General features: G+C 66.0%; 54 protein-coding genes and 2 pseudogenes (1 of these 56 cut by a window edge). 17 read left to right on the plus strand and 39 right to left on the minus strand.

Annotation, left to right across the window (positions count from 1 at the left end; genetic code table 11):
* A partial coding sequence (locus tag IEZ09_RS17180) for a hypothetical protein (protein ID WP_229812643.1) occupies positions 1-590 on the plus strand: 590 nt, incomplete at its 5' end.
* Positions 591-825: 235 nt separating this feature from the next.
* Here IEZ09_RS17180 and IEZ09_RS17185 read toward each other — a convergent pair.
* Both IEZ09_RS17185 and IEZ09_RS46460 read right to left on the minus strand, forming a co-directional pair.
* Complete coding sequence (locus IEZ09_RS17185; protein ID WP_229812644.1) at positions 826-1,338, minus strand: transposase; 513 nt, start codon at positions 1,336-1,338, stop codon at positions 826-828.
* Positions 1,221-1,502, minus strand: a complete 282-nt coding sequence (locus tag IEZ09_RS46460; RefSeq protein WP_229812645.1) for an IS110 family transposase — start codon at positions 1,500-1,502, stop codon at positions 1,221-1,223. Before IEZ09_RS46460 ends, IEZ09_RS17185 begins: the two co-directional genes overlap by 118 nt.
* Positions 1,503-1,619: 117 nt before the next feature.
* Here IEZ09_RS46460 and IEZ09_RS17190 point away from each other — a divergent pair, with 117 nt between their 5' ends.
* From IEZ09_RS17190 to IEZ09_RS17200, 3 genes and pseudogenes are all read left to right on the plus strand, one after another.
* On the plus strand, positions 1,620-2,411 hold the full coding sequence (locus tag IEZ09_RS17190) for an alpha/beta hydrolase (protein ID WP_229812646.1): 792 nt from the start codon (positions 1,620-1,622) through the stop codon (positions 2,409-2,411).
* Complete coding sequence (locus tag IEZ09_RS17195; RefSeq protein WP_189254721.1) at positions 2,408-3,079, plus strand: DapH/DapD/GlmU-related protein; 672 nt, start codon at positions 2,408-2,410, stop codon at positions 3,077-3,079. Before IEZ09_RS17190 ends, IEZ09_RS17195 begins: the two co-directional genes overlap by 4 nt.
* A gap of 34 nt (positions 3,080-3,113) precedes the next feature.
* Positions 3,114-4,008, plus strand: a pseudogene (locus IEZ09_RS17200) (IS5 family transposase).
* A 9-nt stretch (positions 4,009-4,017) separates the two neighbouring features.
* Here the strand turns inward: IEZ09_RS17200 and IEZ09_RS17205 are convergent.
* Positions 4,018-4,749 carry a glycosyltransferase family 25 protein gene (locus tag IEZ09_RS17205; protein ID WP_189254723.1) on the minus strand — a complete coding sequence of 244 codons (732 nt, stop codon included), beginning with the start codon at positions 4,747-4,749 and terminating at the stop codon, positions 4,018-4,020.
* Positions 4,746-5,462 (minus strand): hypothetical protein, encoded by a 717-nt coding sequence (locus IEZ09_RS17210; RefSeq protein ID WP_189254724.1) that lies wholly within the window; start codon positions 5,460-5,462, stop codon positions 4,746-4,748. Before IEZ09_RS17210 ends, IEZ09_RS17205 begins: the two co-directional genes overlap by 4 nt.
* 12 nt (positions 5,463-5,474) lie before the next feature.
* On the opposite strand from IEZ09_RS17210, the gene IEZ09_RS17215 reads away from it, so the two are divergent.
* Positions 5,475-6,323 carry a tyrosine-type recombinase/integrase gene (locus tag IEZ09_RS17215; RefSeq protein WP_189254725.1) on the plus strand — a complete coding sequence of 283 codons (849 nt, stop codon included), beginning with the start codon at positions 5,475-5,477 and terminating at the stop codon, positions 6,321-6,323.
* A gap of 330 nt (positions 6,324-6,653) precedes the next feature.
* Here IEZ09_RS17215 and IEZ09_RS17220 read toward each other — a convergent pair whose 3' ends face one another.
* From IEZ09_RS17220 to IEZ09_RS17245, 7 genes and pseudogenes are all read right to left on the minus strand, one after another.
* Positions 6,654-9,689 (minus strand): hypothetical protein, encoded by a 3,036-nt coding sequence (locus IEZ09_RS17220; protein WP_189254726.1) that lies wholly within the window; start codon positions 9,687-9,689, stop codon positions 6,654-6,656.
* Positions 9,690-9,758: 69 nt separating this feature from the next.
* Complete coding sequence (locus IEZ09_RS17225) at positions 9,759-10,403, minus strand: hypothetical protein (protein WP_189254727.1); 645 nt, start codon at positions 10,401-10,403, stop codon at positions 9,759-9,761.
* Positions 10,404-10,425: 22 nt separating this feature from the next.
* A complete protein-coding gene (locus IEZ09_RS17230; protein ID WP_189254728.1) occupies positions 10,426-16,539 on the minus strand; it encodes a hypothetical protein in 6,114 nt (2,037 codons plus the stop codon).
* A gap of 402 nt (positions 16,540-16,941) precedes the next feature.
* Positions 16,942-17,334, minus strand: a complete 393-nt coding sequence (locus IEZ09_RS46465; RefSeq protein WP_229812671.1) for a hypothetical protein — start codon at positions 17,332-17,334, stop codon at positions 16,942-16,944.
* Positions 17,335-17,518: 184 nt separating this feature from the next.
* Positions 17,519-17,953 (minus strand): annotated as a pseudogene (locus tag IEZ09_RS46470) (DNA cytosine methyltransferase); the annotation flags it as partial.
* The gene (locus IEZ09_RS17240) at positions 17,950-18,954 is read right to left on the minus strand and encodes a TRM11 family SAM-dependent methyltransferase (RefSeq protein WP_189254730.1); all 1,005 of its coding nucleotides are present in this window, start codon (positions 18,952-18,954) and stop codon (positions 17,950-17,952) included. The pseudogene IEZ09_RS46470 and the gene IEZ09_RS17240, both read right to left, overlap by 4 nt.
* On the minus strand, positions 18,951-19,670 hold the full coding sequence (locus IEZ09_RS17245; RefSeq protein WP_229812647.1) for an O-methyltransferase: 720 nt from the start codon (positions 19,668-19,670) through the stop codon (positions 18,951-18,953). The genes IEZ09_RS17240 and IEZ09_RS17245 overlap by 4 nt, the downstream gene beginning before the upstream one ends.
* 741 nt (positions 19,671-20,411) lie before the next feature.
* On the opposite strand from IEZ09_RS17245, the gene IEZ09_RS17250 reads away from it, so the two are divergent.
* The 8 genes from IEZ09_RS17250 (at position 20,412) to IEZ09_RS17285 (ending at position 30,741) form a co-directional block, all read left to right on the plus strand.
* Complete coding sequence (locus IEZ09_RS17250; protein ID WP_229812648.1) at positions 20,412-21,224, plus strand: hypothetical protein; 813 nt, start codon at positions 20,412-20,414, stop codon at positions 21,222-21,224.
* Positions 21,215-21,628, plus strand: a complete 414-nt coding sequence (locus IEZ09_RS17255; protein WP_229812649.1) for a pilin — start codon at positions 21,215-21,217, stop codon at positions 21,626-21,628. Before IEZ09_RS17250 ends, IEZ09_RS17255 begins: the two co-directional genes overlap by 10 nt.
* A gap of 72 nt (positions 21,629-21,700) precedes the next feature.
* Positions 21,701-23,251 carry a TrbL/VirB6 family protein gene (locus tag IEZ09_RS17260; protein ID WP_189254733.1) on the plus strand — a complete coding sequence of 517 codons (1,551 nt, stop codon included), beginning with the start codon at positions 21,701-21,703 and terminating at the stop codon, positions 23,249-23,251.
* Positions 23,248-24,357, plus strand: coding sequence for a PrgI family protein (locus tag IEZ09_RS17265; RefSeq protein WP_189254734.1), 1,110 nt, complete (start codon positions 23,248-23,250; stop codon positions 24,355-24,357). The genes IEZ09_RS17260 and IEZ09_RS17265 overlap by 4 nt, the downstream gene beginning before the upstream one ends.
* On the plus strand, positions 24,357-26,198 hold the full coding sequence (locus IEZ09_RS17270; protein WP_189254735.1) for a VirB4 family type IV secretion system protein: 1,842 nt from the start codon (positions 24,357-24,359) through the stop codon (positions 26,196-26,198). Before IEZ09_RS17265 ends, IEZ09_RS17270 begins: the two co-directional genes overlap by 1 nt.
* Complete coding sequence (locus IEZ09_RS17275) at positions 26,195-28,687, plus strand: type IV secretory system conjugative DNA transfer family protein (protein ID WP_189254736.1); 2,493 nt, start codon at positions 26,195-26,197, stop codon at positions 28,685-28,687. Before IEZ09_RS17270 ends, IEZ09_RS17275 begins: the two co-directional genes overlap by 4 nt.
* A gap of 23 nt (positions 28,688-28,710) precedes the next feature.
* Positions 28,711-29,760 carry a replication-relaxation family protein gene (locus IEZ09_RS17280; protein WP_189254737.1) on the plus strand — a complete coding sequence of 350 codons (1,050 nt, stop codon included), beginning with the start codon at positions 28,711-28,713 and terminating at the stop codon, positions 29,758-29,760.
* Positions 29,761-29,766: 6 nt separating this feature from the next.
* Entirely contained in the window at positions 29,767-30,741 is a 975-nt protein-coding gene (locus IEZ09_RS17285; protein ID WP_229812650.1) for a C40 family peptidase, read from the plus strand.
* 21 nt (positions 30,742-30,762) lie between these two features.
* Here the strand turns inward: IEZ09_RS17285 and mauJ are convergent, their stop codons facing one another.
* The 24 genes from mauJ to IEZ09_RS17405 all read right to left on the minus strand — a co-directional run bounded on the left by mauJ (position 30,763) and on the right by IEZ09_RS17405 (position 49,522).
* Positions 30,763-31,647, minus strand: coding sequence for a methylamine utilization protein MauJ (gene mauJ / locus IEZ09_RS17290; RefSeq protein ID WP_189254738.1), 885 nt, complete (start codon positions 31,645-31,647; stop codon positions 30,763-30,765).
* Positions 31,648-31,727: 80 nt separating this feature from the next.
* Positions 31,728-32,393 carry a hypothetical protein gene (locus IEZ09_RS17295; RefSeq protein ID WP_189254739.1) on the minus strand — a complete coding sequence of 222 codons (666 nt, stop codon included), beginning with the start codon at positions 32,391-32,393 and terminating at the stop codon, positions 31,728-31,730.
* Positions 32,394-32,524: 131 nt separating this feature from the next.
* Positions 32,525-32,860, minus strand: coding sequence for a hypothetical protein (locus IEZ09_RS17300; protein ID WP_189254740.1), 336 nt, complete (start codon positions 32,858-32,860; stop codon positions 32,525-32,527).
* Entirely contained in the window at positions 32,857-33,213 is a 357-nt protein-coding gene (locus IEZ09_RS17305; protein ID WP_189254741.1) for a hypothetical protein, read from the minus strand. Before IEZ09_RS17305 ends, IEZ09_RS17300 begins: the two co-directional genes overlap by 4 nt.
* 10 nt (positions 33,214-33,223) lie before the next feature.
* Positions 33,224-33,565, minus strand: coding sequence for a hypothetical protein (locus tag IEZ09_RS17310; protein WP_189254742.1), 342 nt, complete (start codon positions 33,563-33,565; stop codon positions 33,224-33,226).
* 31 nt (positions 33,566-33,596) lie between these two features.
* The gene (locus tag IEZ09_RS17315) at positions 33,597-34,100 is read right to left on the minus strand and encodes a hypothetical protein (protein ID WP_189254743.1); all 504 of its coding nucleotides are present in this window, start codon (positions 34,098-34,100) and stop codon (positions 33,597-33,599) included.
* 25 nt (positions 34,101-34,125) lie between these two features.
* Complete coding sequence (locus tag IEZ09_RS17320) at positions 34,126-35,874, minus strand: vWA domain-containing protein (protein ID WP_189254744.1); 1,749 nt, start codon at positions 35,872-35,874, stop codon at positions 34,126-34,128.
* A 46-nt stretch (positions 35,875-35,920) separates the two neighbouring features.
* Positions 35,921-37,111, minus strand: a complete 1,191-nt coding sequence (locus tag IEZ09_RS17325; protein ID WP_189254745.1) for an AAA family ATPase — start codon at positions 37,109-37,111, stop codon at positions 35,921-35,923.
* A gap of 40 nt (positions 37,112-37,151) precedes the next feature.
* Positions 37,152-37,415: a hypothetical protein gene (locus tag IEZ09_RS17330; protein ID WP_189254746.1), complete on the minus strand. Its 264-nt coding sequence runs from the start codon at positions 37,413-37,415 to the stop codon at positions 37,152-37,154.
* Positions 37,416-38,125: 710 nt separating this feature from the next.
* Positions 38,126-40,630 (minus strand): AfsR/SARP family transcriptional regulator, encoded by a 2,505-nt coding sequence (locus tag IEZ09_RS17335; RefSeq protein ID WP_189254747.1) that lies wholly within the window; start codon positions 40,628-40,630, stop codon positions 38,126-38,128.
* A 1-nt stretch (position 40,631) separates the two neighbouring features.
* Positions 40,632-41,048: a hypothetical protein gene (locus IEZ09_RS17340; protein WP_189254748.1), complete on the minus strand. Its 417-nt coding sequence runs from the start codon at positions 41,046-41,048 to the stop codon at positions 40,632-40,634.
* Between the two features lie 39 nt (positions 41,049-41,087).
* Positions 41,088-41,477 (minus strand): pilus assembly protein TadG-related protein, encoded by a 390-nt coding sequence (locus IEZ09_RS17345; RefSeq protein WP_189254749.1) that lies wholly within the window; start codon positions 41,475-41,477, stop codon positions 41,088-41,090.
* Positions 41,474-41,911: a TadE/TadG family type IV pilus assembly protein gene (locus IEZ09_RS17350; protein WP_189254750.1), complete on the minus strand. Its 438-nt coding sequence runs from the start codon at positions 41,909-41,911 to the stop codon at positions 41,474-41,476. Before IEZ09_RS17350 ends, IEZ09_RS17345 begins: the two co-directional genes overlap by 4 nt.
* The gene (locus IEZ09_RS17355; RefSeq protein ID WP_189254751.1) at positions 41,911-42,321 is read right to left on the minus strand and encodes a TadE family protein; all 411 of its coding nucleotides are present in this window, start codon (positions 42,319-42,321) and stop codon (positions 41,911-41,913) included. The genes IEZ09_RS17350 and IEZ09_RS17355 overlap by 1 nt, the downstream gene beginning before the upstream one ends.
* Complete coding sequence (locus IEZ09_RS17360) at positions 42,318-42,509, minus strand: hypothetical protein (protein WP_189254752.1); 192 nt, start codon at positions 42,507-42,509, stop codon at positions 42,318-42,320. Before IEZ09_RS17360 ends, IEZ09_RS17355 begins: the two co-directional genes overlap by 4 nt.
* A 31-nt stretch (positions 42,510-42,540) precedes the next feature.
* The gene (locus IEZ09_RS17365) at positions 42,541-43,422 is read right to left on the minus strand and encodes a type II secretion system F family protein (protein WP_189254753.1); all 882 of its coding nucleotides are present in this window, start codon (positions 43,420-43,422) and stop codon (positions 42,541-42,543) included.
* Position 43,423: 1 nt separating this feature from the next.
* On the minus strand, positions 43,424-44,293 hold the full coding sequence (locus IEZ09_RS17370; protein ID WP_229812651.1) for a type II secretion system F family protein: 870 nt from the start codon (positions 44,291-44,293) through the stop codon (positions 43,424-43,426).
* A complete protein-coding gene (locus tag IEZ09_RS17375; protein WP_189254875.1) occupies positions 44,278-45,624 on the minus strand; it encodes a TadA family conjugal transfer-associated ATPase in 1,347 nt (448 codons plus the stop codon). The genes IEZ09_RS17370 and IEZ09_RS17375 overlap by 16 nt, the downstream gene beginning before the upstream one ends.
* A complete protein-coding gene (locus tag IEZ09_RS17380) occupies positions 45,621-46,433 on the minus strand; it encodes a CpaE/TadZ family protein (protein WP_189254754.1) in 813 nt (270 codons plus the stop codon). Before IEZ09_RS17380 ends, IEZ09_RS17375 begins: the two co-directional genes overlap by 4 nt.
* A complete protein-coding gene (locus IEZ09_RS17385; protein ID WP_189254755.1) occupies positions 46,433-47,131 on the minus strand; it encodes an SAF domain-containing protein in 699 nt (232 codons plus the stop codon). Before IEZ09_RS17385 ends, IEZ09_RS17380 begins: the two co-directional genes overlap by 1 nt.
* 108 nt (positions 47,132-47,239) lie before the next feature.
* The gene (locus IEZ09_RS17390) at positions 47,240-47,800 is read right to left on the minus strand and encodes a hypothetical protein (protein WP_229812652.1); all 561 of its coding nucleotides are present in this window, start codon (positions 47,798-47,800) and stop codon (positions 47,240-47,242) included.
* Positions 47,801-48,094: 294 nt separating this feature from the next.
* Positions 48,095-48,643, minus strand: coding sequence for a hypothetical protein (locus IEZ09_RS17395; RefSeq protein ID WP_229812653.1), 549 nt, complete (start codon positions 48,641-48,643; stop codon positions 48,095-48,097).
* Positions 48,640-48,867 (minus strand): hypothetical protein, encoded by a 228-nt coding sequence (locus IEZ09_RS17400; RefSeq protein WP_189254757.1) that lies wholly within the window; start codon positions 48,865-48,867, stop codon positions 48,640-48,642. The genes IEZ09_RS17395 and IEZ09_RS17400 overlap by 4 nt, the downstream gene beginning before the upstream one ends.
* Positions 48,868-48,880: 13 nt before the next feature.
* Positions 48,881-49,522 (minus strand): prepilin peptidase, encoded by a 642-nt coding sequence (locus IEZ09_RS17405; protein ID WP_189254758.1) that lies wholly within the window; start codon positions 49,520-49,522, stop codon positions 48,881-48,883.
* Between the two features lie 230 nt (positions 49,523-49,752).
* Between IEZ09_RS17405 and IEZ09_RS17410 the strand changes: the two genes are divergently transcribed.
* The 3 genes from IEZ09_RS17410 to IEZ09_RS17420 all read left to right on the plus strand — a co-directional run bounded on the left by IEZ09_RS17410 (position 49,753) and on the right by IEZ09_RS17420 (position 53,713).
* On the plus strand, positions 49,753-52,014 hold the full coding sequence (locus IEZ09_RS17410) for a helix-turn-helix domain-containing protein (RefSeq protein ID WP_189254759.1): 2,262 nt from the start codon (positions 49,753-49,755) through the stop codon (positions 52,012-52,014).
* Between the two features lie 155 nt (positions 52,015-52,169).
* Complete coding sequence (locus IEZ09_RS17415) at positions 52,170-53,234, plus strand: FAD-binding protein (RefSeq protein WP_229812670.1); 1,065 nt, start codon at positions 52,170-52,172, stop codon at positions 53,232-53,234.
* A 107-nt stretch (positions 53,235-53,341) separates the two neighbouring features.
* Positions 53,342-53,713: a DUF6355 family natural product biosynthesis protein gene (locus IEZ09_RS17420; RefSeq protein WP_189254761.1), complete on the plus strand. Its 372-nt coding sequence runs from the start codon at positions 53,342-53,344 to the stop codon at positions 53,711-53,713.
* 24 nt (positions 53,714-53,737) lie between these two features.
* On the opposite strand, the gene IEZ09_RS17425 is transcribed toward IEZ09_RS17420, so the two are convergent.
* The 3 genes from IEZ09_RS17425 to IEZ09_RS47880 are packed head-to-tail and all read right to left on the minus strand — an operon-like array spanning position 53,738 to position 55,358.
* On the minus strand, positions 53,738-54,466 hold the full coding sequence (locus IEZ09_RS17425; RefSeq protein ID WP_189254762.1) for a helix-turn-helix domain-containing protein: 729 nt from the start codon (positions 54,464-54,466) through the stop codon (positions 53,738-53,740).
* Positions 54,463-55,074 (minus strand): hypothetical protein, encoded by a 612-nt coding sequence (locus tag IEZ09_RS17430; RefSeq protein WP_189254763.1) that lies wholly within the window; start codon positions 55,072-55,074, stop codon positions 54,463-54,465. Before IEZ09_RS17430 ends, IEZ09_RS17425 begins: the two co-directional genes overlap by 4 nt.
* Positions 55,071-55,358, minus strand: a complete 288-nt coding sequence (locus tag IEZ09_RS47880) for an HC3 family zinc finger protein (RefSeq protein ID WP_189254764.1) — start codon at positions 55,356-55,358, stop codon at positions 55,071-55,073. Before IEZ09_RS47880 ends, IEZ09_RS17430 begins: the two co-directional genes overlap by 4 nt.
* 268 nt (positions 55,359-55,626) lie before the next feature.
* Between IEZ09_RS47880 and IEZ09_RS17440 the strand changes: the two genes are divergently transcribed.
* A complete protein-coding gene (locus IEZ09_RS17440) occupies positions 55,627-56,886 on the plus strand; it encodes a helix-turn-helix domain-containing protein (protein WP_189254765.1) in 1,260 nt (419 codons plus the stop codon).
* Between the two features lie 11 nt (positions 56,887-56,897).
* Here the strand turns inward: IEZ09_RS17440 and IEZ09_RS17445 are convergent, their stop codons facing one another.
* On the minus strand, positions 56,898-56,962 hold the 3' portion of the coding sequence (locus IEZ09_RS17445; protein WP_189254766.1) for an HAD family hydrolase. The gene runs 577 nt beyond the window's last position; 65 of the gene's 642 nt are visible here — the last part of the coding sequence; the start codon falls outside the window, past its right edge; it ends in the stop codon at positions 56,898-56,900.

Genomic DNA, 56,962 nt, shown 5'->3' on the forward strand with positions numbered 1-56,962 from the left:
CTAACCTTGTGTCACAACAACCGAGACAAACCTGCGACAGATCACCCGAGACACGACAAGCGTGGGACGACCGCTACGTCCGTACCCGTAACTATCGCAACCGGCTGCTCGTGCTCATCTGCGTTGTCACGTTCTTCGCCGCAGTGCTCGTGATCACCGGCGCCCTGGGCCTGTTCTCGATCGTGCGGACGACCGAGTCCGGCGTGGTTCGTCTCACGATGGAGTGGCCGGGCTGGGATCCCAGCTTTCCCCACTTGGCGGCCATGCTGGCCATCGGCACGTTCGGCGCGGTGGGAGGCGTGCTCGCAGGCGCATGGCAGATCTTGCGGATGGGCGGCGTCTACAACCCCTCGTTGCTGCCGTTGACATCGCTGTTCGTCAAGATCCAGATGGGTGCGCTCTGCGCGCTCGCCGGCGTGCTCGCGATCCTTGGCGGTGTGGCGCCTGAGATCAGCGTTTCCGAGTGGCGGGATGTCGCAGGGTTTGCCTTGGTCTTCGGCGCTGCCCAGCAGCTGCTGGGTCAAGTGATCGACGGTAAGGTGAAGGCACTGATTAGCAGTGAACCACGCGATCAGGCCGTGAAGAAGTGAGCATCCGCCGCCAGTGCCGTCCATACGCCCTTGGGACACCACGCGATCTCTTTCGTGGCTGGGGCCGATGAAGAGCCGTATGGTGTTTGGACGTCGGGAAAGCCTCATCCTCAAACCCGCCCGCAGCAGGACTTTCAACGAACGTGGCAAGCGGCTTGGGCCGTGAGTTGTGGTGAGCGATGGAATTCTCGACCGTCGCGCAGCAGGGCCCAGGTGGCATCGACCAGTCGGCGTGCTAGCGCGATGAGTGCTTGGGTGTGAACCTTCCCTCGTTTCGTTTGCGCAGGTCTCTCTGTCGAGACGGGCCGTCCTGGACCTTGATTGCCGACAGCGTGGCCAGGTAGAACACGCGGCGCAGGCCGCGGTGGTAGCGCTTGGGCCGCTGCAGGTTGCCCCGTACCCGCCCGGAGTCATGTGGCACCGGGGCCGGCCCGGCGTAGGCGGCCAGCCGTCCGGAGTTGCCGAACGCCGCCCGCAGGTCACCTCCTGTGTCGGCCAGCAGCTGCGCGCCAGCAGCTGCCGCGCGAGCCGGATGATCAATGGTGCGGTGGTCGATTCTATTGGCAGGGCAACGGTTTGCTCGCCCGCCACCGCGAAGTGCTTGTCTACTATGGACGGAATACTCTTGGGTCAGGTGCCGTCGGGACGCAGGTGCTCGGTCAAAGCGGGCACGCCCGCGTCCCGGATGCCGGCCGGGGTGCAGTAGCCGGTGAGCAGGACCAGCGCCGAGCGGGTGAAGTAGTCGCAAGCACGTTCCAGGGCAGGGAAGATCGAGCCGAGCAGCTCGCGCAGCCGGTTGATACCGCGCACCCAGTCGGCCATCAGGTCCTCCCGGCGCGCGGTCAGGATCCGCAGCTCGGCCACGAGCTCGTCCGGGTGCGTGACCGCAGCCAGATCGCCGCATTCGCACATAGGTTCGGTTAGACGCGTGCGGCGCGCGGGTGATCATCAAAATCTTCGCCGACGGGTTGGCGGTGCGGCTGTTCGATACCGTGATCGGCAGCTGTCAGTCCCCGCGGCTTGGAGGTCATGAACGTGCAGCGCGTCGGCCTTGCCTCTCTCGACGGTGTGCAGCTCGATGCTGCACTTCACCGCGCACCGGGTACCTCGCGCGGCGCCGTCGGCCTGGCCCACGGCATCACCGTCGACCTGGACGAGGGCGGGATGTTCGTGCGACTCGCCGAGCAGCTGGCGGCCAACGGCTTCGACGCGCTCAGGTTTAGCTACCGCGGTCACGGTGAGAGTGGCGGCACGCAGGCCGGTGCAACGATCGCCGGCGAAGTACTCGACCTCCAAGCTGCCGTCGAGCACGCCCGGCAAGAGCTGTCGGGTCCGTTGTCGATCATCGCGGCGAGCTTCGGCGCGGTGTCCACCGCGGTGTCGTTGCCATGGCTGCGAGCCGATGTCGAGCGCGTCGTCTTCTGGAACCCGGTCCTCGATCTCCGGCGAACCTTTGTCGATCCGGAGCTGCCCTGGGGCACCGACAACTTCAACCGCGACCAGCAGAAGTTCTTGCGGGAAAACGGCTTTCTCCTGATCGACGGCGAGTTCCGGCTCGGTCGTGTCATGTTCGACGAGTTCAGCAGGTATCAGCCGGCAGAGGACTTCGTCCGTGACACCCGTCCGGCCTTGGTCGTTCATGGCGACCAGGACAGTTATGTCTCCTATGACATCGCTCGTGAGGCCGCGGCCGCCCGTGCGAACTGCGACTTCTACACCGTCGTGGGTTCGGATCACGGTTTCGACTCGCGTGAGCGCGAGGACGAGGCGATCAAGGTGACTGTTGACTGGCTCGTCCGCGGAAAGCTGGGTGAGGCGTGAACATCGAGTCCCTCTACGCCCCGGTCACGATCGGTGCGACCTCCGTGGTGGGGATGTACTGCACGCTCGGCTATCCGAAGGAAGCGCGGATCCGTGAGGAGCAGAAGCTGCCCGGCTCGCAGCGGGTCGGTGCTCCCGTGGTCGTTGGTGAGCGGTGTCAGCTCGCGAACCAGGTCGTGCTCTACGAGGGCGTGAGCATCGGTGACAACTGCGTGCTCGAGGATCGTGTCCGCCTGGGCTACAACTGCACCGTGGGCGCTGGGACGCGGATCGTCTACGGCGCGTTCGTCTGCGATCGCGTCACGATCGGCGCGAATGCTGTCGTGGCGGGGTTCATCTGCGATGGCACCCGCATCGGTGATCGCTCGACCGTGATGGGCGAGTTGGTGCACGAGTACACGCGGCCACACCAGGACTGGTGGGAGGTCGATGAGGAGCCACCGATCATCGAGGCCGACACGGTGGTCGGGTTCGGAGCTCGCGTCGTCGGGGGAGTCCGGATCGGGCCGCGCAGCTACGTTGCCGCTGGCGCTGTCGTCACGAAGGACGTGCCCGCCGAGCACGTCGTGACCGGCGTGAACCTGCAGACGCCAGCGGAGTGCTGGACAGGTGAGCGTCTGCAGGGCCTGATCGAGCATTGGCGAGCGCAGGCTTGCAGAAGGCCCTAGGGCCTGTCCTCAAAGGTCGTGTGGCTGATCTGCTTTGATCTTGGGTGTGGTGCGCAGGCATGAGCTGACTGATGAGCAGTGGCGTGTGGTCGAGCCGTTGTTGCCGCCGTCAGGGGCGAACGGGCGTCCGCGGGTGGATGACCGGCGCGTGATCAACGGAATGTTGTTCAAGGCCAAGACCGGGGTGTCGTGGCGTGACCTGCCCGAGCGGTACGGGCCGTGGAAGACGGTCTACAACCGGTTCTGGCGCTGGTCACGCAACGGCACCCTGACCACGCTGGTCGCCAAGGTCCGGGTGATCGCGGAGGCGATCGACGAACTCGATCGCGAGGTCTCGGTTGACTCCAGCATCGTGCGCGCCCATCAGCACGCGGCCGGCGCCCGCCGCCGCGCCGTGGCGCACACAGGGGGCGAGCGGGTCGTGTGGCGGGCAGGCCGAACCAGATGATCATGCTATCGGCCGGTCCCGAGGCGGCCCCTCCACCAAGATCCATCTCGCCTGCGACGGACACGGCCGCCCGCTGACCACCGTGCTGACCGGCGGCAACACCAACGACCGCACCATGTTCGACGCCGTGCTGGCCGGCGTGTGGTTTCCACCGGCGCGACCGGGCCGGCCCGCCACACGCCCGGCGCGGGTGATCGCGGACAAGGGCTACTCCAGCCGCGCCATCCGCACTCACCTGCGCCGCCGCGGCATCCGCGCCACCATTCCCGAACGCCGCGACCAGCAAGCCAACCGGGCCCGCCGCGGCCGGACCGGAGGCCGTCCACCCGCCTTCGATCCGGTGATCTACAAGCGCCGCAACGTCGTCGAACGCTGCTTCAACCGGCTCAAGCAGTTCCGCGCGATCGCCACCCGCTACGACAAGACCGCCCTGTCCTACCAAGCCATGATCGACCTGGCCACCCTCACCCTCTGGCTTTGAGGACAGGCTCTAGGGGGCGACGAAGTCGGTGTCCTCGGTGTCGCTGCCGGCCTCGTCCTTCGGGCGTTGGCGCACGAGCGGTGGTTCGAAGGCCAGCGCGGCGAGCTGCTGGGGAAACCGGGCTCGCAGGTCCGCTCTCGGGTGGTCGATGTATAACGCGGGCAGGAACTCGTCCACCGGCACGATCGAGTGCTCCAGCTCGGCGGCCAGCAGCAGCTCGAGCGCCTCTCTGGTCACCACGTAGCCGAACGTGCAGTGGCTGTAGCCGGGCACCACAAAGCCAGGAAGAGCGTCGTGGTCGGGTTCGAGTGGGAATCGCCTGAGGTAGAGAAGGTCGAAGTAGAGCTCGCTCCGAGCGAGGTTCTCAAGGCCGTCGATGAGCTCGGTGAGGAAGTTGTCCGGCAGTACGGCGTCGTCCTCCAGGACGACCGTGTAGGGCTCGGTGCCGTGCAGCGCGGCGTCGCGCCAACACGCGAGGTGGGCGAGTGTGCAGCCGACCTCGCCGTACTTCAGCGGCCTGTTCCACCACTCGTTGTCCGACTCGATCTGCCACGGGAACAGCTTGTAGCCCGCAGCGTCGAGGTCTGCCTGACTGAGCTCCTGGCCGTCGAACAGGTCAGCCCAGTCAGACGTGAAGGTGACGGGCAGTTCGGGAGGAAGTGAGCGCTGTATCCAGGCGCGGCGATCTTGGCGACGCGGAAGGTTGATGACGTAGCAGCGCAGGTCTGAAGGATTGATCATGACGAGACGCGGACCGTCGCCGGGTAGCGGCTGGTGTTGTCGACGATGGAGGTGAAGGGCTTGCTCGCGTCGCGGGTCAGCACCAGCAGAGGTTCGACGGTGCTCAGATCGGTCACATCGATCAGGCCGCCTACACGGCGTGTTTCGGTCACGAGCACGAAGTCGTCCTGGCCGACGAGGTTCGTCATGTAGTCGGCGCTGCGCTGTCTGCGGTCTGGCTCCAGCAAGCAGCGGGCCGCTCCGAGGACACCGAGAGTGAGACAGCCGCCGAACAGGAACACCGTCGTGCCGTTGCCGAGCGTGAGTCGTGTGAGAACTGCGAGGTCCTGCAACAGTTCCTGCTTCGCGGTCCAGTGAGGACTGATCGTCAGCCCCAGCTCCGGCACCACGAGCGGGTCGTCTTCGCCGAGCGGGTGTGGCTCGAAGTGGAACGGGAGCATCGGAAGGAACTCGCGGAACTTGGCGTTCCACGGAGGCCCGCCGACCACGCAGAGAACGTCGGCTTGCGTGTCGTAGTACTCCGACGGTGCGAAGTCACGGATGACTACGTCCGGACACAGTTGGGCGAACCGGGTGCGGAGGTAGATCAGCGTGTCCAGATCGGCGAACTTCGCGTAGCGCAGATAGTTGCGATCCGATGGATCGGCGTACTCAGGACGTTCTGCCGCCGGGATCTCGGAGCAGACGATGTCGACGTGCGCTCCCGCAGTCAAACCCCAGAAATCGTGGGTGTGACCTACGCCGCAGCGCGCCGCGCAGTTCGTCGCTATGAGGTCGGGCGGATCCCGAAGCCGCACGAACCAGGGCTCGCGCCGAAGACGGTCAAGAGCGTGCACATCATGCTCAGCTCTGCGATGAGCGTTGCGGTGTTGTGGAAGTACATCAGTCTCAACCCGATCCGGAGCGTGAAGGCTCCGTCGGTCCCTAGGCGGAACCACAGCACCTGGACTCCCGAACAGATGATGCTTTTCCTCGAGCACGTGCGGCACCATCGCTGGTACGCGTTGTGGGTCCTTGAAGCGTCGACGGGGGTACGCCGTTCGGAGCTGTGCGGCGTGGAGATCGCGGCCTTCGATCTGTCGAAGAAGCTCGTCCGCATGGCCGCCACTACACGGGTCATCGCTGCCGGAAAGGCGGTGAAGGGTTCAGGCAAGAGTCAGAAGAGTCGTCGGCTGCTCGCGCTGGACAGCTTCACCACCGGCGTGTTGACAGTTCACTTCCAGCAGCTGGAGAAGGAGAAGCAGGACTGGGGCGACGCCTATCAGGACCACGGACTTGCGTTCTGCTGGGAAGACGGTCGGCCGATCTATCCGGACACCATCACGGAGGAGTTCAACAAGATCATCGATTTCCTCGGGTTGCCGAAGATTCGGTTCCACGACGTTCGGCACACCTACGCGACGATCTCGCTACGAGCCGGTGTGCACCCGAAGATCGTCAGCTCTCGCCTGGGGCACGCGACGGTGGCGTTCACCCTCGACACCTACTCGGCGGACATCGAGGACCTCGATCGCGACGCCGCCGAAGCAGTGATTGGTCTGTTCCTGCCGCCCTCGCAGAAGGGGCTGGTCTGAGGTGGACCGACGCCGGTTTACTACCACTTTTACTACCGAGGCCCCGAAACGAGGGGTCTGCGAGTGCCCGAGAAACCCGGAAGCCCCTGACCTTCGCAGGTCAGAGGCTTCCGGGATGTGTGGGCGATACTGGGATCGAACCAGTGACCTCTTCGGTGTGAACTATGGCACCGATACTGCGCTGACCTGCGGAAACAAGGCTTCTGCAGGTCAGCGTGGCTCCGTTCAGGTCCGTTGAGGACTGTTCAGGTCCGGTCTGGACACTGTGCTGCTCCCTATCTGCTCCCAGAGCGTGCTCCCACGCGGCGTGAGGGCGTTGTTCCCTTGCTGTTACTGGCGGGCGCATTGCCGGACGCTGTGACATGGATCCGTCAACAAGATCTCTCGGAGGTCTGGCGTGGCCGGGTTGTTCGAGTTGCTGGCCCCTTCGGCGAAGGTGCATCGCACCCTTGGGTCAGCGTCGTTGGTGAGCAGGGAGCCGATGCTTGCTGCCGCATCAGCACTTCGAGTCCAGATCCACGCTGCGAGCGACCGCAGCGCCCAGTGGGGTTGAGAGGCGAGGAACGCCAGATCGTGGTCGGCGTCTGCCAAGTCCAGGGCCTGAAACGCATGAGCGATGTACCAATCGGCGTTCTCCGTCGAGCCGATCAGGAGGTATCCAAGCGCTCGGACTTCTTGTTTCTGCTCATCTGTGCGTGCCAGCAGGGCCGCGAGCCATAGAGCGTGGGCCCTGGTGTCCACCGTGAAGCCAGTCATGCGGAACATGCCGAGAGGGTGGTTGCCGAGATTGTTGAGGATGTCGCCACGGGAGGGGGTGCTGTTGTGGGCGTGGAGCATGGCGTTGTCAAACAGATCGTCGACGTCGTCCAGGTCGTGGGCGAGTATCCGGGCAGCGTCGTAGTACTCGGAGCGGTTCTCACCAGGCTCAAAAGGGAATGCCGCGTGGGCTAGTTGGTGTCGGGCAAGTTCCCTGCGTTCGTCCGAGGGAAGCACGCGTGCGAGAAGAGCCTGCCCGGCTGCCCCCGTTCCAATGCCCAATGAATGCGCTGTGCTGGTCGGCGGTTTGCGCAGCCGCTCGCCGGCCGCTGCGGCTGCGATCAGCTGTTCTTCGGTCGGCTGTCCCGTGATCAGCAGAAGAAGCCTTGCCGCATATGGATTACCGTCGGCGGTCATCCTGGCCAACCGCTCCCGCACCATCTCCGGGTGCTGCTGGACGAGATCGGCCATTGCATGTTCTGTCTTGCGTGACACCGCGGAGTCGTTGGCCTCGAGCAGTCCCAAGAGTTGGTCGATCGCGTCGGCTCGATGCACCGGGTGCGCGAACGCGATCCCGGCGCACAGACGTACGTGATCGTCGTCGGTGCGTCTATGGCGGCCGGGCTCACGTGGCACCCAAGGACGCGAGTGTTCGAGGATCCGAAGCGCGTGCTCATCTGGCAGCCGCTTAGCAAGTGCAGCGAGCGCAGTGATCGCGTTCCGCCAGACCGAGGAGTCGTAGATGCCGTCTTGTAGCTTGTTGGCTGCTGCGTCGTCTAGGACCGACAACGCGGAGTCCGTCACGAAGCCAACGTCGTTGTCTGGGATCAGATCGGCTTCCGCCGCGAGGACTCGGTACGCCGTGCCGGCGACCCAGTACGCAGGTGAGGAAAGGAACTCTCGAACGTCCAGATAGGTGTTCGGATCTTCCTTCGCGACTGACGCCGCCTTCTTCGATTGTGCCCCAAGTACGTGGAGCTTCACCGCCAAGAGGGATTCGCCCGCCGAGCCGTATGCGTTGGCCAGCAGCCTACGTGCTCGGTCGAGCTGTACCCAGGCTCCCGCGGAGTAGGCGGCGCGGTGGAGGGCGCGAAGTAATGGCACTGCCACGTGCGGCTTGTCATCGAGCAGCGCCCTCATGGCCTTCTCCTCGAACCGCTCCGCGGAAGTGCTCGCGGGACTCTGGGCGCGAAGGCTCCGGACGAGCTGATGATCGTTGTTCTGCGCGATGGGACCGCGAAACCTGACACGGATGAAGGTGCGCGCGGCGACGTACTCGGCGGCCGCGCCGTTCTGGCCGTTGAGGCACGCCTGCGTCATCGCATCCGCCCAGGACGCTTCAGCCTGCTCGGATTCGCCTCGTTCGGCGTGGTACATCGCGTTGCGCGCGTAGATCAGCATCGCCTGGTCGCGAGGGACTTGGTGTTTGCGAGCTTTGCCGAGCAGGCCGATCCAATCTCCCGTCAGACTGGCAACCTCAAGTCGCAGCTTGCATGCCAATACTGCGCCGTCGCTCGGAGAACCTTCGATCAAGTTGGCTTGAGTGATAAGCGCGGCCAGGTTGTCCTGCCGCCACGTGTTCGACGGATCGATCGCCGCATCCTCGGCAGCAAGGATGAGAAGCCGCGCGAAGCTCAGCTCTGCTGAGTCGGTGCGTAGCTGCTCCAGCTGAGGCGGCAGCGCGCCAAGCGGATGTCGCACGATGTTGATCGCCGCAGCGGCGATGTCACTGAACGTCTTCGAGACGGCGGTGTTCGCGTTCTTCTTGGGGTTCCGCGCATGAGTTTCGGCGTCATCATGCCTGCCGTCCTCCAAAGCTGACCAGAAGGCGGAATCCTGCAGACGAGCAGCCTTGTCGTGCTCGTCGGCCTGCGTGAGCAGCGCGGCCCGGCGATCCAGTACAACAGTTGCGTGCGCAGTGAACCCGCCCTCTGCAAGGAGTTTGGCGGCCTGCTCCAGCTCGGCGACGGCGGATAGCGGGTTGGTCGAGCTGAGGTTGTCGGCTCCTGCGAGATGTTGAGCGGCCCCGGTGATCTCGGCGGGGCCGTAAAGCAACGCGTCGGCCAGGGTGACACGATCGGGAGATGGCGCAGCGACGACGTGCAGAGGCGCCGGCAGGCAGAACGCGTCCGCCACGGCTTCGCTGAAGAGCTCCACGACGATGTCGCGTCGGTTTCTGAGCTTGTCCGAGATCGTTCGCTGGTGCCAAAGTTCGATCTGCACATCGGTGTGGAGGTCCTGCAACCGGTAGAGCTCGTGAGTGATCTCGGTTCGTTCCGCGAGACATCCCGCCGCAACGACGAGCCGTGCAATCGGGAACGGGATGTTGCCGCGTTTGCTGATGAACTTGTTGACGGCCTTAGTCAGGTCAAGCTTTGTGAAGGTTCTGTACCGCTTGCCTTGGATGCCATGGCGGGAACCGTCAGGTGCTGTTCCTACTACATCAAGACCGTACTGGCTCTGCCCTCGAACACCGTAGAGTTGCACATCGCGAAGGCCTTCCACATCTTGCGCAATGCGACGTAGCAGCCGCTCCAGGCCTTCCCAAGGCATCTCGTGCGTGGGTAGCAGTTCCAGCCTTGGATAGGAGACGGGAGTGACCTGGTCCACGTGCTGGCCTCCGGTACGGGTTCTTATGTGGACGGTGGTGCAGACGCTTTGCTTCGTTGCACGCTTACGCTACGACGGAGCTGAGGTCGTACTGTCGGGGATATCGCCAGCGGCGAGGTCGTCTGCGACCCGGTTGAGCAACTCAGCCATCGCACGCAGACGCTTGACATGGTTGGCGGTGCTCAGCGGGTCGTCCTCCTGATCAGGCTGATCAACCTCATCCGCTCGAGTTAGGCGGCCACGAAGTCTCGCGAGACGCGTATGCACCTGGGTCTCGATGTTTGGCGCCACCTCGTCCGCCACCGCCAGCCACTCATGGTTTGCTTCCTTCGCATCCTGGGCGGCCAGCCAGAACAGGTGCAGCAAGGTCTCCCGCGCCAGCCGTTCCAGTTCTGCAGCAGTCTCTACGAGAGGTAGTCCCGAGGTGCTCGGGTCCGGCAGGCCAGTGACCATTTCGGCTAGCCGTAAGAATCGCCACGATGTGCGGTCGCCGAGCCGGTCGAGTCCAGCGAGCACACCGGAAAACTCCTGCAACGGCGACCGCCTGGGGAGATCGCGCCGGCGCGACCACACCTTTAGAACGGTCTGCACGATCTGCAGGCGCTGCTCAACGGTCGTGGTCGACTCGTCCTCGGCCGCCACCACCAGTTCGGCCAGGTGGTGCGCAACCCAGTGACCGGTCGTGTCGTGATTCTCCAGGTGCGCCGCCAGCATGCGGCCCAGTTCGAGGACCCGGTCAATATTCGAGCCAGTGCCCTCCCGGATCGAGGAGATAGACCTTGCCTGACCGCTCGAGCCATTCAAACTCATCGTCTTGCTTCCCTCGACGCTGGTAGGAGGGGCGGTGGGTACGACGACACATGCCGACATGAAGTGCCAGGGTCATGTCGAGTCGTTGCAGCACAGTCCTCAGAAAGCCGAGATCCACTTCGAGCTTCTCGCCGCTGGTGCCCTGTTCACGATCTCTGTACGTCGGCGTCATATTGCCCCAGAGACGGCTCCAGAACACCTGCTGACCTTCATAGAACCAGGCGCGCTCGTCTTCATCCGTAGTGAGACCAAAACTTGCGATGATGCTGGCACCGGGCCTAGCTGGGGGGAAGCGGATGTGACCGCCCCTCTCATCGTGCTCATCGATACCCCAGTGCCCGTCGCCGACATGCAGCCACGGCACCAACTCGTACGGATGCTCTTCGGGATCGTCGGCTTCTCCGTCAGCCGCCGGCATGGTGTATGAGTACGGCCCTGACGGCGAAGTCTGCAGAGCGATCAGAAGAGACTGCGCCGTCTCGTGCGGTACGAGTGCGCTCTGGATCAGCACCTCTTCCGACCGGTTTTCCCGCGCTGACTCGAAGTTCGCCCACACGGTCACAGCGTTCCCTGCGAGGTTGGCAACCTTTTCGAAGTCCTGCTTCGTGAGCGACCAGGGCCACGTTTCGTCCGAGTCCCAGGAGATCAGCGCCTGATCTGGTGAGGGATCCGGCGGAGGATCGCGACGGTCGGCGAGCCACCTGCCGTTCGGGCGTTGGGGCAGGTAGCTGGACAGCCAGTACATGTACGAGTCTCGCGTCGATTCCCGGTCCTTATAGGCGACGTGAGCTTCCGCGAGCTCGGCCCCGACGGTCAGCAGCGAGTGGACTGCGAGGTAGAAGGAGAGGTTGTCCTCGCCTTGCCAATCAGCATGGCCCATGTGCTGGCCCCGGCGGTCGTAGATACCAGCGTCCGTCCGCGGGTCTGTTCTAGCCGCGAACATCTCGTAGCCATCGAGGTCGGTAGCGACTTCGATCGCGCGTCGCGATACGTCGTTCTCCTTGCTGCTGAAGGCTTCTGCAAGGCTGTAACACCAGTACTTCTCAAAGTCGTAGAAGAAGCGGCGCCGCGGGAACGCGTCATCATCGTCGCCCTTGTCGCCGAAGGCCAGCGGGTTTGCGCGCTCCTCCCTCTCGTCGTACGTCAACTCGACGTGATCGGCAACGACTCGTGTCGTCAGGACCTCCGCGTGCTCCTCAAGGTTGACTACACCGCGTGACGTCAACTCAACCAGTGTTTGTTGTGCCAGTACTTGGTTGACTGCGTGGTGAGGTCCACGGATGACGTTCGCCAGCCAGGAGGTGAAGCCGGCCAACGTCGCGGCTTTCGGCTCCTTCGCTGCTCGTGCTAGCGCCAGCAGCAACCACATTCGCGCATGAAGCGCGTAGAACGGGAACCGGGCATCGAGAAACGGTGCACTGGACTCGTCGCCGCGTGCGAACCTGGCAAGGATGTCGAGTTCTGCTGTACAACCGAACCTCACTAGGAGGAGCACGGCGTGCGTCGCTCTCCACCTCACCTTCATGTCGATGTCGCCGAGCGCGGTCCAGATCACCCCCGTTAGCGCGGTCGTGGTGTCGACACGCAGGAGCGGCTGCTCCGCAGTGGGGGCGAGATCCTCGAACAGAAGAGCGATCGCGTCGAACACCTCACCAGCGGGCGCGGCCTCCAATGTGGACGCCAAATGGGCAGCTAGCAAAAAGTACTCGCGATAGCTCAGTTGATGAGCGCTCCGGCCGAGTTGCTTGAACGCGCGACCGGTGAGTTCGGAGGCGGGGATCCCGGTCGCTTTAGCGATGGCGGGAAGTTCATCGTCGTGACGGAAGTACCTGGTGCAAATCTGCCGTGCGAACCTTGTCGAGTACGTGACGGCGAGCCGCTTCTGTGCTGCTGTGAGCGCGGGCGTCTGTAGACGTGTTGCGGATACCTCGAGGAGCTCCGCGAAAGCATCTGGGGTCGCCGAAGCTGCGCGGCCCAGCGCGTCCACGACGTCAGGTCGCCGCGTGGAGTGCTTGTCAATGGCGTACGTGATCACCTGGCGGCGCTCCGTTGATCGCCAGCTGAGTTCGCGCAGCAAGTCGTTCCACGCCTGCTCCGTGGTGAAGTCATGGTTCGCGAACCGAACTGCAGGTTCGGACGGAGCCTCATCCACAGCGTCGAGGAGCGAGCTGGGGCGAGGCTGTGGGTCGGAGGCAACCTCATGCTTGGGACGTTCGTAACGAGTGAAGTCGTTGAAGATCTTGGTGGCCTCCGCTGAGGATTCCGGAGAGAGGCGGGCGACCGGAGCTTCCCACCCTGACTGCGGCGCGAAGGCGTATAGAGCCAGGTGGCTGATCCGCTCAACTCCTGGCTTCGCCGCATCCTTGAACGCTGGCGTGAGCATCAGGCTGAAGTCCAGAGTGCGGCGGTCGCGTGCCTGTGAGGCCAGAACGAAGTAGCTCGGCTCGTGCATGCCTCGAAGACTCGTCGCCAGTTCGATCGTGTCCACCTCGGTGCCTACCTGGTCCAGTGCTTCTGCCACCTGGAACAAACGGTGAGCACGAACTGACTCAGCGCCGGTCGCCAGCACCCTCGCGGTGCTCACAATGGATTCCCAGCGGGCGTAGAGATCGTCACCGACGCGTTCAGCCTCAGCCGCAGCGATGTCGAAGATCGCTCGCGCTTCCGGCTCGTTGACAGCAAGCAGCGTCCGCGCCAGGGCGATCAACGAATCGACTCGTGTCGGGGAGTCAGTTCGGTCCTGTTGCGCCAGTTCAATTCCGCGCTGCACAACCTCCAAGCCGAAGTTCTCGAGCTGAGGGGACCGCGAGGCGGCCCGCGCGATAGATAGACGGCTCCGACCAAGCAGCACTGCTTCGGTCCGACACCAGCTGGTGAACCTGTCGATGACGTCGTCTTGCGGTATCACCGTCAGGAGTCGGGTCACCATGTCCGCCATGGTGCTTACAAGCACAAACGGAGGGTTGTAGTCACTAACCGGCTTCAAGTCCTTCGCGGCAAGCGTGCTGAAACTGGATCTGACGTGCTCGTTGTCACCGTCGAGAACGGCGTCCAGCCAGCGCACTGCCCACGGCAACAGCCCAGGGACGTTGGCAAGAAACTCGCGAGTGCTCTCGTCTCGCCCGTGGTCGTCTTTTCCGATCGCGTCAAGAAGTCGGGCGTCAACGATCCGCTCGATTGCGAGATCGTCACCGGTGAGGCGAGCGCGCAGCGCGTGCCCCAACAGAATCGCACTGGTGGGGTGGGAACTGACTCGCCACGCCAACCCACCAGGAAGGTGCTCCGGCAGATGCACGTCGAGCACCCGAAGCGCTTCGTCGGCGGGCAGGACCTCCGCCCGTAGCGCGTGAACCAGGATCCACACGACCCCGCGGACGTCAGGCTCGTCGCGGTGCACGCCGCGATTGTGCTTGAACGGCTTGCTCCTCTTGAGAAGCAGCTTCACCAGGGCTTTGATCACCTGAACTGGCGGGGCGATGTTGTACTCGAACATGGTCGCCGCAACCGCGATCTGTACGTGGCTGCGTTTCTTGCTTGAGATCGCTAGGTCAGCGAGGTCGCCGTAGCGTCCGGAATCCGCGAGTCTGGCGCACAGCTTGCCCGCCACGGTGCCAACGTAGGAGTGGGGCCGCCACCGCCCGAGGAAGCGCGCGCCGCCGCTGGGGCCATCGAGGTTGATGGTCGCCATCGCGAGATCTGCGACCACATTCGCATCGAGAGGGTCTCCCATGGCTCGCTGCTCATCTTCGGGCAGCTTTGAGATGGCGACGACGTTGTTGACCGCCGATCGCAACCTGCTGCGCGCCGTACCGTCGAACTGTTGGAGATGCGACAGAAGAGCAGCCTCGACATGGAGGTTCGAGCCCGGCCAACCGGTGGCGAATTCGCGGCTCGAACACAGCGCTTCAATGATGTCCGGGCTCAGGAACCTCGCCGTGAGATCGGTGTGTGTGCGGAACATGCTCAGCTTGCGCGAGTGGCCGGATGACAGGTCACCGGCCTTCACAGCCAGCAACGCGGCATCCGCGTTGCGTCCAGAGCGAAGCATCGCGCACAGCGCGAACCTGGCACGTGAGCGGGCGATCTCCTGCGTCTGCAGCTCTTCGGTGTCGCCTGGCAAACCGGCGTCTGATAGCGCCAGCTCAACGAGGTCCTCCAGCAAGCCGGCTTCGAACAGCAGCTGCGGAAGTGCACTTGCCACGTACGGCGACCTCGCCGCGAGCGGCTTGAGGCCTCGCACGAACTCCTGTTTCCGGACAGTCGGGAGGCCGTGGGTCTCCCGGAACCAGGTTTCGGTCGGTTCATCGCGGAACTGGAGAGTGTTGCCGGCTGCATGCAAGCCGCGGCCGAGCGAGACCGCGAAGCTGCGAATCGCGTCGACGTGTACATCGGTGATCGTTGCCAGATCATCCAGAGGCATTGGTGGGTGGAGTGTTGCCAGCGCTTCGCATAGCCGGTCGAGCTCGTCAGCTCGTAGGTGCCCGTCATCGAACACCCGGTTCACCTGCATCGCGAGCAAGCTGTCCAGCACAGCTCCGGGCGCGGTCCGGGCGAGTTGTATCGCGGAGAGGACCTCGTTCACCGACGCGGCGTTTTCCATTGCCATTGCTTGGACCCGCGGGTTTCCGGCGCTGAGTGCATGCAGCTCGGCACCTTCCCCTGCTGTCGCATCCTGGAACCTCATACGCAGGTGCTCAAGGGATTCGGGTTGTTGGAAACCGACGAGCGGTAGCACTGTCACGCCGGTTCGCGGCACCTTGAGGAGATCACTTCGTTCAGGTCGACACAGCTGCACCAGGCGCGAGTTGCCTGGCCAGTCCTCGCGGAACAGGTCGGTGACGAAGGTGCTGTGGTGTTGCTCTGCGGCTGCCATGGCCGCGTTGTCGGCCGCGTCGATGACCACGGTGAGGAGAGCGCCTGGCTTCTCACGTGTGAGTTGCTCGGCGGCTCCACGAACACGACTCATGAACACACGCATGTAGGCGGAGTCGTGAACATTGGCAGGGATGAGCGGAGCGCACAACCCTGCTGCGGCGAGCTCGTTCGAGATCTGGGTCAGACCCGTTCGGTGCTCGTGCCGTGGCGAGGTTGCCTTTCGGTAATCACCGCCGGCGAAGCAGTCGTAGACCACGGTCACCGAGCCCGGCGGAAGCTTCGGGTTCAACATCGACGTCAGCACAGATTTGCCGACTCCTCCGACAGCGGTAAGCAGAACCTTGTTGCTCCGGCCGGTCTTGAGCTCTGCCGTGACCCTGTCGACGTCCTGGGTGTGGATGACGTGGGCCGGGTGCTCGATAGCGCTGCGAGCCGGGAACAGTTCCTCCTCACTGGCGCGCAAGGCCAGCAGGACATCACCGATCTGGAGCGTCTGTTTGTTGGCGAGGGACGTCGCACAGCGCGATACGGTCTCCATGAGCTGTGTCATCTCGGTGCCGGTGCCGCCACCTGGCAGGAACTGCTTCAGCTCGTCGCTGAGGAGCTGTTCCATGTCCCTCAGACCGGGTATGCCGTCATCGACCTCGAAGCGCTGGCAGAAGTCGCGCTCGTGTTCGGTGTCCGTGCCAAAGCTCAGATACGACCGCAACAAGTCGGCCTCGCGAGCGAACGTGTACTTCGTGGCGCCGTCCGCGAGTTCCCGCAGGGAGCGTCGTACCTTGTCGTTCAGTGTGCGGTTCGTGACGAAGGCAAAGTGCAGCTTGTCCGTGAGCTTCTTCGGTATCTGCTGGCGGTAAGCCTTCGCGAACTTGACCAATGTCTTCTCGAGCTCCGAGGCCACGACCGGATCATCGGTGCGCAGCGTCGAGTGCTTCAGCTGTACGAAGCGCAAGCTGGTGCAGGTGGCCATGTCGTCGCCGCCGTAGTACTCGGCGACATCGATGACCTCCTCACCCTGCACCTGGTCGCTTTGAGGCAGCCCTTCGACACCGACGACCTTGAGGTCGCCGGTCAGGTCTAGGAGATTCAGTGCTCGGCGTGCAGCCCAGAAGTAGTGAAACTTGTCCCCGTCCCTGCTGGCGCGGACCTTCTCGGCGTCTCCCATCTCGACAACTTACCTCCGCTCCTGGGCGGTAGTCGGTCACCTGGGTGGGCGATAGGACATCCCTGGTCCGTCATGCTGCAGCGTCGTCACTGGAATAGCCGCAGGAGGAATCGGATCGGAGAACGAAAGCCAGGTCGTCCAGCAGTAGGGAGATCGCGTAGGCGGCTTGCTGTGGGATGACGCCGTTGCCCAGCGCGCGGAGTTGCGCCGTACGGGGAAGCGGGATGGCGGTGACCCAACCGCGTGGGAGGCCCATGAGGTGTTCGACGAACGCTGGCGCGAGCACGGGACCGCCGTGCTGGCCAGGTTGGGTGGGATGCGGCGCAGGTCTGCCGAGCAGGTGTTCCCATCGACGTACTGCTGGGGCGTAGTCGCCCCAGTCCATGGAACCTCGCTCTGCTTCTACGTGACTCGGTGCGTGTTGTGGGAGAGCAGCGAGATGATCGCCGAGGGCAGCATCAGGTCGCCCTTGGAGCCGCGCTGCGCGGGGCAACCCTTGGTTCCGTCGGTCGCTCGCGGCGTCGGCAGGTACGTCGAATTGGTCGTCTCCAGCAGGCGGCACTGGTCGGATAGAGACGGTCCGCCGTCGTGGGTGCAGTGTGTCGAGGCCTTCGCGTCCGACGCCGTCGGGGTCGGGAGCAGCCGCACCGCGATGGACAACAGCATGCCCATCCCGTTGCCGTTGATCCTGCGTGCTCGATGCTTGTCGCGTCGGGCGAGGCAGTGGTTGGGGGCCTCGGCGTCGTTCGGGTTGATCGCGGTCGGCGTGGGCAACAACCTCGCAGCAGCGGTCACCGCATCGTGCAAGCTGACTTGGTGTCCAAGCGCTCGTCGGCGGACTGGATCGGCGGCGCCGCGGTTGTCGCCGTCGCGGGCTTGCGGTGTCGGCAGCATCCGCAGCGAAAGCGGTGCGTGGCCAGGAGAGCAGGAACACGCGTTCGCGTCGGTGTGGGGCGCCGATGTCGGCGGCGCGGACGCTACGCCAGAGCGCGTCATACCCTGCTTCGGCCAGGTCGCCGAGTACACGGTGGAGTCCTCCGTTGCGCCAGCGAAGCGCGGCGACGTTCTCCACGATGAACAGCGCGGGTCGTAGTACGCGAAGGCCCGCCACGATGTCGGTCCACAAGCCACTGCGCTCGCCTTTCTCGATGCCGATGCGCCTGCCGGCGGCGGAGATGTCCTGGCACGGGAACCCGGCGACGAGTACGTCGACGGGCTCCACCGTGGTCCAGTCGATGGCGCGCAAGTCGCCGAGGTTGGGTACGTCGGGCATGCGTACGGCGAGGATCTGCAGCACGTGCGGATCGGGGTCCGCGTACCAGGCGATGCGGCCGCCGCCGAGTGCGGCCAGCACGCCGAGGTCAAGTCCGCCGTAGCCCGTGCAGAGCGATCCGAGCACGGGGTCGTTGCTCATGCCGCCCGGTTCCAGGGTTGTTCGTCGTTGCCGAGTTCGTCGGCGAGCTGGTGTGTGCGGGCGGCTCCGCGGGTGAGCGCGGTGCGGAACACGAGGACGTCTTCGTGGGCGATCAGGTGTAGCGGCAGTCCGGCCTCGCGTTGTTTGCGGATGAAGTCGCGCTGGAAGAAGCTGCCGCGCGCGACGAGTTCGTGCTCGGCGGCGCGGGCGAGGAGTGCGACGTTGCGTTCGACTGGGAGAAGGCCGGCGGTGCGGGCGCAGGTGAGGATCTGCGAGGGCAGGTCGATGAGCTCGGAGTGTTCGCGCCAGGGGCGGATGGTGATGGCGATGTGGCCGCCAGGGCGCAGGAAGGTGCGCAGGGCCGCGAGGATGCGGGTGAAGCCGGTGAGCAGGCGGTGGTGGCCGATGTTGGCGAGGTTGCCGCGGTCGAGGGTGTTGCCGTAGAGGTGGTGGTACTTCTGCACGCCCTCGCCGGGTGCGACCGCCACCTGGCCGTGTGTCGACGGTCCGTACGGTGGGGATGTCACCACGAGCGCGGCTTGTCCCACGTATTTCTCGGGCAGGAGCGTGACGAGTTGACGCGCGTCGCCGTGAACGACTTCCGTGTCGGACTCATGACCGTCGATACGAGCGAGGTCGAGGTTCGCGCGCGCGACGTCGACCCAATGGGGTTCGTACTCGACTCCGACGGCGCGGCGGCCCAGGCGCACGGCTTCGACGAGGGTGGTGCCGATGCCGCACATCGGGTCCAGCACGACGTCGCCGGGATTCGTGTAGTGGACGACTGCGTGCCGGACCACCTCGGGCAGCATCTTCGCGGGATGCGCGGTCGACTCGGGGACGTACTTGTTCTTGCGCTGGGACGCTGGTGACGCCTGCGCGGTCGTCCACACCGACACCCCGGTCGGGAGCGCAGCGCCGGTGTCGGTGGTGGGTGGCTTGGTGTTACTCGTGAGGTCGTCCACGGGGGCAATGGAGACGCTCTTCACGGTCTTGCTCATCGGAGGTCTCCGCTCGTGTCGGTGCTGTCCAGCTGGGTGTGTTGGCGGTTGTGTGGCTGGGCGAAGACCAGGACGTCGGAATGGATGCGCAGGTGTGGTTCAGGTAGGCCGCGTACCTGCGCGCGGTGTCGTCCTCGGGCCGCCTCGTCACCGGATGGACCGGCCGCGAGGTGCTCGTCGGTGAGCTGGAGACACCCGTCCCGAACCGGCACGTGCACGGCGACGATGTGCTGGAGATAGAGCAGATCGGCGTTTTGCGCGGAGGCGACGACCTGTCCTGTCGGGTCGAGCAGTTCGCCGGTCGTCCAGTCGCAGTGCGTGAGGACGACGAGGATGCCGCCGGAGCGCAGCAGGCGCGCCGCGGTCAGGGTGACGAGGTCGCTGGAGCCGTTACCGAAGCGGTTCGGGTGCACGCTGGCGATGACGAGATCGGCGCGCTGCGGTCCATCGTGCGAGCCAATGCGTACCTCGCGGCCAAGACGCTCGACGACGTGCCGGGCGTCGTCGAGTTCAGGGTCTGGATCCACGTCGGGTGAGTGCCGAACGACACCGTCGTCACCGACAACGCCGAGTTGTGAGCGGGTGCTGCTGAGAGCAGACCACGGCAAGAGCACGACCTTGTCGCCCACTGAGCTGAACGACGAGACGATCTTTTCCACGAGCTCCGGCGGCCAGGTGGCATTGAGGTCGATACCGGTCGGCCCACAGGTCCACACGGTTGCGGGCGTCGGTGTCGAGACGGAACCGCGCGCACCTGTCCGCGCGGTTCCTGCGGGAGGTTTCGCGGGACTGACGCGGCTGACCGTCGGGGCGGTCGGCCACGGCCTGCGGTCCTCGTGGCGGCGGCTGCCAGGTCCTCCTGGGCCAGGGCGGGTGCGATCGGCATGACCGCGGCGAGCGCGGCCGCGGGACCTGTCGGACTCGGTCACGGGTGTCCCCTTCACAGACTGGGTGCGCCGCGATTGCGAGGCGCTGATGACACCCCTGAACTCCGAAATAAAGTCGTCTCGGGGACAGATGAGGATTGAATCCCGATTTCGCCTCAGAGATCTTCTTGTGATCGACTGAGGCTGGGGAAAGAAGTCTTACCGGGGTGTCACTGGCCTATTACCGTGCAGGTAGGCGGCTTCCGGATCCACACTGTCTGTGCTGGCAGTCGGGCTGCCGGGCTTCACGGTAGATCGTTCGTAATTGCTTGGTGCTAGTTAGGTGCCTTTGCGGTAAGGGGTTGGTGCCACCGCTTGTGGCGTTCTGAACGGGTCCGTTTTCCGGCTCGCTTCAGGAGTAATCCCATGACAACGCATCGCAGGACTGCGCGCTCTGGCTTCGGGCGCGATGGCATGCCACTGGACGCCGCGCGATCAGCCTTCGAGTGGCTGGTCACCGGGCCGCATCCGGTGTCGCTCGACGGTCGGATGTTCTCCGGTCTTCCGTCGCGACCAGTCCCACTCGACGAGGTGCGCAGCCGACTCCTGCGCCGCGGCTGTTCGCAGAAGTTGCGCGACGAGGTGTGGGCGCATCTGGTTCTGCGCGCTCGCACAGACGGTGCCACGTGGACGGTGGGTTGCGTCGGGGTGGCGCTGCCCGCGCTGATCGCTACGGCGTCGACGTTGTCCGCGAAATTCGCCGACGATCCCAGCGACATCCACGCCGCGGTGCTCGCCGGCTTCGTCGCCGAGCTCACCGTGGTGGATCTGCGCAAGCCCCGCATCATGCTGCGACTGCGCTGGGCTGCGTACCGCGCCGGGCACGCCGCGGTTCGCGAAGCCCTTGACGCACCGGTGCCGTCCGGACACGGGTTCCGCTCGACCCTTCCTCCGCCCCCATGGGGGCACCCCGACTTCGTCCTCGCTCGCGCGGTCGCCGAGGGCGCGATCACCGCCGCCGAGGCCGAACTGATCGGTGCGACGAGGTTGGAGGGCGTCGCTCTGGTGGACGCCGCGCACGAACGCGGCTTGTCCTACGAAGCCGCGAAGAAGGCCCGTCAACGCGCCGAACTACGACTCGTCGCCTACCTCCGCGACGGCGAAGGCACCACTGCGGACAACGGCAGCGATCCAGACCTGGCCGACTACGTCGCTGACTCGGTCGTCATCACCGACGGCGCTAAGAGGTCCGGCCGCGCGACGAAAGTCCACAGCGGAGTGTCCCCGCGACGACGGATTCGCGGAGTTCAGGGCTGCGGGAGGAAAGCAGCTCCCGCACACGCCCAGTCCGAGCTGCCTCAGGGCACTTCGGACACAACTTCGGGAGTGTCGCGATGCGCCTGACACTGTTCCCCAACCGCTCTCGCCTCAACGGAAAAGACAGCACACATCGGAGCGCTGCCGTTCGCCGCCGGCGCGTTCGCCGATCGGCCTTGCTGGTCGCCGAGCTGGTCTTGGTGGCCCTGTTGGCCTCAGCCGCAACCGCCTACGCCGGCACATCGGTGCTGGCGATCGCCGAGAGTGTCGACCAAGTCCTCAACAACATCCGCAACTGGTTGATGGGCATTCTCGCCGGGCTCGCGACGGTGGCCGCGACCATCGGCGGAATCCGCCGCGTCTTCGGCGGCGGCGATCCCAGCGAGCAGGAGAAGTCCAAAGAGGCCTTCAAAGCCGCTGGGTGGGGTTACGCTCTGGCCGCGCTCGCGCCGCTGCTCGTCACCGTGCTCAAGGGCATCGTGGGGGCGTAGGCCATGTCCACAACGAAGTGCTCCTTGCGCGGCCCGACATGGCGTCGAACCTTCGTGGTTCTGCTGGCCACGTTGCTCACTCTGGTTGGTCGTGGCGTTGCCGCAGCCGAGCCGCCGACACCACCTCCTCCGCCTAGTCCGTCGGGTGGCGAGTGCGGCATCACCGACATCGGCGCGTGTGTGGCCGACGGCATCAACAACTTCTTCTGGGCGCTGGTCGTCGGTGCGCTCAACTCGCTACTGAAACTGGTGGGCGAGACGCTGCTGGCCACCCCGACGCTCGAACAGCTGCCACGAGTGGGCGAGTTGTGGGAGTCCTCGCGCGGCATCGCCGTCGCGTCGTACGCGCTGCTCGTCATGGTGGCCGGGATCGTGCTGATGGCCTACGAGACGCTGCAGACGCGCACGACGATCCGACAGGTTGCTCCGCGCATCGCGGTCGGATTCCTGGCGGCGAACCTCTCGCTGTTGCTGGCGGGCAAGGCCATCGAGTTCGCAAACGCGTTGTCCACCGGGCTGCTCGGTATTGGACTCGATCCCAGCAGTACGGCGAAGACTCTCAGCGTCGTGCTGACGCAGACGGTGATGAGCTCGATCACCAGTGCCGGACTTTTCGGGACGCTGATCTCGCTCGGTCTCGTCGTGCTGCTCATCTCGTTGGTCGGTACCTACGTGATGCGGGTGGCGGTCACCGTCATCCTGTTGGCCGGGGCTCCGCTCTTCCTCGTCTGCCACGGACTTGAGCAGACCGACGGCATTGCGCGCTGGTGGTGGCGCGCGTTCTTCGGAGTGCTGGGCATCCAAGTCGGACAGTCGCTGGCCCTCATCGCAGCGTTGCGCGTGTTCTTCACCGAAGGCGGCTTCACGATCTTCGGCCCCACACCGAGCGGTCTCATCAACCTGATCGTCACCGGTGCACTGCTGTGGGTGTTGGTCAAGATTCCGGGCTGGGTCATGCACCACATCCAGATTGGTGGTGGCGGGCGGACGTTCCTCGGCTCGCTGATCCGCGGCTTCCTGATGTACAAGACTTTCGGTCTCCTGAAGGGTGCGACCGCAACCGCCGCCCACAGCGGATACGGCCATCGTGGCGGCCGTGCGAGCGGTCCCAGCGACCCGTATGCGAACACGCGGACCACGGGTAACGGGCAGTACATGTTGCCCTTGGGCGGGCTGCGCAAGGCGAAGGCGAAAGCGAAGCGTGACGTTGCCGCCGAACCGACAACCGCAGCGCGGCGCGAAGTGCAGCTGGCGTTGCCGTTCGAGTACGGGTGGCCGGAGAACCGGCCTGTCCTCGGACGCGATGGGCAGTACCGGCTCCCGCTGAACGTCAAGCGGGCACCACGGCCGACCGGTGCCACGGCGAGTTCCTCACCCAGGACGGCTGCGCGGCCCGATCGGCAACTCGAGCTGCGGTTCGATCCCTACAAGGCCAACCGGCCGTCGCGCGCAGGCCAGTACTCGTTGCCCTTGGAGGGCGTCACCAAGACCACGCCGCCCAAGCCCGCACCACCTTCGCCGGCACCCGAAGACCGACTCGCGTGGCGCAGCAAGCGACAGCTCCGGCTCCCGCTGGATCTGCCTAAACCGGTTCGCCCGAAGCCGGGAGGTGCCCGGCCATGACCGCACCTGTTCGCATCCCAGCCGACGTCGACATGCACGACAGGGTCCTCGGGCCGCTGACCGCACGCCAGCTGGCCATCCTCGCCGCAGCGGGAGCCGTGCTGTATCTCGTGTGGACGGCGACAAACACGTTCCTACCGCTGCCGCTCTTCCTCACCTTCGCGGTTCCGGTCGCCGTTGCCTCAGCCACCATCGCTCTGGGCAAGCGTGATGGCGTGCCGATGGACAAGCTGCTGCTCGCCGCAGTTCGTCAGCGCCTTGCGCCGCGCCACTGCGTCACGGCACCGGAGGGCGTTCTGCCTGCCCCGGCCTGGCTCGCGGACCGGGACGAGGCGGTGTCCCCGTCGACGCTTCAGCTGCCCGCCGAAGGCGTCACCGAGGCCGGGGTGGTGGATCTCGGAATCGACGGTCTCGCCGTTGTCGCGGTCGCCTCCACCGTGAACTTCGCGCTGCGCACGCCGAACGAACAGGACGCGCTGGTCGCGTCCTTCGGCCGGTACCTCCACTCGTTGACCGCGCCGGTCCAGGCGCTCGTGCGCACCGACCGCCTGGATCTGTCGGCTCAGATCGGCGAGCTGCGTGACCGTGCGGGAGGGCTTCCGCATCCGGCGTTGGAAGCTGCGGCGCTCGAGCACGCCGAATACCTTGCGCAGCTCGGTACGCAAACCGAGTTGTTGCGCCGGCAGGTGTTGCTCGTGGTCCGCGAGCCGATCGTGCCCACCGCTCCGCCCGATGGACTCGGCGGTCCAGGCTTGTTCAGTGCGCTCGTGGGTAGGCGTCGCAAGCGGGCAGCGCAACGAACGACCATGGGTGAGCGCCGGGCCGCCGAAGCCCGGCTGGTGCGTCGCCTCGGCGAAGCGATCGAACTCCTGGCACCCGCCGGCATCGTGGTGACGCCGTTGGACGCGAGCCAGGCGACCGCGGTGCTCGCCTCGGCCTGCAACCCCGACAGCCTGTTGCCGCCGTCCGCCGGGCTGGCCGCTGCGGACGAAGTCATCACGACCTCCGGTGCAGACGCGGGCGAGTACAGCTCGTTCGACAGCACCGCGGCCGACGACTGGGACTACGACGACGAGTTCGAAGACGGCGTGCGGGGGCAGTCGTGATGGGCGGCCGCGCGCGATCTCGTCAGCAGTCGGCGACGGCTTTCACCCCAGATGCTCTGTCGGTCGCGCCACGGCACCTTGAAGTCGGAGGGGAGTGGGTTGCCAGCTTCGCCGTGGTCGGGTTCCCGCGCGAGGTGCACGCCGGGTGGCTCACGCAGTTGCTCACCTATCCAGGCCGGCTGGACGTGTCGTTGCACGTCGAACCGATCGATGCCTCCACCGCTGCGTCTCGGTTGAAGAAGCAGCTTGCGCGGTTGGAGTCCGGGCGACGGCACACCGCGGAGCACGGCCGGTTGTCCGACCCGCACGTCGAGGCAGCCACCGAAGACGCCTACGACCTTTCCTCACGGGTGGCGCGCGGCGAGGGAAAGTTGTTCCGGGTCGGGCTGTACCTGACGATCCACGCCGCATCGGAGAAGTCTTTGACCGATGAGGTCGCGGCGGTCAGGTCGTTGTGCGCGAGTCTGTTGCTGGACGCGAAGCACACGACGTACCGGAGCCTCCAGGGCTGGGTCTCCACACTGCCGTTGGGCCTGGACCTGATCGGCTTGCGCCGCACCTTCGACACAACAGCGCTCGCGGCCGCGTTCCCGTTCACCAGCCCGGACCTTCCCGCGCCCGATCCCGCGAGCGCGGCCGCGCCAGCGGGGGTGCTCTACGGGTACAACATCGGCTCCCAAGGCCTGGTGCACTGGGACCAGTTCGGCGTGGGGATGCACAACCACAACTCGGTCGTGCTCGGCCGCAGCGGCGCCGGCAAGTCCTACCTCGTCAAGCTGGAGCTGCTGCGCAGCCTGTACCGCGGCGTCGAGATCGCCGTCATCGACCCGGAAGACGAGTACGCGCGGCTCGCAGCGGCGGTCGGCGGAACCTATGTCCACCTCGGCGCCACCGGTGTGCGACTGAACCCGTTCGACCTTCCCATCCAGACCCGCGCGGACGGCCGTCGCACCGCACCGAAGGACGCACTCGTCCGCCGATCGCTGTTCCTGCACACCGTCATCTCCGTGCTCCTCGGCGCAGAGCTGGAAGCAGCCGAACGAGCTGCGCTGGACCAGGCGATCGCGTCGACCTACGAGAACGCGGGCATCACAGCCGACACCCGGACTTGGACTCGGCCGTCGCCAACGCTCGTCTCGTTGCGCGATGAGCTCGCGCACGCCGGGGAGACCGGAGACACGGCCGCGGCGGAGCTCGCGGCGAGGCTGCACCCGTTCGTCGACGGCTCGTTCAAGCAGTTGTTCGACGGGCCCAGCAGCGTGACGCCCGAAGGCCACCTCATCGTGTTCAGCCTCCGGGACCTTCCCGAAGAGCTGAAGGCGATCGGGACCTTGCTGGTGCTCGACGCGTTGTGGCGGCGGGTGTCCAATCCCGCGATCCGCAGGCAGCGCCTCGTGGTGGTGGACGAGGCATGGTTGCTGATGCGCGAGCGTTCCGGTGCGGAGTTCTTGCTCCGCATGGCGAAGGCGTCGCGCCGGCACTGGGCTGGGCTCAAGATCATCACTCAGGACGAGAGCGATCTGCTCAGCACCCAGCTCGGCTTGGCGGTGGTGGCCAACGCGGCGACGCAGATCCTGCTGCGCCAGGCACCGCAGGCGATCGACGAAGTGACGCGCGCCTTCAACCTGTCCGCCGGTGAGCGCGCCTTTCTCCTGTCTGCGGATCGCGGCCAAGGTCTGCTGTCCGCGGGGACGCAACGAGTGGCGTTCCAGAGCATCGCCTCCCCGACGGAGCACTATCTCGTCACCAGCAGCCCCGCCGAGCTTGCCGCCTACGGCGACACGGCCGACGCGGACGACTCGAGCGGTTTCGTCGATCTCGGGTTCGGTGACGAGACATGATCAGCGACTACCTGGTCGATCCGGCTGGCGCGGTGCGGGCGATCTTCAATCGGGTGCTCGGCCTCGTCCTGGAGTGGGGACCGCTCGTCGCTCCGCTGCTCGTTGCTGGCGCCGTCGCGGTCGTCGTTGGACGCAGGTGGTGGGCTCGTCGCCGTCAAGAGTTGCTGGTCGCTGATGCGCGCGAGGTCACGGTAGTCGTGCCGCCGGTCGTTGATCCCGCGGGCGGAACAGCGCTGTGGTCGAACCTGGTGGGCCTGTTGCGTCCCGGCTGGCGCCGGATGTTCAGCGGACAGCCGCACCTGGCGTTCGAGTACATGTTCTCGGAAACAGGCGTCACGATCCGGTTGTGGGTGCCGGGCGTGATCCCGCCAGGTCTGGTGGAGCGCGCGGTCGAGGCCGCATGGCCGGGCGCACACACCCGCGTGAGACCGGCGAGCCCGCCGCTTCCCGTACCCAGTGAGGGCCAGCGTCGGCTGGTGGTCGGTGGTGAACTTCGGCTCGCCCGGCCCGAAGCGCTGCCGATCCGCGCCACCTTTGACGCCGACCCGCTTCGAGCGCTCCTCGGCGCACCTGTCGGGCTTGGACGGCACGAGCACGCGTGCGTGCAGATCCTGGCCCGGCCGGTCACCGGGCGCCGTGTCCAGCGAGCTCGCCGTGCCGCTGGCCGAGTCCACAACGGCGGCTCGACCCGCCCCGTCGGTCGGCTGCTGGACCTCATCACCCCAGGCGCGACAACGAGGTCACGTCGAGCTACTGGTCGCACAGCCACCGGCGCCTTGCACAGCAACCCGCAGACCTCGCTGGAGTTCAGCGCCCAGAACCGTGCCATCGTCACAAAGCAGCGCGGCTCGCAGTTCGAGACCGTCGTCCGCTACGCCGTGGCCACCTTGCTGCCTGCGGACACCGGCGATGCTCAGATCCGCGAGGCTCGTGACGTTGCGCGCGGCCGGGCACACGCGCTCGCGGCGTCGTTCGCTTCCTACACCGAGCACAACCACTACACCCGCCGGCGCATCCGGCGTCCTGGGCAGCTGATCGACTCCCGCCGCCTCGGCAAGGGAGACCTGCTGTCGGTGCCGGAACTCGCCGCGATCGGGCACTTGCCGACCGACGCGAGCATCGCCGGCATCCAGCGCGCCGGAGCTCGCGCCGTCGCACCACCGCCCGGTGTGGCCGCGCCAGGCCCGGACGCTGTTCCTCTCGGTGTCACGGACGCGGGCCACGAACGTGTTGTCGCACTTCGTGTTCCGGACGGTCGTCACCACGTGCACGTGATGGGTGCTACCGGTTCCGGCAAGTCCACCTTGCTGGGCAACATGATCCTCGCCGACGCTGAAGCCGGCCGGGGAATCGTGCTGATCGACCCCAAGGGCGACCTCGCCACCGACGTCCTGTCCCGTCTGCCACGCTCGGTCGCCGACCGCGTGGTGATCTTCGACGCCGACAGCAAGACCCGGCCGCCCTGTCTGAACCCGCTCGACGGCGGCGAAACCGACCTCGCCGTCGACAACCTGGTATCGGTCTTCCGCCGGGTCTACTCGGCGTTCTGGGGCCCGCGCACCGACGACGTCATGCGCGCGGCTTGCCTCACGCTGCGCACCCAGGAAGGTGTTGCCACCCTGGCCGACCTGCCGAAGCTGCTCGCCGACGAGGCGTTCCGCAGCCGGGTGACAGCAGGCGTCACCGACCCCGTGTTGCGCGGGTTCTGGTCCTGGTACGAGGAACTCACCGACTCTCAGCGCAGCCAGGCGATCAGCCCGCTGATGAACAAGCTGCGCGCGTTCTTGCTGCGGCCGTTCGTCCGCGACGCCATCGCGGGCGGTCAGTCCACGGTGGACATGGGCGAGGTGCTCGACGGCGGAATCTGCCTTGTACGCATCCCGAAGGGCTCGCTCGGCGAGGAGACCACACGGCTGATCGGGTCCGTGGTCGTCGCACGCACATGGCAGGCGGCGACCGCGCGGGCCCGCATTCCTCAGCGACTACGCCGCGACGCGAGCCTGGTGATCGACGAGTGCCACAACTTCCTCAACCTCCCGTACCCGATCGAGGACATGCTCGCCGAAGCCCGCGGCTTCCACCTGAGGAAGGTGCTGGCTCACCAGCACGGCCACCAGCTCACACGCGAACTACGCGAGGGCTTGTCGACCAACGCGCGCAGCAAGATCTTCTTCAGTGCCTCACCCGAGGATGCGCGTGACCTGTCGCGGCACACCGCGCCGCGGCTGTCCGAGCACGACCTCGCCAACCTGGGCCCGTATCACGCGGCCGTCCGACTCGTGGTCAACGGCGGCGAGACACCGGCGTTCACCATGCGCACCACTCCGCTGCCACCCGCAGTTCCCGGCCGGGCAAGGGAAATCCGTGCGGTTGCGCGTCGGACAGCTGGCGCCCGACCCGCATGCTCGACCGCTTCTTCTCCACGCCCGGCAGATCGACGGCAGCCCACAGAACGCCCTCGAAGCGTGGACCCGCGCCGAACCACCTGATCTCCAACTCGGAGGCGTAGATCATGATCACCAATCCGACCCAGCAGCGCACGCTGCGCGGGCACCAGCCCACACGGCCGAGGTCACGCGTCGCGAACACCGTGCAGCACCAAGCCGTACTGGCTGGACGGCTCACGCCACGCGACAAGTGGATCGCTCGGATGCTCTGGGAACACCGGGTTCTCACCTCGCACCAGATCACCGAGATGGCCTTTCCCAGCTTCCGGTCCGGCCGGCTGCGCTTGCGTGAGCTCTACACGTGGGGCGTGGTCGACCGCTTCCAGCCCTTCGTCACCGTCGGCACCGCACCCATGCACTACGTCCTTGCGCCTGCTGGCGCGGCCGTGCTCGCTGCGGAGGACGGGCTGGACGTCAAGGAGATGGGCTACCGGCACGACCGGGCCTTCAGCATCGCCCACAGCCTCCGGCTCGCGCACACAGTCGGCGTCAACGAGTGGTTCGCCGCGCTGGTTGCTCATGCCCGGCAATCACAGCGGGCCGAGGAGCTGACGGCCTGGTGGTCAGAGACCCGCTGTGCCAGGCACTTCGGCGACCTGGTGAAACCCGACGGCTACGGCCGCTGGCGCGACGGTGACCGGCAGCTCGAGTGGTTCCTCGAGTTCGACTTCGGCACCGAAGTCCTCTCCAAGCTCGCCGGGAAGCTGGCCGGCTACGCCGCTCTCGCGCAGGCCAGCGGAATCACCACTCCTCTGCTGATCTGGCTGCCCACCTCCCGCCGTGAAGCCGCCGCACGCCGAGCCCTGGCACAGGTGTGGCGGGAGCTCGACGATCCACGCACCGTGCCGGTCGCCACCGCCGCGGCGGCGCTGCTCGATCCTGCCTCGGCACATCCGAGCCCTGCCGACGCTGTGTGGCTTCCGCTGGATGCCAAGCCCGGAACCAGCCAACGGCAGCGTCTCGCAGACCTGTCCGAGACGTGGAACCACTTGCTGTCGCCCAGCAACAGTGACGACGAGGAGGTGCGCGCCCCGGAATCCTCACGCCCGACGCCGTCGCCGCCGGCACCGATGCCGCCCTCTGCGGGCAGTCCCAGCCCACCAGCGAGGAGCTGAGTCCAGGTGCACACAAAGATCGCCGCTGGCATCGCGGCATTGTTGCTCGCACTGACGGTGCTGGTCGGCTACAGCGCCAAGGCCGTGGTCGAGGCGTTGTTCGGCGGCTCCTCGACCGCGAACTGCGCGGTGGCGATTGCGGACATCCCGCCCGAGTACTGCGTGCTCTACGTCGCCGCTGCGCCGAGCTGCCCTGGTCTGGATTGGTCAGTCCTGGCAGCCATCGGCAAGGTCGAGACCGACCACGGCCGCTCCACGATGCCCGGCGTACATCACGGCGAGAACTCGGCCGGAGCCGGCGGACCCATGCAGTTCCTCGCCTCGACCTTCAACAACGTCGTAGCGGCTCACCGGATCCCACCTGGAGGCGCCGACCCGCCGTCGCGGTACAACCCGCACGACGCAATCCACGCCGCAGCCTTCCTGTTGTGCGACGAGGGAGTTCGCCGCGGTGACCTGCGAGCCGCGATCTTCGCCTACAACCACGCGAACTGGTACGTCGACAAGGTCCTCGACCAAGCCACGAAGTACGCCGAAGCCGCCGCCCGCACTGGAAGCGGCGACTGCAGCACTGTCGTCACGCTGAACACCACTGCCATGAAGGCCATCAGCTACGCGTGCAAGCACCTCGGTTGGCCGTACGTTTGGGGTGGCAACGGTCCGGACTACAAGCACACGGGCTTCGACTGCTCAGGTCTGACCATGACCTCGTACGAGGCAGCGGGCGTGAAGCTACTCCGCACCGCACAGCAACAGTTCGACATGGGGCCACGCGTGCCCGCAGGCCAGCCGCTGCTGCCAGGCGATCTCGTCTTCTACGGCACCCCAGGGAAGATCCATCACGTCGGTCTCTACCTGGGTAACGGAAAGATGATCAACGCACCGACCTTCGGCATACCGGTGCAGATCGACAACTACCGGTATCCCGGCGACGACTACGCTGGAGCGACTCGGCCGTGGTTCTCCGCTCAGGTGGCTTGATGAGTGGCTGCGGCCCTCCGGTCAGCCTGCGATCGCCAGTCGGCATAGGAGACGCAGTAGGGGCAGTTCTTGCGCGACCCGATCGACGCTGGCACCGAAGTCCTGCACAAGCAGGTCCGACTTGCCGTGTGCCAGGCCATTGCGGAAGCCATAGAGATACTTGCCGATGTCTTCCTCTCCGCCCGTCCGCAGCGCCTCCAGACGTCCAACAGCGCGCTCCTGGTACTCCTCGAACACGTTGCGCTTCGGGCGTTCGCGTTCCAGCGTGAGATGTTCCAGCCACAGCTCGCCGAAGTCGTGACCAGCGATCGCATCGACGTTGTTGTTGATGAACTTCTTGCCGTTCACGCCGTCGGCCCACTCACAGATGCGGTACAGGCATAGGTACTCGGCCAAGAGATCTACCTGGCGCAGCGCCATCCCGTACATCGCCAGCGGTTCGGCCTTGCCTTGGAAGCGGCCGCCGAACTCGTTCAGCGAGTCGTCCGAATAGCGGAACCGCAGGCAATCGGTGAAGCGCACGTCGACGGCGGCCTCCGACGCGGTGATTAGAGCCTCGGCGTATGACTTGCCGGGATCAATCCACTTCCTGGGGAAACCGACCGCGTCGTATGACGGTGCACGCCCGTCTGCGAACGGCTGCACCACCGTTGGAACTTCATGGTCGTACGAGATGCAGTTGGCCAGCATCACCGCTTCGTCGAAGGACGCGGTGTCTCCGGATAGGGACGTGGGGTCTTCGTCCCAGGTGTCCTTCCACCCGTCCGGCAACACGAATGGGATGAACAGGTTCTCCGTCGTTAGGTGGTGCAGGAACCACTTGTCGTCGACCACGAACGGCTCGAGGGTGTAGCTGCTCATGCCTGGGACATAGATCGCGCAACCGATGCGCGAGGAGTCGATCACCCCGCGAGCCTACATACGCACTCATTGAGCACAGGTGCCTGATCACGCGATCGGGGCACCTGTGCTCGCGGAACAGCTTCCTACTTCTTGGCCTCATTGCGCTCGGCAGGCGCGAGTTGGAAACGCTTCGGTTTGGGACAGGTCTGCACCACGAGTCGGGACGCGGTCATCTTGTCCAACGCGTTGCTCACGGCACCGGAGGACCTGTCGAGGGCCTTGGCGATCGCGCCAGGCCCGAACTCCTCGCCGGGGTGGGCGCGCAGGAAGTCCTCGACCATGCCATGTAGCCCACCGGGCGGAAGTCGCCGCGATACCGACTCGGTCGTGGCCTCGTCAGGCTCCACGATGGGGCATCCGTCGTCCGGGGGCGCGGCGTCGGCGAGCGTGGACGTGGTGGGGTCGGCGCCTGACGTGTTCTCCTCGGCCGTAGTTTCGACCGGCGGAACATCGACGGGGACCGCCCAGGTGTCTGCGCCGCGCGGCCCCGTGCCCGGAGTCCTGGCGGCGCTGCCATCGGTCGCCCACTTGGCGAGGAACCGTGCTGCGGTGGACTTGCCGATCTCGGCTTTGTCGGCCAGCTCGGCGGTCGTACTACCGGGATTGTCGCGCAGAACCGACCACAACTTGTCCTCCGCCTTCGGCATGGTGCCCGATGCGGTGTTGGCCACGCTGGTGCCCTTGATGACAGAAGTCTTGCTGCGCTTGGCATTGATCTTGCTGCTCTGGCGAACAGTCTTGCTAGGCATGGCAATCCCCGATTCGTTTTGTGGTGAGTGGGTCTATGCCTCTATGGACGCTTCGTCACCCGGAGGAAGTCAAGCCATCACCCAACAAAGATGACTGTCTTGTTTAGACAGTGGATGAACGCGGGGCAGGACTAGGCGGGTGGCATCCAAAGCTGTTGTTCGGCATCCCAGGTCGCCTCGGTGTAGAGGCGGGCGAGGTCGGGGAGCCCGGGACCGAACATCCAGCCAAGCCGTTCGCAGTCGAGGTGTCCCGGAGGCCAGCCAGTCCACACATCACGGCCGCAATCGTGGTCCAGACCGCACATCAGCCGCTGTAGCCCGGTTACGAGGCACCGTGCGACGTCGCACCCGCCGTCCTCGTCGTTGTAATCGTGCTCGTCACCGATCTCGACCGTGCAGTCCGGGCAGCGCTCGGCGAAGTAGAGAAGACGGAGGTCCTGATGCTGTGGGGAGTTGCCATCGGTCATCGTTGGCGCTCGTGCTCCTGGCTCCGAGCCGGGTAGGTGGGCCGCCACGCTTCCCCGGTGGTCAGGGACACGTGGCCGTTGGTGAAGCTGAACACCCAGTCGGTGCCACGGCTGTCCGGCCACAACCACGGCCAGCCGTCGCGCGGGTGGTACCCGTGGCCGTAGTCCTCGTCGGCCCACACGTCGAGCAGGTCGCTGACAGCTTCGACGTAGGTGAACGGGTCGGTCGCGTTCAGGAGCAGTCGCCCGCAGGCGACGAGGCGGATAGCTTCTGGTGTGGCGTCGCCCTGGAGCGAGCCGACCCAGACAGCGTGAGGTCCAACTCCGTCATAGAAGTCCGCGGTCGTGGTCATCGCAAGGGCCTCATTGCCGCGGAGAGGTCGCGTTGTCGTCCGGCGGCTCGGCGGGCTCGCGCCGGCCTTCCTCGACGAGGGTTGTGAGCGCGTAGACGGCGTGGCCTTCGAAGTCGATGTCCAGAGGCGCGTCGTCGGTGCACAGGTGGTGTCCGTCGGCGGTGATGACGCGCCACGTGAATTGGCGGGCTCCGTCGGCGCAGTAGTAGCTGCCGACGAGCTTCCCATCGCGGGTGACGGTGCCGTACAGGACTTGCTGCGCGTCGGCGGGGTCGGCGATGACCGACGTCACCTGGCAGCCGTTGTCGGTGAACCGACGGACTGCGTACTCGATCACATCTCGCTGTGCCACAACGATCTCCTTCGGTTGCGTGTTCGTTCGTTCAGTCGTGGTCCCGCGCGGTGAAGGTGCAGTCGTGCTGGTGTGCGGGATCATGGCGTGCGTCGCCGATGGGCCAGACGTAGCCACCGGGTTCGAGGTAGTCGCCGAGATCGGCGAGGATGGCGATGCGGGCTACCGGGACTTCGCCGTTGCATCCGGGGCAGCGGTCCAGCAGCAGCCATGCCTCGCCGGGGGCGCTGAGGTCGGGGATGAACGCCCATCGGTCCTGCGTGTCCGGGTCGGTGACGACGATCAGGTCACCGGGCACCTGTCCGGCGTCGCGGGTGTTATAGGGCCGAAACGGGTCGTCGAGCACGGTCACCGCGTCCAGGGGCACCTGCAGTGCTGCCGCTGCGGTACGGGCGACGCGGGCGTGACGCGTCCAACGGTTCCACTGTTCGGGGCTGTCGTGGCGGCGTTGAAAGCTCTGGCAGACGCGCTGGGTGCGTGCGGCACGCACAGCGCGCTCGGCGAGTCCTGGTTTGGTTGCGACAGGCTGGTCCATGGTGATCGTCTCCAGGTGTGTAGGGCTAGCGGATGCGGCGCAGTGCGGCGGTTGCGGCCTGCCCGATGGCGCGCGCGGTGGTGGCGGGGTCGGTCAGCACGTGGAACGTCGCTCCGGCGAGTGGGACGTCTGTGTCGCGAGAGGCGAGCCACAGTGCGGCACATCCGCTGGCCCGCAGCCGATCGAGCTTCTTCTGCCCGTTGCGGAGTGGCGCATCGCGGAACTTTCCATCGGAAATGATCACGATCAGCCGCGCGGCACCGGGGCGGGACAGCCCGAGCGCACCGTCCAGGGCGTCGAGTGCGGTGGGAATGTCTTCCCAGTTGTCGTTGGCGGCGAACTCGGTGACCCGCACCGGTGGTTTGCCGGGATAGGTCAGCGGGCGAACATGGTGGCCGAAGATCACGGTGGCGGTTTCGGCGGGCACGTTGGTGTGCCGCGCGGCATTGGCCAGGATCCATGCCGCTGATGCCACGGGTTCGCTGGCCCAACGCATCGAACCGGACACGTCGCACGCGATTCCGACACGCAGCGGCGGAATCGGCACGGGCGTGCGGGTGATGCGGGTGAACTGGTCAGCGGTCACGAACGCCCCGGCGGCCAGCTGGGCTTCCGCCGTACGCACGCCACGCATAAGCACTCGCCCCGGTGGAACATCGGACGCCGATCGCACGGCGACGCGCTCCTGGATGCCAGCGGTGTCCAACGCGCGTGCCAGCACTCGCGCTGCGGTGCGTTCCTGCGGCGTGGGTGGGCGGGTGCCCGCCGTTTCGGTGGTACCGGTGCGAGGACCGCCGACGTTGAACACCAGGTGCGCCGCTTCTTGCGCAGCTTTGCCTGCGGCGTTCTCCCGCGCGTTCGCGGCGGCGGCGATGGCGGCAGGGTCTTCGGGCGCCTTCTCGCGCGCCACACGTTCGGCCACACCGTTGAGTACGGCGGCGATCGCACCCGCCAACGGTGACGGTGCGGCGGCTGCGCCGGACGGGTCGGCGGTCCCGGACGGATCCGGTGCGCCACCGGGGTCCGGGTCTGCAGGGTCGGTGCCGAGGACCTCGCACCACTGCCGACCGAGATCGAGCATGGTCTCGCCGTCATCATCGGCGGTGCGCAATGCCTTGCGCCACAACGTCCGTAGCTTGTTCAGCGTGTCCGCGCCGAGTACATCTTCGATGACCCGCGCGACGGGGGCGACCTCGGCGCGGGTGAGCACGCCTCCGTCCGCCCGTCCCAACAGCAGCGCGGCCGTGTGTGCGGCATGCGCGGGAGTCATCTGCGGGGCGGTAGCGGGATCGGCGTACAGGTGCAGGTCGGCGGCGACGATGTCCTTCACACACGCGCGAAGCCAGTGCCTGTCGTCGGGGCGGCGGCGAACCTGCGCGCCTTCCATGCGGCACTCCTCCAGCAGCATGGCGGCGGCTACCACACCCGGTGGCGCGTCTTCCGGGGGTTCCCACACGGTGTGTTTCGCGTGTCCGCACTCGTGGGTCAGCGCACCCCAGGCGGAGGCGTAGCGGGGACGGTCGGACAGGTTCGCGGGGTCCACGGTCGCGGGGTCAACACCGAGGTGGCTGCCGTCAACTTCGATCAGGGCACGTGCGGGGTAGAAACAGGCAGGGGCACCCCCGCCAGCACCGGGTGCGACGGTGACGATCAGGTCGTCGCGGTCGGCGATCACGGGCACCTCATCGGCGAACGCGGTGGACAGGGCCAGCCACTCGGGGCGGCTGGGGAAGATGGCGGTGGCGTCCGGGCTGGAGGTGAAGTGGGTGCTCATGGTCTGACGTCCTTTCGCGGCGGCACGTGTCCGAGTTGTTGTCGTGTCAGGGCTTTGCGGTGACGCGGGCACCTAGGGCCAGCGGTTCGACCGTGCGCCCGAACGTGTCCCGGACCACGGCGGCGACGGTGGCGCGGTCCTCCTCCGGGGCGATACCCACGAGGTTTCCGGCGGCAGCGTCGACACCCAGCACGGCCGAGATCTTCTTGAACGCCAACAGTTCACGCAGTTGCGGTGCCCAGCCGACCTCGCCACGTTCCTGGCGCGTCGACAGGTTGCGCGCCACCCGCACGGCTTTGCGATCGACCCCGAGCTGTTCGGCCAGTTCGTAGTCGCTGGACACCTGAACCTGCACGGAGAACCGGGACGCTAGGGCATCGGTGAGCACCGCGCCGTGCACTCCGGGATTGTGGCCTGCGATCACGTAAAAACCCGGTGCGGCATCAACGATTTCACCGCCGTTAGCCTTGATCACGATCTGACGTCGTCCATCCATGGCGGGGTAGACGACGGCCAGGACGGTCGGCGGAATCAGCGTGGCATCATCGATGAACAACGCCGCACCCTCACGCATCGCCCGAACCAGCGGACCGTGCACGAACACGAACTCGCCGTCCGGCGTTTTGGTGTAGTCGCCCACGAAATCGGCGACCACCGTGTCACCGTCGCCCTGAACCGTTATGCAGTCCGGGAACGCCGCCTCCACCACCGACGTCTTGCCCGTACCGGGCGGGCCGTAGAACAGCGCCGAAACTCCGGCTTCCCGCAACCGCTGCAACGCGATCACGTCGGGCATCCCTGACAGCAAACGCGGGTGGTACTCCGTTCCGTTGGGACGCAACACCGGGCCGGAGACAGTGCTCGACGTGGTAGCGGGTGCGCCCGTGTTGACTGGCGTGGCGGTGGAAGGCCCGGACAGGGTGCCGCGTTTCGTGCGTCGTGTGCGCGGGGGCAGTGGTGGCGCGGGCGTGATGGTAGACGCGGCAACCGATGCCGTCGTCGCGGTCGCGCGATATGCCAGCGGCGGATCCGGACGGACTTCGGCTTTTCCCTGATCCACCAACGCTTTGCACGCATTGCCTACCGCACCGGACGAACGGTTGAGCGTGTTAGCGATCGCGCGCGGGGTCAACGCGGTGCCCGCGTTGTCGGAGAGGACCTTGGCGACCATCGCGCGGAGTTCGCCGTTGCGCAATCGGGCCGCCGGGACGGCGGGTGCCGGGGTGGTCGTGGTCATCGCGATGTCCTTTCGCGGTTTGTTCGTCGAATCCGGGGGGTTAGTGGGCAACGCGGGCGGTCGTAAAACACAAGATCTTTTCGTCATCGCCCTCACCCGCAATGGCCGCGCAAAGATCGTTGAACCCCATCGCACGCAACACGGCAGCCGTCGCGTACCCGCCACAGTTCCGGCGGGTACGGGTGCGCGGCCCGTCCGACGTGTGAACCGTGATTTTGCGGCCGTCGAACGTGACCGGGTAGCGCGTCACGGGTGCGCCGTTCTCGATTTCAACAAACGGTGCGGTGGCGTTGAAGTCGAACATGACATTCCCCGTTCGTGCGTTGGACATGGCTCGCGCCGGGCATGGTATTCGGTGTAGTTTCCGGTTCCGCTTTCAATTCAATTATTGCTCCGACGGACGCCGCGCGCAATAGAAAATGACGCGAATTTCAAGACTCTTTACGGACTGAATTTACTTCGTGTTTCGCGAAAGCGGGAGTTTGAAATTGAGAGTGACGGCGAATGGGTGGGTTGACATGCGGGATCGTTAGATGCCATTGGGATTTAAATAGAAATAGAAATGCAAGGTGGTGGTGGGGATCGGGGAGTGGCCCGGTCAAGTGAGGGGCGGATCGTCGATGGGGTCCGCCAGACCGCCGCCCCGATGTGTCACCCTGCTTGTGGTCAAGCGAGTCGGGGATACCATCGGATCCCCCTTGCGTGGCCTGATCAGCGCTTCCGTGAGGCACGCGAGGGCGTTGCCTAACCTGATCCTCCGTGTGAGCCCCAACCTGATCCCCCATGTGAACCGGCGTCGCCCTGCTAACCGGCAGCATGCGGTCTCCGAGCAGCGGTGGGTTGGTGGAAGCGAGACGGCACCTGCCCGAAGAACTGCGTCGTGCGTGAAGATTCTTTCTTTGTCATGTTCGGGCCTTCTCGTACAGGTTGCGGGCTCGGTGCGTGTTGCCGTTAGGACGGTACCATTCTTGGAAAAGAACTTCCTGTGTCTCGGGTATGGTGTCGACCAGGCCTTTATGAGGCGGCTTTGGGCACTGTGTCGTGGCGTTGCTGCAGCCGGGCGGCCAGCTCGATTGCCTGCGGTGTGGGTGCGTCGTCTACTTCTGTGAGTCGTCTTGTCAGCAGGGCAAGGGTGCGGGGTATGGCGTCCAGGCGTCCGAGGCGTTCCTGCAGTCGCATGATGTCGCGGTAGAGAAGTTCGTTGTGCGGGTCAAATGCGCGCGCGATCTCCAGCAGTTCCAGCGTCTCCTCCGGAGCGTCGTCGACCAGCGCGCGAGCCAGATCGGACACGGCATCGAGTGCGTCGCGGCGGACAGCCTCGCGTGCGGATTCCAGCCAGTCCGCGGACATTCCGTCGGCAAGCGGGCCGGCGTAGTGGTTGACGATGTCGCGGTTGGCGCCCACCCGCTCCCGCAGGGTCTTGGCGAAGCGGCGCCGTGTCACGGCGCGGTCGAACCTCCAGTAGTCCACGTCGACGACGCTCGGGTCGAGTCCGAAGTTGCCGTTCTCGGTAAGGAGGAAGTCGCTGACGTTGCCGGCTGTGGCCTTGCCCAGCGCACTTCGCAGCCGCGACAGCGCGGTGTTCAGTGCGCTCGTGGTCCTTGCGGTTGGGCTGTCGATCCACAGTGCGTTGATGAGCGACTCGCGTGTAACGCCGTCGGGGTGCAAGCCCAGGAAGGTGAGCAGCTCACGTAGACGCGGCTGGAACGCGCTGGTGATCTCAACCTTGCTGCCGTGTTGAGGGCTCCAGAACACCTGAGGCCGGCCGAGGACGGTCAGGTGGATCCGGGCGTCGAGTTGGTCCGGTTCGCCCGCAACCGCGTCCGCGGTCGCGGCTGGACGGGCAGATGGTTGTTCTTGCGCTGCCGGGTGCCGGTCGACGATTTCGAGGTCTGCGACGTGCGGGGATGCGGCGTGCGCGTTCGCAGATACCGGTGGTGAATCCGGCTGCGCGCGGTGCAGCAGATCGAGCAAGGCCAGTGCATCCTCGGCCCCTACACGGAAGACCTTCGTGCCTCGCAGCGCCTCACCTGCGCCAGGGCTCGTGGCGGAGATGGTGCCGTCTGCTCGAACGTACGCGGTGACGCCTGTCTGCCACTGTCCAAGAAGGACGCCAACAACACCGGAGGACGTGCCACTGGCCAGAACGCGGCTCAGGCGGTCATGATCGGGTTGCGATGCGCGCGCGATCAGCATCGTGGCTGGCCGAGGATCCTGGCGCTCGTCGTGAACGTCGGTCTCAAGCGGGTTCAGTGCCTCGTCGAGGTTGCCCATGACCAGAACAGACGCCGGCATGTGAGTGCGGTCAACGCCGGATCCCAGCAACAGCGGAAGGTCGTCGACCGGGACGAGCAGTCTCGTCCCGGCCGACGTCGCCAGATGGTTCGTGGTCAGTGCGGTGACGAGCAAGGCGCGGGCGGCCGCGGTGGCGCCGGGGCCAACCAGACCGAGACCGCGGGCGGCCGCGACGTCCAGGGCGACCTCGCGACCGTCGCGTGTGCCCAGCTTTGCCGACGTTGGCGGCGGCACATCAGTCGCGGCGTCGTCAGGTCCGACCTCGTCGTGCTGCTCGGCGCGCAGGTGCGCCAGCTGGAGCCGGTAGACCACGGGTGCGACCGGGATGTCGAGGTCGTCACGTCGGCCACTGCCCGGCTGGTAGCGACGGCGGTGCCGACGGCGCGCGACCGCCAGCGCCGAACTCACCGCCGCGGCAAGTCCCAGACCGGCGTAGAACTCCGTCCCCCAGCTGATCGCAGGTTCCGCATCGGCCGAGGCCGGCGGCACCTCAACTGCCGGTGAAGCTGTTGTCGGTGGCGAGTCCGGCAGTTCGGGAGGCGAAGGTAGCTCCTCGGGCTGGGCGACGGGCGGAAGGGCGTCTGCGGGCAGGCGGAGCACCTCGCCGGGGAAGACTAGATCCGGGTTCGTGAACGGCCTGCCATTCGGTTGAGCCTGGCCCTTGTTGAGCTCGAAGATCTCCGGCCAACGCATCTGGGTGCCGAAGGTGCGTTCGGAAATGAGCGATAACGAGTCGTGGGCGCGAACGACGGCTGTTGGAGCCGGGCGCGGTTCGACCTGCTCGACCACGGAGGAGAGCTCGACCACGCCCGGCTGAGAGTGTGCGACGCGGTTGCTCGCGATGGACATCAGGACGGTGCCGATCAGCACTGCCGCTAGCGCGTGCACGGGACCGCGTCGCGAGACCTGCCGCCATTGGACGTCGTGAACGCCGTCTCGTACTGCCTGGCCGGCGAAGCGAAGGACATCGACTATGAACCACGCCCAAGCGAGCCAAGCGATGCAGGCCAGGAGATCGAGCAGGAACGTTGCGGTCATTGGCCCCAGCAGCACCGCTTCGACCTCGTCCCGTGTCGGGATGTGGTGGGGCAGCGGCCAGCCGACGTAGTGCCACAAGGCCCACGGCAGCGCGATGACGAGCACCACCAGCATCACGGCGGCCACCAACCCTCGTACCGCCTGAGCGACGAGGGTGAGTGCTAACCGCGGGTGCACCCCGGCCATGTCAACTCACCTCAGCGACGATCCGTTCGTCCGCAGCTCGCAGGGCCGCGGTCGGCTTGGGGTCGATCGAACCGACGGCAGGGCTCGCTGGTGCTACGTGGTGGGTGCTCTCCCGAACGGCCGGTGTGCGCGAGCTTGCCCGGCGCCTCTTGCCGCGGCCCGGCTTCAAGCCGTCCCGCCACTGCTCGAGGCGGGATGCCGGCACCTCGGTGAACCGCGCGAGCTCCTCCACGGTGATCACGTCGCTGTACTCGGCGAGCACCTCAGCCAGCGTTCGTTTGATCTCGTCGACCTCGGAAGCCAGTTCGTCGTGCCGCACCGCCAGCTCGCTCACCCTGTGCGCTGCTGCCTTCCTCCGAGCGCTGCGGGCGGAGTCGAATTCGTCCACACGGTTCTTGATCTCTTCGGGCGTTGCCATGGTGTTTCCCTCCTTGGCTGCGACGCTGGTAGCGCCGGATCACGGATCGATCGTCATCACGCCCCGCTGCGGGAGGGCGCTGCCAGTGCCGTGGACGCTGAGGTTGGAGATGCCGATGAGTCCGAGCAACTGAGTGGGCTGCGAGGTGGTGACCGTGACCGTGACGGTGTTGCCGGCGACCGTGACGGCCCCTGTGGCGCCCACGCTGGTGAGGAAGTTCTGCGCGTTGGCGGCGGCGTGAGCTGGCATCAGCTGAAGCCGGTTGTTCGTGCGGTACGTCGTGAGGTCGATCGCTTGGGCTCCAGCGCGTGCGGCGGCTTCGGCCTGGCCGTTGGCTCGCACCTTGGCTGCGAGTGCCGAGCCGCCGTCGAGTACGAGTCCGGTGAGCGCGAGGAGCGCGATCATGATCGATGCGATGAACGCTGTCATCCTCTGCCTCCGGTTGAGCGCCACGTGTCGACGGGCTGGCTTGCTGTGGAGGACAAGCGTTTGCGCCCTGGTACGCCGAGGATGAGCGCGTCGCCGAAGTCGACCGTGCAGGAGACCGCGACGGTGATGGTGCCGCCGGGGCTGAGGCCGCCGCTGACGGTCTCCACTTGTAGCGCTCGGCACGTGACACCAGCGCTCGACAGCGCGGCCGTGGCGGCGGTCTGTGCGGCGGAGTTCGCGCTGGCGCTGGTGCGTTCGATGCTGGCGGCTCGTGCGGCCTGGTGCGCGGCGTCGTTGATCCGCAGCCGGGCGTCAACGCCGCGGTGGACGACGACACCGACGAACACCAGTAGCATGATCAGAACCGGTGCCACCAAGGTGACTTCCGCGGCCACCGAGCCGCGATCGTCGCGCCACCTCGCCACGCCGCTCATCAGCGAGCCTCGACATTCGGTATGAACCGCTCGACGGGTCCGGCAGCTTCGGCGTGCACAGGCAGCCGCACGAACGGCACGACCGCGGTCGCGGTTCCAGTTATCCGCACCGACGCAGAAACGGCGCCGCGTTCGGAGCTGATGTTCCCGTCAGTGAGCGGACCACGGGCCAGTTGATTAAGAAGTCGTCGTGCTGCCGACATGCCATCAGCCGCGGTGCCACCCTGGACCCGCGAGGCAGCAAGCCCTTCTGCGGCGGCCCCCTGTGCGATGTGCGTGGCGTGGGACCACAAGGCGAACTGGACGATGGCCATCAAGATCAGCAGCACCAGCGGCGCCGCGATCACCAGCTCCGCGCTTGCCGCGCCGCGATCGTTCGCGCGGATCGACTGCAACCAGCTGGTGGTCATAGCTCGATCCCGTTGGCCTTGGCGATGATCTTCGCGACGAAGATGCCCGCGACGACGAGAACAGCCGAGATCAGCAAGGCTGTCAGCAGCACCCACTCGCTCACGTATCCGGCGTCCGGAACCTGGCGCAGCAGCGCGAAACGCGTGCGCATGACCTTCAGCAGGGCTTTCCAGTAGAACCTGATCATTCTCCTTCTCCTTGCCTGGTATGAGAATCCGTCACAGCCCGTTGAGGACTTGGGTCAATGCCGGGTACGTGATGAACGTGAGGAAGCCGAGCAGCAGGACCATCACGGGCAGAGACATCCGCTCTGTTGCTGACTGCGCTTCGGCTTCCGCGTTCGAGAGCTGGTGTGCACGAAGCGCTGCGGCTTTCGCGGCAAGGCTCGCGCGGACCTTGGCCCCTTCAGTGCCGGCGAGACTGACCGACGCCGCCAGCTCGGCGAGTTCGGTCACGCCGAGCTCCTCACCGAGCTGGTGCAGCCTTGCCCACGGAGTGCTTCGCGTCAGCGTCGCGGCAGCCAGCGCTCGTTGGATCTGAGCGAACGCACAGCCCTGACCGACTGCTGCGGAGTCGTGCAAAGCACTGTCCACGCCCGCTCCGCCGGCCAAGGTGATCCACACGAGATCCAGATAGGACGACAGGCCGTGGCGGAATCCCGTTCGAAGCCGTGCGGCCGCCGCGCGTACTCGCAAGTCGGGCCACAGAAATCCGGCACCGGCGAGCACGATCGCGGCGATGACAGGAATGTTGATGCCGACATTGACGCCGGCCACGATCAGCAGACCGTGCAGCAGAACCGGTGCGAGCAAGCCGACGATGGTGAGCGTCGCCTTCTCCGTCAGGTGTGCTCCAACAGGACGGCCGATCGCCGCCAGGTCGCGCCGGATCCGTTCGCCGGGCAGGCCCACGGCCAGTAGAGGGGCACTGAGCCGGTTGGCCCAGCCAGTCCTCCCCGCGATCAGAAGCGGGGTAGATGATGGAGTGCTCGCGGCGCGCGTCAGGACCGCGTGAAGCGATGGGCGTGGTGGGATCGCCCAGACGATCAGTGCCCAGAGACCCAGCCCGAGCCCGATTCCCAGAAGAAGCGCGGTGATCACGTCACACCTCCCGATCTGCGGTCAGAAACCGCGCTGGCTCGGGCGCGCGCGAGATCTTGGCCAGCCATGCGAAGCCGACGGCGAACAGGCACCCGACACCGAGCAGCACCAGTTGGCCGAACATCGAGTCGTACGCCGCGAGGTAGTCACGGTTGATCAGTACGACGGTGACCGCGAATGCGAGCGTGGTGCTCACGATCACCCGCACGGAGGTGCGGGTGCGTGCCCGGCCCGCCTCGACCCGCATCCGCATCGACACCTGCTCTCGAGCGGTTTGAGCGAGAGCACCGAGCAGATTGCCGAGCTGACGCGATTGCTGTTCGGCGGCTTTGACGAGCGCGGCGATCACCAGGTCGCCGGTCGGGTCGCCGAGGCGGTCAGCTAGACCGCGCAACGCGGGTGCGAGGCGCTCCCCACCTTCGAGCCGGGCGACGAGTTCTGCGACGTCCTCGCGAATGGGCGCGGGGGTCAGTGACGATGTCGACAGGATCGCCTGCTCCAGCCCGGATGCCGCGGCGAGCGTGTCGCGCAGCATCTCCGTCCAGGTCGCGATCGCCTCGATTCGTGTGACCCGCCGTTTGTGCTCGGGGTCGCCCCTGAGCACACCAGGAACCGCCCAACAGGCCAGTCCCGCGATGACCGCCCCGGCGAACCAACCCGTGGCGGCGCCAGCCATCGCTCCAACGGCGATGCCGAGACCGAGACGGACCAGGAGCCGCTGACGATGAGCCGCGTCCTCGCGGCGCCGCGTGCGGTTCGGCCGGCGTCGATCTGTGCCGCGCCAGCCGGCGACGACCAAGAGCACGCCCACGCCGACTCCAACACCGAGCAGAGCTGCGACACCGGTGCTGATGCTCACCGCGGCCACCACCCTTCTGGGTTGTCCAGCACGACGGGGTCGAGACCGGCGTCGACGAGGTCGTCGAGCGTTTCGGTGCGCAGCGCCCCAGGAACAGGTTGAGCGCGACGATCTGGCCCAGGTCGATAGACCTCGTTGGAGACGATCTGAGGCCCGTCGGCGTCGACGACCTCGCGGATGGACGACACCACGCGGGTGGTCTTGTCGGTGCCGCGGACCAGGTGCACCACGAAATGAACGGCGCTGGCCACGAGCAAAGCGGTGGCTTCAAGAGACAGCCGTTCGGCGCCCTGTGCGGCGTAGGAAGCGAGGCGGGTAAAGGCAATGCGCGAGCTGGAAGCGTGCAGCGTGGCCATCGACCCGTCATTGCCCTGGGACATGGCGTTGCACATCGGGATGACTTCGGGTCCGCGGATCTCGCCGACGATGACCCGGTCCGGCGACATCCGCAGACCCCAACGCACCAACTCGGCCTGCGAGACCGCACCAGCACCTTCCACGTTCGGTTCACGGGATTGCAGGGCCGTCACGTCCGCGTGGATGTTCGGGTCGCGCTCCAGCCCGAGCTCGAAGGCGTCCTCGATGGTGACCAGCCGCTCCATCGGATCCATCTCCGCGGCCAGCGCCCGCAGCATCGTCGTCTTTCCGGCCGAGGCGCCTCCGGTGATGAGAATGTTCTTCCTGGCGCGCACGAGTGCGCGCAGAAACTCCCGCAGGCCGGCATCGATGGTGCCGCGCTCGCGGAGCTGCGGCAGCGTCGCCGTGAGGTAGCCGTGCCGGCGAATCGACAACGAGGTCACCCCGTCTGCCGTCAGGCCCATCACGGCGAACAGTCGTTCTCCGCCCGGCAGCTGCAGATTCACCGCCGGAGATCCGAGGTCGAATCGACGCTCCTGGCTGGATGCGCGTGCCGCGAGCAACCGGACGAGGTCCGTCAATTCCTCGTTGGACGAGGCGATCGGTGCGGCGTGCTCGCGACGACCGTCGGTGTGCTGGACGACCACACGGTCGAAGCGGTTGGCGTTGATCGTCTCGATCGTCGGGTCGTCCAGGAGTGGCTGCAGGCCCGCCAGCCCGAACATCTCGTTGAGGACCTGGTCGACCACTTGCTGCTCGATGTCGGGCGGCACGAGGACGTGGTTGGCGGTGAGCTCGGCTTCGTTGTGCTCGCGGAGTGCGTCGTTGACGATCGGTCGTACCAGCTGTCGCCTGGCCTCGCCGGACGCGAAGACTCCACCGCGGTGGCCGTCGAGCTGACGCGGTAGCTCGACTGCGAGGACATCACGCAGCCGCTGCCGGAGCCGTTCCGCCGCTCCGTCGATGGGTTCTTGGGTCAAGGTCATGGCGAGACACCGCCTTGCACGTTCTGAGGCTCGCTGACCCGCGGTACGGCAAGCACGTCGTGCTCGAGCCGTAGTTGGCTCGGCGTCGCGGCAAGCGACGCCGCGACCTTGTTCGCGAAACGGCCTAGAGCGGAATGTGATGGCCCGCCACGGCTCCATCGGGAACGCGGTCGGCGTCCACACAGGACCGCGGCACCCAGCGAATCGTGAGGGACGCGACCAAGGGGCGGAACACCGAGCTCGCGCCCGACCTCTGCTGTGGAGTAGCCGTCGCCGACCAGCAGCAGCACCGGCCGAGGCGCCCACTGGCCGACCGCAGGCAGCTTGCGAGCCAGGTGGGCGAGGTGGTCGGCGTGCGCGCGGGTGAGCAGCACCAGCACGTCTGCTTCACGCACGATTCCCATCGCCGGCGAGCCGTGGTCGATCCGGCCGCAATCGACGATCACCACGTTGCCGGAAGTGTGCGCCGCCAACTTCAAAACCGTGTACGTGGAGTTCGGCGCCAAGGCCAGCAACGCCGCTCTTGCCTGGTCGGCGTCAGGTGGTGCGGCGATGACCGGCAGTCCGCCAGGGAGTGCTTGCGCGTGGTGCCACAGCAACGAAGGGTCCGGCTTGCCGCTGCGCACGTCCGCGGCGAGGCTCAGCAGGCCAGGCGACGGCGGGAGGGAGAAGCGCGTCGCGATGTCGCCGCCGGACGGATCCGCCTCGACCAGAACGACTCGGGCTGGAGCCGGCCATCGCGCTGCGAGCGCGACGGAGAACGTCGTCACGCCGGGGGAGCCCTTGAAGCTGAGAACCGCGACCAGCATCACCGGCCACCTCCCGGAAGGAGCACGAGCGCCAGCTGCCCGGCCGGCACCGCTGCGATCTGACGAGCTGCGGCCTCTGCCACCTGTACCGACACCACCGTGACTTGCTCGTTCGCTGGTGACGACATGCTGGTCACCACTCCAGGCCAGCTCGTACTCGTCTCCGCGACCACCGCGCTCGGCTGTGAGCCGTTCGGCACGAGCACGACGGAGACCCGCGCTCCGGTCCCCACCTCGACCGGGAACTGGCCTGCCTTCAGCGCCAGTGCAGCAATCGACTGTCCTGCAACAGGAATCGCTGGCGTCGCCACCGAGTCGGACGTGAGCAGGGTGCCCGCCGAGAGGCTCACGGCCATCGTCTTGCCCACCACGCTGGTGGCCTGCCCGGCATCCACGACGAGCACGCCGGCATCGACCGCCACGTTCACCTGCTGGAGATCCTGCGGCGTCAAGATATGCCCAACGGTTACGGGCCGGTTCAACGCCAGCACCGGCCTTCGATCATTCGCGGTGAGCGAGATCCACAGAAACGTTCCCGCACAGGCGATCACGAGTACGACGCCGAGTGCTAAATAGGGCAAGCTCCTCTTCCTGCCTCGCAGCCGCGTGATGCCGCGCTGCTTGCCGCTGATCCAGGCCGGTTGATCCGATGTGGAGGGACGGCCGGTGGCCGCGTTGTTTGTCACGTAGGTCTTCATGTCGCCCCGTTTCAGGCATGGGAGTAGCGCGCCGCGTCGCGAACAGTGATCAACGCGCGGTTGGTGAGGTGGTTGAGTTCTCGACGCGGCGCTGCGGCGCCGCAGAGGTCAGCGTCCGGTGTTCAGTGCTTGGGCCTCGGCGACCCGGAAGGACGTGCTGGTCGTTGTCGTCAGGCCTGGGAAAGATCCGGTTTGGCCCGCACCGGACCAGGTGACCGTCCAGTGCACAGTCGCCGACACCGCGAACGCTTGTCCTTGCTCACCAGCGGAGGAGCGTCGATAGGTGTGCCCGCAATCCGGGGACGCTGACTTCGGATCGGTGCCGGCTTGGAACGCGGTTCCTGGGCCAGTGCACGTGATTGTGTTGCCGTCACCCATCGACCACGTCACCGAGGCGGGACTGGCGACCGCGGTCACCGAAACACCTGGAACGGACGCGGTTTCCTCGGCGGGAGTCCACCCGCCGGAAAGCCACAGCCAGGTTGGCAGGTGCACCAGCTGAGTGCCGGACGGGCTGGTGGCGATGGTCGGCGCGGCCAGCCGCAGCCGCTTGCGCGCGATCTCGGCGACCTGCGCCGGCGACAACGTTGGTTGCGTGCTCGCGCCGGTCGGAATCCAGACCGGTCCGTGTGAATCCGGATCCTTGCCGTCCGGCGAGCAGATCACCATGAACCAACCGCCAGGGCCTTCAGGTTGTCCGTTCGGCGGGCTGTAGTCCACCGGGATGTGTCGACACCCGAAACCACCGCCGTCCGAGTCAGATTCGTCGCCGGTGGGGCTGTTCGGGTGGGCGTTGTTGCCAGCTGGCCGGTTGGGGCGTGTCCCGGCGGCGACGTCACAGACCGGGGACGGCGCCTGGCTGCAGTTCGTGCTGCCCCAGCCGTTGTCGGCTATCGCGGGCTCCGGTGCACACACCAGAGTGACGCTGAAAGCCGCGCCCACGATGAGGATGCGTCGCATGGCTCAACAACTCCCCACATCGTGCACGCCGTAGTCGGACACCTTCCAAGATCCGTCGGCTTGTTTCTCAACGACCGCGTTGATCAGATGACGGCCGCCAGGCTTGTCGTCGGCCAGGGCACCGTTGTCCTTGCGGTACTTCAACCAGTTGGTCGAGTCGCCGCAGTCGGTGATGAGGATCTTCTTCGGATCTTCCTGAGGCTCAGCGGTGGACACGGTCGGGTTGAGCACAGGTGCACCCTTGGTGATCAGACCGCGGTAGTTGTCGCCGTACAGGCTTTGTGAAAGCTTGTTGAGCGCGATGCCCGTGGCGTGCTGGCCGAGCTTCGCAGACTGCCAGTCCGAACTGGTACCAGCGGCGGCGAAGTCGTTCCACATCTCCCGATAGGCATCGATCGCCCGGTTCTGCGCGGTCTCGGCGGGGGAGGCCGTCGATGGTGGCGGCTGAGTCGCGGACGGCTTGTTGGTCGTTGTGATGGACGGTGTTCCGTCACAGGCGCCCAGCACGGCCATCGATCCGACTGCGACCAAGATCTTCGTGGTGAGGTTCACCGTGGCCTCCAAACCGGGAACGTGAACGGTGGTGCCGAGGTGGACCCCTGAGGGGGTACGGGGTCCACCTCGACCGGCGCACCCGGTGTGAAGCCGGTGTCCGGGCGCAAGTAGTCGGTCAGAGCGGCGAGCACGATGAGTGTGAAGAGAGCGACGGCGCGGTGCAGGGCGCGCGGGGCCTCGTAGGCGATCACGGGATCGTCTTCCCGGAGTGGCAGGCACATCAGACGGCCTCCGTCAGAACAGGAGGATCACGCAGATCGGCGTAAAGATCAGCGCGGGTCCCAAGGCGATCGGCTGGCCTTGTGAGATCAGCTTCCGGGCGCGCAGCACGCTCATCACGAGGCCGGTGGAGAGGAAGGCCGACATGAGGCCGACGACGACGTAGGGCCAACCGAACCAGCCGAGGAAGAACGCCATCGTGGTGGCCAGTGTGACGTCGCCAAGGCCGAGGCCCGATGGCGAGATCAATCCGATCGTCAGCACGATCACGAGCACAACGAGCGCGGCCGTGACAGCCCGCAGCAACGGCCAGACGTCTCGCTCGATCAACCCCGCGAGCCCGAACTGGACCAATCCACCGCCGAGCAAGGCGCCGACGATGGGGTGAGGCAGCCGGTGGCTGCTCCAGTCGATCAAAGCGAGAAGCAGGCCGACGATCGCCAACCAAGCGAGCGCCCCGGCAGCGGTGTGTCGCCGCGTCGTTCCCTCGACGAGCAGGAGCGCCAGCAACGCGCCAGCCGCCAATGCCGGTCTCCACCCCACCGCGGTCACACACCTCCACGACGCAGCCTCGCCTCGCGCGATCGAGTTGCTGAACGCGATGACGAATGGGCCTGCGAAGACGCCGAGAAGGCCGTAGGTCAGCCAGAGCGACATTGCGCCTCCACGCGCGAAGCCAGCTGCCGAATTCGCATTCACTGACCAACGAAAGTTGTCGTTCGACCGGGTGACTTCGTACGCCTGGTTGCTTGGAATACGAGACGAAGTTGGAGGGGCTCCGCATACGATCACCTCCTGGACCAGCAGCTTCCACTGCACGTGACTGCTTGACGACGTTCAGTGTTGGCAGGGTTCGGGGGGAATCGCTAGGGGAGGACCGTCTTCAGATGAACAGAAGACAGCAGACGGCACATATCCAAACGAATACGCAAACTTTCGGGCAGCTATTGCGCACGCTTCGCAAGCAGCGGCAAAAGTCGCTGTCAGAGCTCAGCACGGACTCGAACGTGAGCAAGGGGTATCTGGGCAACCTCGAGCAGGATCGCAGCGTGCCCAGTCCGGAGATCGCAATAGCGATCGACGACGCTCTGCATGCTGACGGCCGGCTCGCCGAGCTGGCGGTGCCGAAGCCGCGCTCCAGGACAACCCGGGATCGGGTACGGCCGGCCCAGCTGCCCGTCGCGGTGCGCGGTTTCGTGCCGCGTCGCGACCTGCTCGACGAAGCAGAGGCAGCGCTCGCTGTACACGAAGGTGTGATCGCACTCGATGGCCCGGCGGGCGTGGGCAAGACCGCGTTCGCCGTGAACTGGGCTCATTCGATCGCCGAGCGCTTCCCGGACGGTGTGCTGTTCACCGACTTGCGTGGCTATGCCGCGGACCCACCAGAAGATCCAGCGGTCGTGCTGGGCGGCTTCCTGCGTTCCCTCGGCGCCACCCCGTCGGAGATCCCGAGCGACCTCGCCGGTCGGGCGGCGCTGTACCGGACGCTTCTGGAAGGCACACGCATGCTGGTCGTGCTGGACAACGCAGTCGACGACGAGCAGGTCCGCCCCTTACTGCCAGGGTCGGCACCGTCGCTGGCGCTGATCACAAGTCGCAACCGTCTGTCCGGCGCCGTAGTGCACGAAGGCGCGGTCCGCATCACCCTGCGACCGATGACCGCGGACGAGTCGCATCAGCTCCTGAGGTCAGTGATCGGGCGCCGGATCGACGCCGAACCCAGCGCCGCACAGGTCATCGCCGACCGGGCCGGACGCCTGCCCCTCGCACTGCGCATCGCCGCTGAACGCGCGAGCCTCTGGCCGAACACACCGCTCCACGCACTGGCGGACGAGCTCACCCGACGTCAACCGCTCGATGTGTTCGCGGTCGACGACACACTCGCCGTACGGACCGTCTTGTCGTACTCGCACGATGCGCTACCGGACAAGATGTCCAACACCTTCCGGTTGCTGGGGCTGCATCCGGGAGGGCCGATCCGCATCGAGGCGGCCGCGGCACTCATCGACCAGCCACCGTCACAAGCCCAAGGCCATCTGTCCGCCTTGGCCAGCGTGCATCTCCTCGAGCAGACCGCGGAGGACAGGTTCGTCATGCACGACCTGGTCCACTCCTACGCCCTTGAACTCGCCCTCGAACACGACCCGCAGGACCACAACATCGCGGCCCTTGAGCGGCTGGTCGACTCCTACCTGCGCACGGGCGCGGCCGCGACCCGGCTGCTCTGGCCATCTCGTCCAAGACGTCCGATCGACCTGCCCCGGCACAACCTGACAACGTTGACATTCCATCGCCCGGCGGACGCCATCCGCTGGTTCGAGGACGAGCTGCAGCTGCTTGTCCGTCTCGTCCGGCACGGCGCTCGGTGGAACGTCACCACCGTCGCCTACCTGCCGGTCGTGATCAACGAGATGCTGTTCCACCGCCGCGCCTGGTCGTGGTGGGTGCCCGCACTTCGCGACGCGCTCGCCATGGCTCGCCAAGGCCGCCATCGCGATGCCGAGGCGTGGATGCTGGAAACGCTTGGTGACGCCGGCATCGACGAAGGCAGGGCAACCACGTCGATCATGCTCTACCAGGAGGCGATGGAGATCCGCGCTGAGCTGGGCGACCGCAGCGGCATCGCCGCAGGCCATGTTGGCCTCGGGCGCGCCTATTGCCAGCTTGAGGACTACGACAACGCGATCACCCACTGCCAGACCGCCCGCCAGATCAGCATCGAGGCTGACGACCGCTGGGAACACGCGGTCGCGACCGCACACCTCGCCATGGCGCGCGCTGCGCAAGGTGCGAACGAGGAAGCATTCGCGCTGCTCACCACTGTGCGGAAGACCTTGGAAGACGACGAGGACTTCATGTCGTCCGGATGCGCCTCGACCCTGCTCGCGGGTCTCGCCGAGTCGATCGGCGAGTACGGCCTCGCGCTGCAGCACCTCGACGACGCGCTCCAGACTTTCCGCCAGGTCGGCGACATCTGGAGCCAAGCCCACATCCACAGCCGCATCGGCGACGTGCAGGCCGACTGCGGCAACCAACAGGCCGCGCACCGCGCGTGGACGGCCGCCGCAGAACTGCTCACTGGCAACATCGAGCCCACGGCCACGCAGTTGCGCCTGCAGGTGATCAACAGCCTGAAGGAGGATCATTAGTGCATCAGGTGTTCGACGGCTTGCCTGAGCTGTCCGGAACGCTCCACGCCGACGAGGACACGCTTCGCTGGGCCGCGCACGACTACGGCGATGTCGTCCACCACATGCCCCTCGCGGTGTTGCGCCCAGCCACCGCAGTCGACATCGGCACCGTGGTGAGGTACGCGCTCCAGCGCGATCTTCAGGTCGTACCGCGCGGCCAGGGACACTCGACCGGCGGCCAGGCACAGGCACTCGGTGGCGTCGTGGTCGACATGAACCAGCTCAACCACATCCACGAGATCGGTCCGGACTACGTGGTTGTCGACGCGGGCGCGCGATGGAGCGACGTGCTTCGGGCGACGCTGCCCCACGGCCTGACGCCACCCGTGCTCACCGACTACCTCGAACTCACTGTCGGCGGCACCCTGTCGGTCGGCGGTCTCGGCGGCGCCAGCCACCACCACGGTGCCCAGACGGACAACGTCCTCGACCTCGAAGTTGTCACCCCGAGCGGGACCCTCGTGTCGTGTAGTCCGGCCGAGAACCGCAACGTGTTCGACGCTGTGCGCGCCGGCCGTGGTCGCAACGGCGTCATCACCCGCGCCAGGCTGCGCCTCGTGCCTGCCGCGGAAACCGCGACGTGGCACAAGCTGTCCTACGACACCGTCGAGCAACTGGTTGCGGACCAGCAGCACCTCGTCACCGCGGATGTCCTCGACTACGTCGAGGGGCAGCTCAAGATCCGCGACGGTCGGCGCGTCGCCGAACTCGAAGCAGTCACCTTTACGGGTGTCTCGGTCGGATCAGGACGTCTCGACGGCCTGAAATTCCGCTATGCCGATACTCAGACCGCGAGCTACTGGGACTTCATCAACCGACTCGCGTCCGGTGAGCCGCTACTCCGCGACGCCGGCCTGTGGGACTCACCGCACCCGTGGTGCAACCTGTTCCTTCCGAGCAACGTCGTCGTCGAACTGCTGCATCAAACCGAGCGTGAACTCGGCGCCGAGTTGTACGGCGACTTCGGTCTCGTCCTCGTCTATCCGGTGCGCACCGATCGCATCGCCACACCGCTTCTCGCGCTGCCAGACGACGACATCGCCTTCCTTGTAGCCGCCCTCCGCTACGCGCCCATCGGCGAACCGCAGGCCGTGCGCGCCATGCAGCGTGCGAACGACTCGCTCGTCGCGAACGCGTTGCAAGCAGGCGGAAAGCTCTACCTCGATCCACTGTCGTAGACCGTCTTCTGTCTCCTGTTTGCCGCGATGCAGAAGATACCTTGTCTGTCCGCTGTGGAGTCTCCAAAACTGAAGTGTGCCAACCACTTCAGTAAAGGAGATCACGCATGAACACGAACGTCGCACGCGCGTTCAGCGCAGCAGGCATGCTCCTCGCCGCGACCGCGGTCGGCATGATCGACACCAGCGGCGACTCGTCAGCCGCAGTCATGCCTCGGTACTGCGGCTTCTACGACCTCAACCCGCCGCAAGGCGAGCTGACCGGCTACTACTACCACTGCGGCAACAGCTTCATCCTCATCAAGTTCCACTGGACCAGTGGTAACACTGGCACCTCGTGCATCGAGCCCCAGGGTCAGCGCCCCTTCTTCAAGGATGGGCAACACGAGATCATCAACGCCTACTACGTGACCACACCGCCGAACCTGACCGGACCGCCTGAGGATCGCAGGTGTGCGTTGTCGCAACCGCGAGTCTGATCGGCCTCCCGCGCGGCTCGCCTCCTAGCTCGCCTTCGTGATCGACTGCTGGCGTCGACGAATCTTCGGCCGAGCGAACTCGTGTTGATCATGGGTTGCGAACTGGTGGGTGAGCACCGCGCGGAACGTCGGATCGGCGATCCTCAACCGTTGCACTCTCTTGTCGGGCTTCGAATGACACGTGGCGTACACGATCAGGTCGACCGCGTCTACGCCGTACCTGAGTGCCAGCTCTGCCACCATGATCAGCGTCGGCAGGGTGATGCCGCGTTCGTAGTTCGAGAGAGTGGCCATTGATGCGGGCACGAGGGCCTCCACGTCGACGAGGCTCCAGCCCAGGTCCTTGCGAACATCACGAAGAGCCTTGCCAAGGGCCACCGGATACGGCTGTCGCTCCAGGAATCGGCCGTACGCGACGTCGATGTCGAGGCCTCGCTCTTCTACGAGATCTCGCAGCTCTGCGTCGTCGATCAGTTGCAACAACGACCGCGCGCGAACGACGTTGGACTCAGATAGCGTGAAGTAGTCCTTGGCAGGGAACTCGTCGAGATCCGTTCGGCGGGACAACAGCTTGATCTTGGTGAACCGGACGACCTGCCTGCGCACGTCCTCGACGGTGAGCTTGGTCAGCTCCACCAGCCTGGTGAACGTCACCTCCCGATCGACTCGCCCGAGTAGCGCCGTCAACACGACGCCGCCGCGACGGTTCCACGAGAGACGGGGGTCGGCTGGCCGCTTGTCCAGAATCTTCATTCCTGAGTTGCCACCCCGGTCGAACCAGTCGTGGGCACCTCGGTGCAGCGCAAGGCCTCGCCGAACCAGGTCGCATGTCGCTCGAGCTTTCGAGCCGCAGCTGCCACGAGAACGGCCAGTACCTCGAACACCCCGTCGCCGTGCAGGGCAGCGACGGCTTCTTCGATCGCGTCCGGATCGCGCGCTGCGTACGCGGAGACAACGGCAGAGGCAACCTTCACATTCTCCTGCCACGCATGACGGTCCTCGGCTTCGATGTCGTTGGGGAGCGCGAAGGACACCGGGAGCTTGATCGGCGATCGCAGCTGGTCGCGCGGCACGCCGTCGAGAAGGATTGTCGCCATGAGGCTGGCGGCTGAGACCAGCACCTGTTTGTCTTCGTGCGCGACGATGAGTTGGAGCGCGTCCTCGACGAGTTCAGATTCCGCCTTCAGCTGGTGCCCTACCGCGCTCAGCGCCCACCGCATGCCGAAGTCGCCGGCGGTGCGACTCCGCAGCCGATTTTCGTCCTGAACGATCTGGTCGACGCCGGATGGTGAGTACTCGGGATCGCCCTGCTCGACAGCGTTGACCGCATGGCCGTGCTTCCTGGGCGCGTCGGCCGTCATGGCTGCAGGGCCGGTTCGGTTTTGCTTGTGGCAGTGGGGGAGGAGGGCGATGCGAGCGTCGCTGAGCAACCTTTCCTCGGCCACGGCAGGATGTGCTCGTCCGCTCGCCAGGCTAGGTCGCACTCAACGCACGTGGGCCAGCACCGTGCATCTTCCGGCCAGGTGTCAGGCCCCGCCGTCAACTCCGTACCGCACAGGGTGTAGCCAATGTGGTTCGGTTTGAGTTCCTGAGGTATCGCATGGCGGGCGCCGTTGTAGGGCTGCCATTTGTAGTTCCGAGGCATGTCCGATCACTTCCCGCGAACGTGTACGCGATCAGCGCGCGTGGTGTTGGCAGGGATCCACACAAAACGAGACCGCGGGGAAGATCCAGATCGTCAATCTGCCATCGATCTAGCGTGAATCTGCCATCCAGCGCTCCTGCCTGCGTGAACGACGGCATGCCCCGACCGGGTGAACCAGAAGTTCTTCGGTGGGAACACAAGCCTGAGACGTGTTCCAAGCTAGGCTGGCCAGCGACAATGCGCCCGAATTTCGCGCTTGGGGAGACCGATGGCGACGCCGAGGATGGGGCTGGCCGCCCGACGTTTGGCCTTGGGCTACACCCAGGAGCGGCTAGCGGAGTTGGTTGGTGTCAGCGTCGGCACCATTGGGCGTTGGGAACGTGGCGAGACCAAAACGCTAACGCCAACCGTGCAGCCGCGTCTGGCGAAAGCACTTCGTCTCCGGGCCGTCCAGGAACTGCTGGACCTGCTTCATCCCCAGCCGCTGGTGTTTGCGGTGCCTGCTGCCGGCGACGTCGGGAAGACGCGGTCGAGCTCAGCAACTGCGTCATTCCGCCAGCGAGGTGATCTGGATCGGGTGCACGCTGCTGTTCCTCTCCTTCGACGTGTGCTTGACGCTTTCGATCTCCCAGATGATGGACCAACCCGTTCATTGAAGGAGATTGGTGCCGACGTAGCTCGCGTCAACGAACATCGTCTGGAGGCGCGGTACGGAGTACTCGCGGACTGTCTTCCTGACCTGCTCGCCGAGCTAGCGAGGGCAAGCCAGCTCGGGGATGGTCAGCAACACCAACAAGCAGCTGCGCTTCGTGCACTCGCGTTCCGCGCTGCTGACGGAATCGCCTTCAAGTTCGGATACCTTGATCTGTCAGCTCGACTCATCGATCTCATGCGACAGTCGGCCGCAGTCGCGAACGACAGCCTGTTGGTGGCGGCAGCGGAGTACGTCCGCACCGAGACGTTCTTTGCCAACGGCGATCTCAGCACCGGTGGCAGGGCACTCGTCAGGGCAGCTGACCAGGTGGCTCTGTCGAAGCAGGACACTCCGAATGTGGCTGCGACGTATGGATCTCTCCACATGAGAGCGGCAGTGGTGGCTGGGCGGATTGGTGATAGTCGAGGAGCGGCCGACCATCTGCGCGAGGCCCGACGTGCCGCACAGAAGGTTCGCGAAGGCGTCTACCACGGAACGGCGTTCGGCCCGCTCTCGATTCGGATCCACGAACTTGCTGTGGCTGCTGAGCTACGTGATCCTGCAGGAGTCGAGCGAGCGTCGACGTGGCATCCACCGTCGGAACTCCCGGCAGAGCGGCGCTCGCATTACTACATCGACCTGGGGCGCGCTCAACTCGACCTCGGCCGCCACGACGACGCCTACGTGAGCGTCGAGATGGCGCGTGAAGCCGCACCTCAACACACGCGCGAACACCCGCAGGTCAAGAGCACGGTGGGTGCGCTCCTCCAGCTTCGCCCGGGGAACAGCAGGGTGGTTGAGCTTGCCGCGTGGGCGGGTGCACGAGCGATCTGACTCGCGACCGACTATCCGGCCACCAGCTCGGGAAGTTCGTTCAGAGAATCGATCACCCAGTCAGCATCTCTGCGAA

The sequence above is a fragment of the Lentzea flava genome, from assembly GCF_014648475.1.
Classification (GTDB): Bacteria; Actinomycetota; Actinomycetes; order Mycobacteriales; family Pseudonocardiaceae; genus Lentzea; species Lentzea flava.

Excerpts from the sequence above, each read along its gene's own strand:
- IEZ09_RS17270 (WP_189254735.1), top strand. The coding sequence starts at position 24,357 with ATGGGCGGCCGCGCGCGATCTCGTCAGCAGTCGGCGACGGCTTTCACC.
- IEZ09_RS17440 (WP_189254765.1), top strand. The coding sequence starts at position 55,627 with ATGGCGACGCCGAGGATGGGGCTGGCCGCCCGACGTTTGGCCTTGGGC.
- IEZ09_RS46460 (WP_229812645.1), bottom strand. The coding sequence starts at position 1,502 with ATGTGCGAATGCGGCGATCTGGCTGCGGTCACGCACCCGGACGAGCTC.
- IEZ09_RS17225 (WP_189254727.1), bottom strand. The coding sequence starts at position 10,403 with ATGCTGGCGGCGCACCTGGAGAATCACGACACGACCGGTCACTGGGTT.
- IEZ09_RS17280 (WP_189254737.1), top strand. The coding sequence starts at position 28,711 with ATGATCACCAATCCGACCCAGCAGCGCACGCTGCGCGGGCACCAGCCC.
- IEZ09_RS17305 (WP_189254741.1), bottom strand. The coding sequence starts at position 33,213 with ATGACCACGACCGCGGACTTCTATGACGGAGTTGGACCTCACGCTGTC.
- IEZ09_RS17275 (WP_189254736.1), top strand. The coding sequence starts at position 26,195 with ATGATCAGCGACTACCTGGTCGATCCGGCTGGCGCGGTGCGGGCGATC.
- IEZ09_RS17340 (WP_189254748.1), bottom strand. The coding sequence starts at position 41,048 with ATGGCAACGCCCGAAGAGATCAAGAACCGTGTGGACGAATTCGACTCC.
- IEZ09_RS17335 (WP_189254747.1), bottom strand. The coding sequence starts at position 40,630 with ATGGCCGGGGTGCACCCGCGGTTAGCACTCACCCTCGTCGCTCAGGCG.
- IEZ09_RS17325 (WP_189254745.1), bottom strand. The coding sequence starts at position 37,111 with ATGACCACGACCACCCCGGCACCCGCCGTCCCGGCGGCCCGATTGCGC.
- IEZ09_RS17190 (WP_229812646.1), top strand. The coding sequence starts at position 1,620 with ATGAACGTGCAGCGCGTCGGCCTTGCCTCTCTCGACGGTGTGCAGCTC.
- IEZ09_RS17205 (WP_189254723.1), bottom strand. The coding sequence starts at position 4,749 with ATGATCAATCCTTCAGACCTGCGCTGCTACGTCATCAACCTTCCGCGT.
- IEZ09_RS17300 (WP_189254740.1), bottom strand. The coding sequence starts at position 32,860 with ATGACCGATGGCAACTCCCCACAGCATCAGGACCTCCGTCTTCTCTAC.
- IEZ09_RS17330 (WP_189254746.1), bottom strand. The coding sequence starts at position 37,415 with ATGTTCGACTTCAACGCCACCGCACCGTTTGTTGAAATCGAGAACGGC.
- IEZ09_RS17360 (WP_189254752.1), bottom strand. The coding sequence starts at position 42,509 with ATGATCAGGTTCTACTGGAAAGCCCTGCTGAAGGTCATGCGCACGCGT.
- IEZ09_RS17425 (WP_189254762.1), bottom strand. The coding sequence starts at position 54,466 with ATGAAGATTCTGGACAAGCGGCCAGCCGACCCCCGTCTCTCGTGGAAC.
- IEZ09_RS17375 (WP_189254875.1), bottom strand. The coding sequence starts at position 45,624 with ATGACCTTGACCCAAGAACCCATCGACGGAGCGGCGGAACGGCTCCGG.
- IEZ09_RS17350 (WP_189254750.1), bottom strand. The coding sequence starts at position 41,911 with ATGAGCGGCGTGGCGAGGTGGCGCGACGATCGCGGCTCGGTGGCCGCG.
- IEZ09_RS17240 (WP_189254730.1), bottom strand. The coding sequence starts at position 18,954 with ATGAGCAAGACCGTGAAGAGCGTCTCCATTGCCCCCGTGGACGACCTC.
- IEZ09_RS17295 (WP_189254739.1), bottom strand. The coding sequence starts at position 32,393 with ATGCCTAGCAAGACTGTTCGCCAGAGCAGCAAGATCAATGCCAAGCGC.
- IEZ09_RS17405 (WP_189254758.1), bottom strand. The coding sequence starts at position 49,522 with ATGTCGCTCTGGCTGACCTACGGCCTTCTCGGCGTCTTCGCAGGCCCA.
- IEZ09_RS17385 (WP_189254755.1), bottom strand. The coding sequence starts at position 47,131 with ATGAAGACCTACGTGACAAACAACGCGGCCACCGGCCGTCCCTCCACA.
- IEZ09_RS17380 (WP_189254754.1), bottom strand. The coding sequence starts at position 46,433 with ATGCTGGTCGCGGTTCTCAGCTTCAAGGGCTCCCCCGGCGTGACGACG.
- IEZ09_RS17315 (WP_189254743.1), bottom strand. The coding sequence starts at position 34,100 with ATGGACCAGCCTGTCGCAACCAAACCAGGACTCGCCGAGCGCGCTGTG.
- IEZ09_RS17265 (WP_189254734.1), top strand. The coding sequence starts at position 23,248 with ATGACCGCACCTGTTCGCATCCCAGCCGACGTCGACATGCACGACAGG.
- IEZ09_RS17255 (WP_229812649.1), top strand. The coding sequence starts at position 21,215 with ATGCGCCTGACACTGTTCCCCAACCGCTCTCGCCTCAACGGAAAAGAC.
- IEZ09_RS17420 (WP_189254761.1), top strand. The coding sequence starts at position 53,342 with ATGAACACGAACGTCGCACGCGCGTTCAGCGCAGCAGGCATGCTCCTC.
- IEZ09_RS17345 (WP_189254749.1), bottom strand. The coding sequence starts at position 41,477 with ATGACAGCGTTCATCGCATCGATCATGATCGCGCTCCTCGCGCTCACC.
- IEZ09_RS47880 (WP_189254764.1), bottom strand. The coding sequence starts at position 55,358 with ATGCCTCGGAACTACAAATGGCAGCCCTACAACGGCGCCCGCCATGCG.
- IEZ09_RS17355 (WP_189254751.1), bottom strand. The coding sequence starts at position 42,321 with ATGACCACCAGCTGGTTGCAGTCGATCCGCGCGAACGATCGCGGCGCG.
- IEZ09_RS17430 (WP_189254763.1), bottom strand. The coding sequence starts at position 55,074 with ATGACGGCCGACGCGCCCAGGAAGCACGGCCATGCGGTCAACGCTGTC.
- IEZ09_RS17230 (WP_189254728.1), bottom strand. The coding sequence starts at position 16,539 with ATGGGAGACGCCGAGAAGGTCCGCGCCAGCAGGGACGGGGACAAGTTT.
- IEZ09_RS17390 (WP_229812652.1), bottom strand. The coding sequence starts at position 47,800 with ATGGTGATCTGCTCGCCGGACGGCAAGGATCCGGATTCACACGGACCG.
- IEZ09_RS17400 (WP_189254757.1), bottom strand. The coding sequence starts at position 48,867 with ATGTGCCTGCCACTCCGGGAAGACGATCCCGTGATCGCCTACGAGGCC.
- IEZ09_RS17320 (WP_189254744.1), bottom strand. The coding sequence starts at position 35,874 with ATGAGCACCCACTTCACCTCCAGCCCGGACGCCACCGCCATCTTCCCC.
- IEZ09_RS17410 (WP_189254759.1), top strand. The coding sequence starts at position 49,753 with ATGAACAGAAGACAGCAGACGGCACATATCCAAACGAATACGCAAACT.